Origin of the sequence: Burkholderia sp. D-99 (assembly GCF_011605345.1) — a bacterium.
In the GTDB taxonomy this organism is placed as follows: domain Bacteria; phylum Pseudomonadota; class Gammaproteobacteria; order Burkholderiales; family Burkholderiaceae; genus Burkholderia.
Window position 1 is genome coordinate 283800 of record NZ_JAAOXM010000008.1, and the last position, 56187, is coordinate 339986.

Here is a 56187-nt window from a genome sequence, read left to right on the forward strand (position 1 = left end):
GCTGCTGCAACCGGGCGGCCTCGCGACGACCACCGAGAACACGGGGCAGCAGTGGGATGCGCCGAACGGCTGGGCGCCGTTGCAGTGGATCGCGATCGACGGGCTGCGGCGCTATGGCGAACCGGCGCTCGCGAAGGACATCGGCACGCGTTTCCTGTCCGACGTGAAGCACGTGTATGCGACCGAAGGCAAGCTGGTCGAGAAGTACGTGGTCGAAGGCGCCGGCACGGGCGGCGGCGGGGGCGGCGAATATCCGCTGCAGGACGGATTCGGCTGGACCAACGGCGTCACGCTGAAACTGCTCGGGCTGTACGGCGAGTGACGCGCGGCGCGGGCCGCGCGCTTGCACCGCGAGGGCACGCACGGGCCGGACTGTCGCGTGAGCGGCCATCCGGCCCGTGTCTGCATCCGGCTTGCGTCAGAACGTGATCGTCGTGCGCACACCGACCACCGTTTCGTCCCCGATGCGCGCACCGGCCGCGTTCGGGTTCGGGATGCCGCCGCCCGGGCGGAAGAAGTGCTGCAGGTCGGCCTGCATCTGCCACCACGGCGTGACCTGGTACTGGTAGGTCGCCTCGATGACCGTTTCCGCGCGGCGCACCGGATAGCCGGGCGTCGTGTAGACGCCGGTGTCGCCGTCGAGGCCGCGCGCATGCGAGCCGATCTTCGTGTAGCCGACCGCGAGGCCCGCGACGTCGTTGTCGCGCCCCTTGAACGGCGCCTTCAGCGTCACGCCTGCGTTGGCGGCGAAATCGACGGTATTGCGATCGCCCGGCGCGCCCATCACGCGCGCGAACACGCCGACCGAGCGCGGGCTGTCAGCCGACGGCCGCCACACCATCTGGTCCGCGACCGCATAGAAACTGTAGTTGCCGCGATGCGTAGCCGGCATGCCGTTGCTTGCCGGATCCGCGAGCGACAGGCCGTCGGTGCCGTAGCGCGGATCGTTCGCATGCTGCGACTGATACCAGAAGCCGAGCTTGTACGTGCCAGGCAGGCCGGCCGGCTGCGGCGCCTTCGGATCGGCGGGCGGCGCGTTCAGCGCATACTGCACTTCGCCGATCACGAATGCGCCGCTGCGCAGGTTGAAGTTGGTGCCGTGCGCATTCAGCACCTGCGCATCGCCATCGGTGCGGCCGGCCGGGTTGCCGTCGAACACGCCGACCATCGCGGTCCACGCATCGGCCGGCTTCACGCGCAGCCGCACGCCGAGCGACGACAGCGGATACGCGGGGCCGCCGGCCGGCAGGTCGGTGGACGGCAGCACGGGCCAGCCGAACGTGGCGTTCATGAAGGTCGCCGCGTTCTGGCTCACCATGAATTCCTGGTCGACGCTCTGCTGGCCGACCTTCACGTCGACCTTGCCGTCGAGCAACGACTGCTGGTACCAGAGCTCCCACAGGCGCGTGGTCGAATTCGCTTCGATGCCGGTCGCGGTCTGCAGCGTTTGCAGGTAGCGCTGCGTGAGGTTGGTGCCGTGGATCTGCAGCCCGGACACGTTGAACGTGCCGCCCGGCAGGCCGACCGCCTTGCCCGTGTCGACGTTGAAGCCGAATTGCGTGAGCCCCTGGTAGGCGCCGCCGCGCCCCGTTCCGCCCGACGTGTTGTACAGGTATTCGCTGGTTTCCTGCAGGCTCAGCGTGATGCCGTGATCGCCCAGCAGGTCGCGCAGGCCGCCCATGTTGCCGAGCAGGTTCGAGCGCTCCCAGAAGCCGGTGGGGGCGGGCGCGGCAGCATCGGCGGCCTGTTGTGCGGTCGCGGCGGCGTCGCTGGCGCCGGCCGCCGGTTCGGCCGCGGCCGGCGACGACGATTGCGCGAACGCGGGCGCGGCGGCGAGCGACAGCAGCAGCGCGGCGAGCGCATTGAGGCGGAGCGTGCGCGGGACGGGTTCGAGATGATTCTTCATGTGGGTTCCGTTGGCGGTTTGATTAGTTGGGCTGAAGAAACTGAAACGTGATGGGGGAAGCTTGGCGAGACGGTCGCGCGGCGGCACCTGGCGCGCGCCACTGCCGCGCGACGAGGGACTTACGGCAGCCAGCCGCCGATGCGCCACACCTGTGCGAAGCCGAGGCGCGGCGCGGCCGAGCACAGCAGCGCGACGAGCGCGACCGCGGCAGCCATCACGGCGACCATCAGGCAGTCGAGCGGGCGGGGCGTCGCCGGCACGTGGGCGAGCGCCGTGCCGCGCCAGTTGCTGAATGCGTGGGCGAGCGGCGAGAGGCCGGAAACGAACGAGCGGTCGCAAGCGATATGCACGATGCGCTTGAGTCTGACCGCGAACGATTGAAAAAACATGACGCTGCCTCCGTCCGGTCCGGCAAAGGCCGGACGACGTGATCGAGCGCGGGCGCATGACGCGGCCTGCGATCGGAGGGTGGAACGTAATGGAGCGTGCAACGGACGAACCGGCGAAGGCCGGCTCGGGAGGAAGCGCGCTAACCCGACGAATGCGAGTTAGCGGCGAAAGACATGCGTCTGGCTGCTATCTCGCGATGGCTTGGCCGGCCTGGACCGGCGTCGAACTACAACTAGAGCATGTGTCCACGGAGGGACTCCCTTGATGAATTGGGGCGGATTGTATTCGCGTAATTTGCTGCAATGCAAGTAAAAACCGCATAAAAATGATGCGCGTTGCGCGAGCGCTGCGACGGCCCGTTTCGGCCCGTTTTGGCGCGGGACCGGCAGGGGATCGGGACGACGAGAGGCGTCTCGGCGTTGTTCGCCCGCATCGGCTGAGGATCGCATCGTGACGCGTTGAAAGGTTTCGGCGCGTCGTTTCAAGGGCAAATCTTTCAGTGCCGCGAAGCAGGAAATTTATTTCGAGAAATGGGGTTTGGTGGGGTTGACTTCACTTTCGGGCCGTCCATAGAATCCGGCATCTTCACTCTTGGGGCCGCCGCCTTGGACGCCTGCAGTAGTCGATCTTCGAACGAAATTCCCGCCTGAGCGACCGACGTCCGCGCCTCATCGAAGCCGCCGTTTGTCTCCCAGGCAAACGGTGCGCGCAGCAGTATTCCGCAGTAACTCCCTACGTGCACCCTGATTCGCGCCGGTTAGCGTGATGCGTTTTCGCATGCGCCGTCCGGTTTCTCCGCCGCCTGGCAGGCGGCCGCGTTTGCGCATGCCTTGTTCAGGCATCGCAAATGCCGGCCCGCAGGCCTGACGGCGGTCAACCGTGTTCTCCGGAACACCGCACAGGAGCCGCCATGAACGACAGTGACAGTTGTCCCTTATGCCCATTGCACGCACAGACCCTTTTGAACCCGGGTCGCAGGGACAATCCGGCCGACTAGCCTGACACGTCGTTCAGGCCCCGGACTGGCCCCGCGCCCAACACGCGGCCGGCACGCCTGCCGTCGCCGCACGGAGCCAGACCATGAACTTCGGCCTTCTGCTGTCGAATCTCCCGCACGTCACGGAATCGCGCAACCACTACGACGCGATGCTGACGCTCGACGCCCGTCCGCGGGTGTTCACCCGCCTGCTGAACCAGCTGAAATCGTTGATCCACTGAAAGAAGCGCCGAGCGCGCCTCGGCATGCGCACGCGCGGCCGCCATCGAGCGGCTGCCCCGCGCGCATTCCAAGGTCACACGCTCATTAGATAACCCTTAGCCGTACGGAATAAATCATGTCCACGCCATCCAACGTTTCTCCACCGATCGCCGCCGAACGCAGCGCCGTGCTCGACGAAGCCCACCTGGGCGATATCCGCGGTGCGCTCGGCACGATCGCGCGCCACGACACCGGTGCCCGCGGTACGTGGTGGGCGCGTCTGCGCACGCTGCTCGCGATCATCGGCCCCGGCCTCATCGTGATGGTCGGCGATAACGATGCCGGTGCATTCGGCACCTATACGCAAGCCGGCCAGAACTACGGCACGACGCTGCTGTGGACGCTGCTGCTGCTCGTGCCGGTGCTTTACGTGAACCAGGAAATGGTGCTGCGCCTCGGTGCGGTCACGGGCGTCGGCCATGCCCGCCTGATCTTCGAGCGCTTCGGCAAGTTCTGGGGCGCGTTCAGCGTGATCGACCTGTTCCTGCTCAATGCGCTCACCATCGTCACCGAGTTCATCGGCATCACGTTCGTGCTGGATTTCTTCGGTTTACCGAAGGTCGCGGGCGTGTGCGTGGCGGCCGCATTGACGATGGCCGCGGTGAGTACGGGCGACTTCAGGCGCTTCGAGCGGTTCGCGATCGGTTTGTGCCTGCTGAGCCTGCTGCTCGTGCCGGTGCTCGTGTCGATCCATCCGCCGGTCGGGCAGATCACGCGCGATTTCTTCGTGCCGAACTGGCCCACGCACGCGAAGCTGTCCGACGTGATGCTGCTCGTGATCGGCATCGTCGGTACGACGGTCGCACCATGGCAGCTGTTCTTCCAGCAGAGCTACGTGATCGACAAGCGCATCACGCCGCGCTTCATGAAGTATGAAAAGGCGGATCTGTGGATCGGCATCGCCTTCGTGCTGGTGGGTGCGGTCGCGATGATCGCCTTCTCGGCTCAGCTGTTCTCGGGTCATCCGGAATTCGGCAACTTCACCGACGCCGGCGGCATCATCGCGGGCCTCGAGAAATATTCGGGCCGCACGAGCGCGACGCTGTTCGCGGTGGCGCTGCTCGACGCGTGCATCATCGGCGCGGCAGCCGTGTCGCTGTCGACCGCTTATGCGATCGGCGACGTGTTCAAGATCCGCCACTCGCTGCACCGCAACGTGTCGGACGCGAAGGGCTTCTATCTCGTCTACTTCGGCATCGTCGCGGCCGCTGCCGCACTGGTGCTGATCCCGGGCAGCCCGCTGGGCCTGCTGACGGAAGCCGTGCAGACGCTCGCGGGCGTGCTGCTGCCGAGCGCAACCGTGTTCCTGCTGCTGCTTTGCAACGACAAGCAGGTGCTCGGCCCGTGGATCAACTCGACGAAGCTCAACGTGTTCACCGGCGCGGTGATCTGGGTGCTCGTGATGCTGTCGATCATCCTGACCGCATCGGTGATGTATCCGGATATCAGCGGTGAAGCCATCCTCGACGTGCTGGTGGGCGGCAGCGTGTTCGCGATCGTCGGCTATCTCGTGACGGTGCTGATCCGCCGCAACAAGCGTGTCGTCGAACCGGGCGTCGATCGTTCGCAACGCGACACCTGGCGCATGCCGCCGCTCGACACACTCGAGCCGCAGAAGATGACGCTGACGACGCGCGTGTGGATGGCCGTGCTGCGCGGCTATCTCGTGATCGCGGTCGGTCTCGTGATCGTCAAGGTAGTGCAGATGACGCTGCTGAAGTAACGCAGGTCGTCTTCCAGGAAGCGGCGCCGGACCCGGCACCGCGCCGCAACCCGCACATGCCGGCCTCCGTGGCCGGCATGTGCGTTTACGCGTCCGCTTGCGGCACGTCGCACGCGCGGCGCGAGCGTCAGATCAGCTCGAGCTTCGACGTCAGGTACGTGAGCTGGATCCGGTTCGCGACGCCGAAGCGCTTGCGCAGTTTGCGCAGGTGATAGTCGACGTTGTGCGCGCTGGTGTCGAGGCGCCGGCCGATCTCCTTGTCGGATGCGCCTTCGGCGATGCCGAGCAGCAGTTCCTGCTCGAACGGCGTGAGCCCGTTCACCGCGCGCTCGCGCGACGTCGAGATCAGCTGCGGCGACGCGAACTTGTGCACCGACAGCCCGATCGACAGCGCCTGCTCGATCGTCGCCGGCGTGATCCATTCGCGCGTGCGGCGCGGCGCGGTGAAGCTCATGAACGCATGCAACCGCGTGCCGGGCACGGCCATCGAATACATGATGCCGCTGCACATCCCGTCGTCGTGCATCGTCTGCAGGAAGCCGTCGAGCGCGGCCGGCGTCACGCGCGGGGCGTCGTCGCGCTCGCGATGCTCGCGGCGCAACTGCTGCAGATCCCACACGATCGGCATGTTGCACACGCGCGCGCCGAGCGTGCGCGGATCGATGTCGTGATGGCTGTGTCGCACATAGTCGCCGCGATAGGTGGACGGCGTGAAGGCTTCGTGCAGGTAGAGACTTTCGACCCGCTCGTGCGCGAACTCGAGCGCGAAGTACGCGAACGTCGAGAAGCCCGTCAGGTGCAGCAGGCTTGCGACGATCCGGCTGCGCTCGGCCGTGCTCTGCGCGTGCGCGAGCGTATCGGCGACGCCGAGCTTCGGCGCGTGCGGCTGCGTGAGCTCGCCGCGCTTCACGTCGTCGCACCAGACGACCTGCACGGGGCGCTCCCGCGGCGCGTCGGAGCACGCGTTCAGCCCGTGCGGCGGGCGGGAAAAGGTTGAGGCGACCGCTTCTTCATGCAATGCAATGTCGGACATGTGCCATCCCTCGGAATCGACGCGTATCGCCTGACGGCGACCGTATCGTGTACGGCCGCCGCGGCGGTGCGATCGAGCATCGGTGTGATATGCGCGGATCGTCATCCCTGACCCGGCGCGGGGGCATTGTACAAAAACGCCTGTGTACGCGTAATATGCCGTAATACTAATGGCGGCGGAAGATTCCTATTCGCACGCATATAACGAAGACCAGAAAATCCATAAAGAAAAGACCAGATCGTGACGGGGCGCAGGTTCACATATTGGGAAAGGGCGGGCTCCTCATGACATATGCTGACGGCGCACCACGCGTCGAGTGGTTTTCGCAGGCCGATATCGCAACGGCTGCGGTTTATTCGAATGAATATCAGGCAATCGGGCACGACGTTTTTACCGGCGCGCAAATCGAATCCGGTAAAACCGACCTTGCTTCGATCGATTTCGCGCAATGCCATGCGCGCTTGCGGCAAATCGGTTTCAGTACGCTCGGTTACGGCGCATTCGAAATGATCGGGCGGCGCATCCTGTGCGCGCATCTGCTGCGCGACCTCGCCCCCGCGACGTTCATGCAGCCGTTTTTCGAAGGCATGCTCTACGAGAGCGACCCGCGGTTCGCGCAGGTGCGGCAGAGCGGCTTTCCGGTCGCGTGGCAGCTCGACGAGATCGAGGCGGCCGCGCAGGGCAGCGGCGATCGCAAGATGCTGGCGCTCGCGGGCCATCTGCGTGCGCACGCGATGAACAGCGGCGTGCTGTTCGGCCTGTCGGCGCCGCGCCTCGACTTGCGCGTCGCGGTAAACGTGACGTCGGAGACGCACGGCACCGAATGGATCGACGATCGCGTGATCGGCGGCGCGCTGTCGGTCAGCCTCGCGGTGCATCGCGTCGCGCTGCCGTTCCTCGAGGCGCGCATCGCACGCATGCGCGGCTTCGCGCTCGGCGACGAGCAGCAGCAGGTGCTCGACCGCCTCGTGCACGGACTGTCCGACCAGGAGATCGCGAGCGCGCTGCGCACGTCGCTGCACAAGGTCGGCCACCATATCCGCTCGCTCGAAAAACTCTTCAACGTGCAGAACCGCGCGCAGCTCGCGTATCTGGCGGCGCGCCGGCTGCCGTCCTGACGCAGCCCTTCTCCCGCGTTCGTTCCCGTTTTCTTAGCGAGTCCCGATGACCGTCGGGCCAGCCCGTCCGTGGCCGGCCCGTCGCGCCGTTTCGGCCGCCCGTGCCGTCCCGATGCGCACACGCTGCTTGACAGCGTTTTTTTCGAGTGATTGCGACATTCACCTATGAATTATTGCTGATTTATTTCTTCGTAATATGGCCCGATCGTCACGCCGGACGGCGCGCCACGAGGTTGCGCCATGCATGACGGAATTGGTCAACAGGGGCGAACAAATCAATGTGCGGAATCGACGGCTTTCTGAACAGCATCGCCTTCGATGAGGAGACAGCGCGCGGCACGCTCGCGCGCATGACGGCAAGCCTCGCGCATCGCGGGCCGGACGGGCAGGGGATCTGGGTCGACCCGGAAGCCGGCATCGCGCTCGGCCACCGGCGGCTCGCGATCGTCGACCTGTCGGTACACGGCCGACAGCCGATGGCATCGGCGTGCGGCCGCTACGTCATGGTCTTCAACGGCGAAATCTACAACCATCGCGAACTGCGCGCGGAGCTCGAGCGCGCGGGGCGCGCACCGGCGTGGCGTGGCCACTCCGACAGCGAGGTGCTGATCGCGGCGATCGTCGCGTGGGGTGTCGACGCGACGCTGCGGCGCGCGACCGGCATGTTCGCGTTCGCGCTGTGGAATCGTGCGTCGCGGGTGCTGACGCTCGCGCGTGACCGGATCGGCGAAAAGCCGCTCTACTACGGCCGGATCGGCGACGCGCTCGTGTTCGCGTCCGAGCTGAAGGCGCTGCGCGGCTATCCGGGCTTCGACGGCGAGATCGACCGCGACGCGCTGTGCCTGTACCTGCGCCAGTCGAGCGTGCCCGCGCCGCACACGATCTATCGCGGCATCCACAAGCTGCCGCCCGGCACGTATATCCAGTTCGAGCATGCGCGCGACACGCCGCGCCTGCGTGCGTACTGGACGCTCGAACAGGCGATCGAGGACGGTCGCGCGCAGCCGTTCAAGGGCAGCGCCGACGAGGCGGTGAGCCAGCTCGACACGGTCCTGCGCCAGGCCGTCGCGCGGCAGATGGAGGCCGACGTGCCGCTCGGCGCGTTCCTGTCCGGCGGCGTCGATTCGTCGACGATCGTCGCGCTGATGCAGGCGCAATCGTCGACACCGGTCGATACGTTCACGATCGGCTTCCACGAGGCCGGCTACGACGAAGCCGGTTATGCGAAGGCCGTCGCGCGTCATCTCGGCACGCGCCATACCGAGCTCTACGTGACGGCCGACCATGCGCTCGGCGTCGTGCCGAAGCTGCCGTCGATCTACGACGAGCCGTTTTCCGATGCATCGCAGATCCCGACCTTTCTCGTGTCGGAGCTGACGCGCCGGCATGTGAAGGTGAGCCTGTCCGGAGACGGCGGCGACGAGCTGTTCGGCGGCTACACGCGCTACTTCCTGACGCCGCGCCTGTGGCGCAAGCTGCATCGCGTGCCGGGCGCCGTGCGCGCGCGGATCGCGGCCGCGCTGCATGCGTTGCGGCCCGATCACGCGGACCAGCTTGCGGCTGTCGCGCAGGGTGCATGGGGCGGCGTGGAGGCACGCGAATCGGCGGCGCGCATCGGCGATCGCCTGCACAAGCTCGGCCACGTGATGACCGCCGAGAGCCGCATCGGGCTGTACCGGTTGCTGATGTCGTCGGTGCACCATCCCGAGCGCCTCGCGCTGTCGGGGCAGGAGCCGGCGACGCCGCTCGACACCGTATCCGCGTGGCCCGCGCACCTGAGCTTCGCCGAGCAGGCGATGGCGATCGACACGCTCACGTACCTGCCGACCGACATCCTCGCGAAAGTCGATCGCGCGGCGATGGCGGTGAGCCTCGAAACGCGCATGCCGTTCCTCGACCATCACGTCGTCGAATTCGCCTGGCGCGTGCCGGCGGAGGTGCGTTTGCCGGAAGGGCAGTCGAAGGCGCTGCTGCGCCGGCTGCTCGACCGGTACGTGCCGTCCGCGCTGATCGACAGGCCGAAGCAGGGCTTCTGCGCACCCGTCGATCACTGGTTGCGCGGTGCGCTGCGCGACTGGGCCGAGGCGCTGCTGCAGCCGTCACGGTTGCGCGAGGAAGGCTTCTTCGATGCGGCCGCGGTCGAGCGTCTGTGGCGGCAGCACGTGACCGGACGGATGAACTGGCAGCACCAGCTATGGACGGTGCTGATGTTCCAGGCGTGGCTGGAGGCGCAGCGCGCCGCATGAGTCGGCGCGCAGCGCGTCGTTACTGATCGAGGCAGCGCATGCAGCGCTGCTTCGCGTCGCTCGATTGCAGGCCGCGACACATCGTCATCACGGGCCGTGCATGGCACGAAGGAGGATCGGCGGAGGCCGCCGGCGAAGCTTGCCGGCGCGCGCGATCGGGCGGTGTGGTTGCAACGGCATCCATCCGTCGCTGGCGTGCGGGCGGCGTGTCGCGCCCGGCGCTGGCGTCATCCGGATTGCCCGATGTCGTCGACGCGACGTGAAGCGTGCTGTCGGTCACCGTGTTCGCCGCGTGCGCAACGGGCGGCGCGGTGCACGCGAGCGCGACCAGCGCGTACAGGCAGGCGACGACGGTTCGCGAATTGCGCATCTTCATGGTCATTTCATTCGTCCCGGGGCCGGTCGCGCGGAAGGCGCGTGGCTGCTGGGTCGATTGTAGGGACGGCAACGGCCGTGTGTCACGCCGGAATCCGTAGGCGCGGGCGGCGGCCGGAGTGGAAGTGACGAGGCGCGACGTTGTGCGGCCGCCGGCGCCCAAAAGCGACCGCCGCCCGGAGGCGGCGGTCGGGTCGCGACTGGCTGGCGGGCCGGGCGGCGTGCAGGCCGCGCCCGACGGGCGCGCCGCGAGGCGCTGCGCAACGACGCAGCGCGGTGGGGGGAGCGTTGCAGGCGCGCCGCGGGTAGGCAGCGCGCGGGGTAAATCGTCAGGCGTAGTCGGCGGCCATCACGGCCTGCGGTGCCGCGCGCAGGATCGGCGCGGCGTCGTGGCGCTCGACGTGCGTCATTGCCGCACCGAACAGCACCAGGCGATAGCCGACCGCGTAGATCGGAATGATCCGCAGGTTCTTGTCGTGATCGAGTTGCAGCTTCGAGCGGATACGCGAGATATGGGTGTCGAGCGTGCGCGACGACACGCCGAGTTCACGGCCCCACACGGCTTCCTGGATTGCCTGCCTCGGCACGATCTTGTTCATGTTGTCGAGCAGGAACTCGACGACATCGAATTCACGCGGCGTGACGTCGACGATCTTGTTGTCGATTTCGATCGTGCGGCGCACGAAGTTGATTTTTATGTTGTCGATGTACAGGTATTTGCAATCCATGGTGGCCCTCGCATGTCCATAAAGGAGTGTTTGCGGGTCCTGTGCTGCAACTTCCGGGCCAGGGAGAAGATCGTCACGTAACGACCGGGGCCGGCGCCCTAGCAGGCGGCGCTGCAGCCTTGAATTTAAAAGAATTTTTAACGCGGCACGCGCCGCGGATAGAAAAGGGGTCGGGGCGACCTTGAAGGATTGTTACGTAGCATCGGCGGGCGACGTTACGGGCGTTACGTTTGACGTAACGTGCGGGGGAGGCGGGTCAAAGTGCGGGTAACGTGTGCTCGGTTGGGGACGAGGAGAGCAGGGGCAGCCCTACATGGAACCCGACATGAACTTCGTAAAAATCCATATAAATCAGCGGCGTAAATGTATATCCAACCCTACATCGAACCCGACATTGAAGCAGGATGGCTGGCGTAAAAACGCCGGCCGCAGCGCAAACCGCGGCCGGCGTTCCGTCCCCTCATCAAGCCTTCGCGCTATCCGCCGAATCGAACGGCAGCACGTAATGCCGCTTGCCCGTTGCCGCGAAGATCGCGTTCGCGACCGCGGGCCCGACCGGCGCGACGCCCGGCTCACCCACCCCGGTCGGTGCTTCGGCCGACGGCACGATATGCACCTCGACCTTCGGCATTTCGGCCATCCGCAGCACGTGGTAGCCGTCGAAGTTGCGCTGTTCGACCTGGCCGTCCTTCAGCGTGATCGCGCTGTGCATCACTGCGCCGAGCCCGAAGCCGATGCCGCCCTCCATCTGCGCGGCGACGATGTCGGGATTGATCGCGATCCCGCAATCGACCGCGCACACCACGCGCTCGACCTTCACCTTGCCGTCCGCGTCGACCGACACCTCGGCCACCTGCGCGACATAGCTCTTGAACGCCTCGGCCACCGCGATCCCGCGCCCGCGGCCCTTCGGCAGCGGCTTGGCCGGGTCCCAGCCGGCCTTCTGCGCGGCCAGGTCCAGCACCGCACGCATGCGCGGCTCCTTCTCGAGCAGGTCGCGCCGGAATGCGTACGGATCCTTGCCTGCCGTGTGCGCGGCTTCGTCGATGAACGCCTCGACGGCGTACGCCGTGTGCGAGCTGCCGACCACGCGCCACCACAGCACGGGCACGCCCGTCTTCGCGGTGGTGAGCTCGACCGACACGTTCGGCACTGCGTACGGCAGGTTCGCCGCACCCTCGACCGACGTCGCGTCGACGCCGTTCTTGACCATGAACGCCTCGAACGGCGTGCCGGCGAGGATCGACTGGCCGACGATCCGGTGGCGCCAGCCGACCAGCTTGCCGTCCGCGGTCAGGCCCGCGTCGAGCTTGTGGAAGTACATCGGCCGGTAGAAGCCGCCCTGGATGTCGTCCTCGCGCGTCCATTGCAGCTTGACGGGTTTGCCGTCCGCGCCGAGCGCCTTCGCGATCGACACGGCCTCGACCACGTAGTCCGACCATGCGTTCGCACGCCGGCCGAAGCTGCCGCCCGCATACAGCGTGTGGATCTGCACCTGCTCGGGCTTCAGCCCTGCCGTCCGGGCCGCGTTGGCCTGGTCGACGGTCTGGAACTGGTCGCCGGCCCAGATTTCGCAACTGTCCGCCGTCAGCTTGACGACCGCGTCGAGCGGCTCCATCGGCGCGTGCGCGAGATACGGGAATTCGTACGTCGCGGCGATCTTGCGCGCGGCGCCCGCGATCGCCGCGTCGGCATCGCCGTCCTTGCGCGCCGACGTGCCCGGCTTGTCGGCGAGCTGCCGGTATTCGCGCATGATCTCGTCCGAGCTGCGCTTTTCGGCGTTCGCTTCGTCCCATTCGATCTTCAGCGCGTCGCGACCCTGTTTCGCGGCCCAGAAGCCGGTCCCGACGACCGCGACGCCGCCCGGCACCTGCACGACCGACACGACGCCGGGCACGGCCTTGGCCGCCGTCGCGTCGAACGACTTCACTGTCGCGCCGAAGCGCGGCGGGCGCTGCAGCAGCGCGACGCGCATGCCGGGGAAGGTCGTGTCGAGCGTGAAATGTGCGGTGCCGTTCGATTTCGCCGACGCGTCGACGCGCGGAATCCGGTGACCGATCAGCTTGAAATCGGCCGGCTGCTTCAGCGCGACCTTGTCCGGCACCGGCAGCTTCGACGCATCGGCAACGAGCGTGCCGTACGGCGCCGACTTGCCGCTCTTCGCGTGCGTGACGACGCCATTGGCGGTCGTCAGCTCGCCGGCGGGCACCTTCCAGCGAGCCGCGGCGGCCGATACCAGCATCGCGCGGGCCTTGCCGCCCGCTTCGCGCAACTGCTGCCACGAGTTCGCCATCGCGGAGCTGCCGCCCGTGCCCTGCATCGTGCCGAACGCGAGGTTCGCATAACGCTTCGCATCGGCCGGGGCGCTTTCGACGCGCACGCTCGACCAGTTGGCGTCGAGCTCTTCGGCGACGATCGTCGCGATGCCCGTATACGCACCCTGGCCGAGTTCGACGTGCTTCGCGATGACCGTCACGGTGCCGTCGGGCGTGATGCGCAGGAACGCGTTCGGCGCGAAATCGGCGGCTGGCTCGGTCGCGGCCAGCGCGCGGCGGCCGAGGCCGGCCCATTCGAAGCCGATGGTGAGGCTGACGGCGGCAGCTGCCCCCGCGGCCTTCAGGAACGTGCGGCGCGACGGACGCACCGACCCGGTGTTGTCGAGTTCGATCGTCATGGTCAGGCTCCCAGCGTCGCGGCCGCGTCGTGTATCGCGGCCCGGATGCGGGCGTAGGTCGCACAGCGGCACAGGTTGCCGTTCATCGCGGCGTCGATGTCCGCGTCGGTCGGCTTCGGGTTCTGTTCGAGCAGCGCGGTGGCCGACATGATCTGGCCGGACTGGCAGTAGCCGCACTGCGGCACCTGCAGCTTGACCCAGGCGGCCTGCACGGCATGCGCGGGCTTGCTCTGCAGGCCTTCGATCGTCGTGATGTGCTTGCCCGCGATGCCGGCGAGCGGCAGCACGCACGAGCGGACGGCCTGGCCTTCGAGATGCACCGTGCACGCGCCGCACTGCGCCATGCCGCAGCCGAATTTCGTGCCGGTCAGTCCCGCGTGTTCGCGAATCGCCCAGAGGACGGGCATCGACGGATCGGCGTCGAGCGTGACGTTCTTGCCATTGAGAACAAACGAGGTAGGCATTTTGTATGTCTCCGTGGGGAAAACCCGGCATGCGCCCGGTTAGCGGGCAGTGTGCGCGAGCAGCCGATTTTTGCGTCTACCCAATCCTGCAAATTTATTGAACAATCCTGCAAATCCCCGGCAGGTCGCGGGCGGTTTCGCTATGCTCCCGCGAGATGAGGAAATTGATCGAGGAAGCGTCATGGACATGACCGATATCGTGACGTCGCGCGAATCCGGGCGGCGCGAGCTGGCGACGCTGATCGGCCGATTCGCGCCCGCGGACGGCTCGCATTCGACGGCCGTGCCGGGTTTGATGCTGCACCGGCACACGCGGCCGGTCGATATGGGCTGCGGCGTGTCGCGGGCTGCGCTCGTGATCGCCGCGCAGGGCGCGAAGCGCGTGATCGTGGCCGGTCAGGCTTACGAGTACGACGCGCAGAATTGCCTGATTACCTCTATCGACTTGCCGATCCTGTCGCGCGTGACGCGCGCGTCGCCGGACGCGCCGTACCTGTGCCTGTCGCTGACGCTCGATCCGCAGCGCATCGTCGAGCTCGCGGCCGAGATGCGGCTGCCCGAACCTGACGCGGGCCCCGAAGGCGAGGGGATCGCGCTCGCCGAACTGACGCCGCCGCTGCTCGATGCCGCGCTGCGGCTGATGCGGCTGCTCGATACGCCGGCCGACATTCCGGTCGTCGCGCCGCTGATCGAAAAGGAACTGCTGTACCGGCTGATGACGAGCGGGCAGGGCACCCGGCTGCGGCACATGGCGATCGCGGGCAGCCAGACGCACCGGATCGCGCGCGCGATCGAATGGATCCGCGATCACTTCGCGGAGCCGATGCGCGTCGAGTCGCTCGCGCAGGCGGTCAACATGAGCGTGTCGTCGCTGCACCATCATTTCAAGCACGTGACGACGCTGAGCCCGTTGCAGTACCAGAAGCAGTTGCGGCTGCACGAGGCGCGGCGGCTGTTGCTGCGGCAGGGCGGCGATGTCGGGTCGGTGGCCGCCGTCGTCGGCTACGAAAGCGCGTCGCAGTTCAGCCGCGAATACAGCCGGCTGTTCGGCGCACCGCCGATGCGCGACGTCGTGCAGTTGCGGAGGAAGGAACTGCTCGGCTGATACGGCGGCTGGCGTGCCGCGCGCCGGCTTGGGTGCTGCTTGCCGCCGCGCCGTGGCGGGTAAGCATGGAGTGCAGCGTCGATGACATCGCGGTTATGGCCGACAGCCGGCCACTGACCATTGATGAAGAGACGTGAGGTTGCGCCGTGTTCAGGCAAACGAGATCACAAGCCGTTTGCCGCAAGCGGCTGCGTATTTGCGCAGTGTCGAGAACGACGGCGAATGCTTGTCGCTGGACAATGATGCTTCGAGGCGTGACACGGCCGACGCGGTGGTGCCCATGCGTTCTGCGACTTGCGCCTGGGTAAGGCCTGCGTCGCGACGCGCGGCAAGCAGGGCATCGAGCGCAGAAAATTCTTCCTCGAGCGCGTCATATGCCGTCTTCACGGCCGGGTCGGCAAGCAAGCGCTTTGTGTCTGCCTTCGTGTGCCGAACCGGTGCGTATCCGTCATCCCGCGCGCGTGCGGGGCGTGCTGCCTTAGCCATTGTCTTGTACCTCCTTCATTCGTTTTCGGGCGATCTTCAATTCGCTGTCCGGGGTTTCCTGCGTCTTCTTGACGAAGGAGTGAAGGACAACGATTTCCTGGCCGACGTGCATGCAATAGAAAACGCGCCCGATGCCTTCGCGACCCTTGGGGCGCAATTCAAAGAGACCGCCACCCATCGCCCGAGAGTGCGGCATGCGCAGGTCTGCCCCGTACGACTCCATCAATTCAAGCAGCCTCAGATAGCTGGCAAGAATCCCTGCAGGCAAGGCGAACACTTCACGTTTGATGCGCGCGTTGTAATAGCTGACGGTCCAGTTCATTCGCGCATGTTAGCAAATATGCTAACTTTTGGCAAAGGAGGAAACGCGCATGAAAGTTGGCGACGCGCGGCGTCGCGCCGGTTGGCCGGTGGGGTATGACCGCCGGCTCACGCCCCTGTCAGCCGGAGCGAACGCGTGGCCTGTTCACGACCGTGCCGTGGCGCCGCCCGGCAGTCAGCGCTCCTCGTTCATTGCGCAACCACCGTCGTCTGCAGGAACGTCGGCGCGATCCGCCAGTCCGGCACGTAATGCGCCGGCCACGCGCCGGGCGTATCGACCGCGTTGAAATACACCACGGCCTTCAGCAGCGGATAGCGCCACAGCGATCGCTGGAATTCCTCGAGTTCCTCGCGCTTGCGCGAACTGGACCCGTCGACGCCGAGTTCCGTGACCATCACCGGCAGCCCGTAGTCGGTCACCCGCTCGTACTTGGTCCGCAGGATGCTCGCGGCGGACGCATGGCCGCCGGCCGGCCAGATCGCGCAGCGCGGGCAGTCGAATACGGACAGGCCGACATCGTCCACATAGCCGCGACCGGGAAAATAGTCGTCGAGGTTCCGGTTGCCGGCCGGCGACCACACGAAGCGGATCTGGTCGGTCATCGTGCGGCACGCGGTCACGACCCGCCGGTACGCATCCACGTAGGCCGGCGCATCGCCGATGGCCCACGGATAGCGCCCGGTGTCGGCCTCCATCTCGTGGCCCCAGCGCACGAACACGGGGCCCTTCAACGCGGCGAGCGCCGAGCAGGTGGCCGCGATCCGCGCGTCGTAGCGCCCGTGCGCGATATCCGCGAGCAGCGCGCCTTGCCGCGTGTCGCCGGCTGCCCATGGCTCGACGGTCAGCATCAGCGAGCGGTTGCGCGCCTGCGCGCTCCGGTAGGCGGCGTCGATTTCCGCGCGGATGTCGGGCGCGTTCCACGACACGAACACATGGTCGAACGCGAGATCCCGGTCGGCCGCGAGCGTGTTCTCGGGATCGTATGCGCCGAGTTCGGGCTGCTTCACCGGTTCGCCCGGTACGGGCGCGACCACGGCCGGCAAACCCGAGCGCCACATCATCGCCTGCCATCCTTTCGGCGCGCGCAGCCCGATGCCCGAGAGCAGTATCGCGAGCGCGAACACGAACAGCGCGTTGCGCACGGGCAGGCGGCTGAAGAACATCTGCCGGAACGCCGACCAGTCGAGCCCTTGCTCCCTGCCGTGATTCACCGTGATGACGGCCGCGATCACGAGATACAGGATGCTCGTCAGCGTCGAGAACAGATAGAAGCCGGCGGCGTTGCGCGGATTCTCGACCGTGACGACGGGCAGGCTGCAGAACAGCGAGATCAGCAGGTAGGGCGCGACCACGCGCAGCGGCGCGTCCTGTTCGATCGTGCCGCCCTTCGGTGTGACCTTGAACGGAAATTCCTTGCCGCGCACGCAGTCGAATACCGCCGACGCGCAGCCGAGCACGACCCATGGCCAGCGCGCGAACACGAACGACAGCCCTTCCCACGACAGCAGCTTCGTATTCAGCGGGCGGCATGACTGGGTCGAATGCGTGGCCCAGGTCACGACGCACAGGATCAGCACGGTCAGCGGCAGCGCGTACGTGAGATACGCGAGGTAGTCGACGTGTGCCCACACGCGGCCGGTGAGCAGCGCGACGACCGGAATCACGACGCTGCCGGCCATCGCGAGCGCGCACAGCGGGTACCACAGCTGGCAGAACAGGAACTGCGCCTTCAGCTTCAGCGGCAGCCCCATGAAATAGTGGCGCGTGTAGCGCAGCATGATGATCATCACGCTCTTGGACCACTGGAATTCCTGCGTGGCCAGGTCGCCGAACGTGCGCGGCCCTTCGCCGTTCGCGATCGCGTTCAGCGCATGCATGCCGCGCCAGCCCTTCGAATTGAAGATCATCGTGGTCGAGTGATCCTCGGCGAGCTCGGGCCCGAGCCCGCCGATCTCGCGCAGCGCGCGGCAGCGCACCGCATAGTGCGAGCCGATGCACAGCGGCGCGAGGCCGCCCGCATAGCCGGCCTGCATCGTGCCGTGCAGCGGTCCCTCGACGTTCACGCGCCCGCGCGCGCTCCAGCTTTCGGCCGCGTTGCTGTCGCAGATGCTCGGTGCCGACACGTAGCCGATTTCCGGATCGACGAACGGCCGTAGCATCTCCTCGAGATAGGTGCGGGTCGGCACGTGATCGGCGTCGAGCTGCGACACGAAATCGTAGTTGTCGTAGCCAACCATGTCGTAGAAGTACGCGAGATTGCCTTCCTTGCATTGGGTGCGGCGCGGCCAGCTGGTGCGGTGATACGCGGTTACGCCACGCCGCGTCGACACGAATACGCCGTGCTCGCGGCACCAGTCGAGCGTCTCGGGCGACGGGTCTTCATCGGCGAGCCATGTATCGTGCGGGTAGGTCTGGTCGAGCATCGCGAGCAGCGTCGTGCGGACGATGTCGAACGGCTCGGACGGCGCCTTGGTGACGACCATCGCGACGCGCCAGTCGCGCGGCACCGGCAGCGCGGGGTTCGGCACGACCGCCGAGCGGATGATGAAGATGAAGTAGCCGGGAATGAAGGTGGTCCAGAACAGCACGAAGCAGTTGACGCCGAAGCGGAACGCGTCGACGTAGTGCTCGTCGCGCAGCCACCAGCGCCAGAAGATGCCCAGCGCGACGAACCAGCACAGCGCGAGGATCTGGAAGATGAATTTGGTCCCGCCGTCCATCAACGGGACGAGCAGCGGGACGTCTGCTTGCAGCGATGCGGTGCGATCCGCTTCGGAATCGGTGGTGTCGGCGGTATCCGGCGAAAGGCCGCCGGCAAGCGACGCAACCAGCTTCTTCATGGTGCTCTCCCGTCAAGGTCAGACCATCAGTCCTGAAGCAGGCCGCGCTGCGGCCGGGTGTCCTCGCTTGCGTGCGGTTGTTCCGGTGCAGGGTCCGCCGGTGTGCGCTTGCTGCACGAGCGGCCCACGCGTTCGTAGCGGCGAAAGCCGCTGTCGACGGCCAGCCGTTCGCTGAACAGGTTGCGCATGTCGAGCATCACGGGATCGGCCATGTGATCCGCGAGGTCGGCGAGATCGAGTGCCTCGAATGCCTTCCATTCGGTCATCACCACGACGGCGTCCGCGCTGCGCACCGCGTCGATCGCGGAGCCCTCCATGAATACCTGCGGCAACAGTCGCGACGCCTCGTGCGGACGCGCCGGGTCGTACGCGCGGATATGCGCGCCCGCGCCGACGAGCAACTGGATCACGTCGATGCTCGGGCTTTCGCGCACGTCGTCGGTCTGGCCTTTGAACGTGAGGCCGAGCACCGCGATGCGCTTGTCCTTGATCGAGCCGCCACACGCCTTCTCGATGCGGCGCAGGATCTGCTCCTTGCGCAGCGCGTTCGATTCGATCGCCGCGCTGACGATGCGCAGCGGCACCGCATGTTCGGAGGCCGTCGCCTTCAGCGCGCGCGTGTCCTTCGGGAAGCACGAGCCGCCCCAGCCGGGGCCGGCCTTCAGGAACGATGCGCCGATGCGGCGGTCGAGGCCCATGCCGTTCGCGACCAGTTCGACATCGGCGCCGACTGCTTCGCACAGGTCCGAGATCTCGTTGATGTAGCTGATTTTCACCGCGAGGAACGCATTCGCCGCGTATTTCACGAGTTCGGCCGTTTCGATCTCGGTCGCGAGCACGAGATGGCCGCTCGCTTCGAGCGGCGCATAGATGGCCTTCATGATCTCGATCGCGCGTGGATGCTCGGCGCCGAACACGACGCGGTCAGGATGCATGAAATCGTCGATCGCCGAACCTTCGCGCAGGAACTCCGGATTCGATGCGATCGCCGCGTCGACGCCCGCCGGCGCGCAGCGTTCGACGATTTGCTTGACGACCCGGTTGGTGCCGACCGGCACGGTCGACTTCGTGACGACGACCGCGAAGCTGGTCAGGTTCGACGCGATCTCGCGCGCGGCCGCCTCGACGTACTGCAGGTCTGCCTGGTCGGTACCAGGCAGCGTCGGCGTGCCGACGGCAATGAACACCGCGTCGCGATCGCACACGCTCGCCGCGAGGTCGCTGCTGAAGCGCAGCGTGCCGCGTTCGACGTTGCGTGCGACGACGGCGTCGAGGCCCGGTTCGTAGATCGGCATGCGGCCTTCGTTCAGCGCGTCGATCTTGCCGCGATTGTTGTCGATGCAGACGACGTCATGCCCGAGATCCGCAAAGCACGCGCCGCTCACCAGCCCGACGTAACCGGTGCCGACGATGGCAATCCGCACATTCATGGTGATTCCCCTGGGTGGCGTTCAAGGAAACTTGCTTCACTTGCCGGATTCGAATTGCAGCTCCTTCTGAAACCACGCCGCGGCGTGTTCGATCATCGGTTCGATCGCGGTGAAACTCGGCCGCCAGCCGAGCACGAGCGCGGCTTTCGTGGCGTCGGCGTACAGCTCGGGCGGGTCGCCCGGGCGGCGAGCGGCCGTCACCGTCGGCACGCGGCGGCCCGTCACGGCCTCGACGGCGCGCAGCGCGTCGAGCACCGAGGTCCCTTTGCCGGTACCGAGATTCAACGCGACGCTGTGGCCGCCGCCGCATAGATAGGCGGTCGCCTTCAGGTGCGCGTCGGCGAGGTCGCTCACGTGCACGTAGTCGCGAATCGCCGAGCCGTCGGGTGTCGGGTAGTCGGTGCCCATCACGTGGAACGCGTGGCCCGTGCCGAGTGCCGCGCGGATCGCGAGCGGCAGCGCGTGCGTTTCCGGTTCGTGGCATTCGCCGATCATGCCGTCGGGGTCCGCGCCCGCCGCGTTGAAGTAGCGCAGCGCGACCCACTTCAATCCGTACGCGCGCTCGAAATCGGCGGCCATCCGTTCCATTGCGTACTTGGTGAAGCCGTACGGATTGATCGGCCGCTGCGGCGTGCGCTCCGAGATCGGCAGCATGTCCGGAATGCCGTACGTCGCGCACGACGACGACATCACGATCCGGCCGATACCGGCCGCGCGCATCGCGCTCAGCAGCGTGCAGGTGCCCGTGACGTTGACCGTGTAATAGCGCTCGGGAGCGAGCACCGATTCGCCGACGTAGGCGAGGGCGGCGAAATGGATCACGACGTCGGGCCGATGCGCGGCGAACGCCTTCGACAGCGCGTCGCAATCGAGAATGTCGGCTGCAACGAGCGGCCCCCACCGAACGGCATCGCGATGGCCGGTCGACAGGTTGTCGTAGGCGACCGGCTCGTGTCCCGCTGCCGCGAGCGCCTTGCAGGTATGGCTGCCGATATAGCCCGCTCCGCCTGTCACGAGCACCTTCATGCCGTGGCCCCGGTCATGCGCAGCACCGGCTCGAGCCATAGTTCCCGGCTGAAATAGTCGACGGTGCGGCGCAGGCCCTCGTCGAGATCGACGGCCGGCCGCCAGCCGAGCTCGGCCGACGCGATCGAGATGTCGGGCCTGCGCTGGTGCGGATCGTCGATCGGCAGCGGACGGAACACGATCTCCGATTTCGAGCCCGTCATCGCAAGCACTTTCTGCGCGAGTTCGATCATCGTGAATTCGCCGGGGTTGCCGATGTTGACCGGCGTGCCGACGTTGCGCCCGGCGCCCATCAGGCAGAAGAAGCCGTCGATCAGGTCACTGGCGAAGCAGAACGAGCGCGTCTGCCTGCCGTCGCCGTAGATCTCGAGCGGCGCGCCGTTGAGCGCGCCGACGATGAAGTTCGACACGACGCGGCCGTCGCGCGGCGACATTCGCGGGCCGTAGGTGTTGAAGATACGCGCGACGCGCACGTCGATGCTGTGCGTGCGGTAGTAGTCGTAACACAGCGCCTCGGCCGCGCGCTTGCCTTCGTCGTAGCACGCGCGCGGGCCGATCGTGTTCACGTTGCCGCGATAGGTTTCCGTTTGCGGATGCACGCCCGGGTCGCCGTAGATCTCGCTGGTCGACGCCTGGAACACGCGCGCGCCGGTCTTGCGCGCGAGCGCAAGGCAGTGGTTCATGCCGAGCACGTTCGTCATCATCGTATGGACGGGATCGAGCTGGTAGGTGGGCGGCGATGCCGCGCACGCGAGATTCCAGATCTCGTCCACCTGCAGTTGCGGCAGGCCGAGCGATACGTCGCCCTTCACGAACTCGAAGCGGCCGGACGCTTTCAGGTCGGCGACGTTGAGCTTGCGACCCGTCAGCAGGCTGTCGATGCACGTGACGGATGCGCCTTCCATGACCAGGCGCTCGCATACGTAGCTGCCGAGAAAGCCGGCGCCGCCCGTGACGAGGATGCGCTGACCGGCGCGCGTCTCGAGCGCGACCCTGTCATTCATGGCTTTCACCTTCGTCGTTCAGCTCCGGGAGCCACACGTCGATCAGCTCGACGGCGGCGCGCACGCGTTCCATCCCGCTGCACGGGTAGCGTTTCGGCAAGCGCCGGTTCGCATGAGCCGATGTCGACGAAGCACCGCGACAGGCGCTCCGGTTTCGCTGACTACCCCGTTGATGCTTGAACGACGCAAGCGTCGATCGATCGGTGGTGATCTTCATCGCCGTTTCCCCGATACGCTGATTGACGAGCGGCCGCCGTCCGTGATCTTGTGCCTGGGCGTGCCGCTCGGTGAGAGCCGGACATCAGGCAATCGGCATGCCATGGACGATGCCGTCACGATGCGCACGGGCGCGGCGGCGCGATTGCCGCGCAATATGCGCGCTTCTGTTTCATGCATGAATCGTGGGGACAGGAAAGCGGGCTGGCCCATTGCCGGATCGATGCCATTCGATACGACGAAACGCACGATAAATCAGGCTTTTGCGTGGATGGCTTCGTCAAACAGGTGTTGAATGGAAATGTTTCATCAATGAGAAATGCGCCGATAACGGATTAAAAACGTTACTCGAATGTGCGGCTCGTCTGGAAATTCGGTGCATGAAAGGTGGGGCGAACGAAAATGAAAAAATGATGCACGGGTTCCGGCGGAGGTCGCGTGTTTTCATTTGTTTTAATTATTACGCCGTAACGAAAGTTTTATTTTTTACGGTCATTTCGACGCTCGAGCGACGTGTGATCCTGTCGGTATTTTCACGGATGAATCAAATTCGTTCCGGTCGTCAGCGCAAACGTGTGTCGACGGCTTGCTGGAGGCTGCTGTATCGGGCTGTTCGGGCCCGGCGCCGGGCGAATCGATTCTCGTTTGTGATGGCGCGGGAGGGGGCCGCATGCGCCGCGCCCCACGGTTCGCAAGCGGAAATGCCGGCGCCGCCCGCCTTGCGCGGCCGTGCGCTTCTCAAGTTTGAAACACCCGTTCATCTGGCCGTCCGGCGTAGGCCCGCGAGCCGGATTCGTCCGTCTAATCCGGCGATTGCTTCGCGGCGCTCAACGATCGCCGCGGGTGTCAAACCGCTATTGCGATACATTCCTGAAACAAAAAATGTCGTTCCTGGCGGTACGGGCTGTCGTGGCGGCCGTTTGCCGGGTGCAATCTGCGGTGGAATAACGCGTGGCACGCTGCTTGCGGTACTGGACGCACCGGCGAGCGGTCGACACGAAGTAACGAAGAGGTGGGGCGGCCAACTCGTCAATAAGCAGTCGGGGAAACGGCGATGAAGACCATAAGCAGTAGGTTGATCGGCGCGTACTTTGCGCATCAATGGGGTAGTCGGAAAGACCGGGGGGACGCTCGCGACGCTGTGCCAGCTTCGCGGGTTGCGCTGTCCCGGCTTCTTGCCCGCCGCGCGCTTCGCGTGCTGGCGCGGTTATCGCGCCGCACGGCAGTCGGGCGACAGCGGTACTCGCTTTCATTCAGTTCACCCGGATGGATCAGGCTGTTCGTGCCGGACAGCGTGATGCCGATTCGTCTTCGGCCGTGCAGGGTCGCTTCGATCGCGCCTGGCCCATGCCAGCGCCGGCCGGATTAGATCGAACGCCCGTCGGCCGGATTATCCGGAAGACCTTTCGTCGCTAGCTCAGGGAGAAGACATGCCACCTGGCTTCCATGCAGGCCCGTTGTCGCCCGGATAAAGGGTGTATTTAAGACAGCTCTGCATTTTGCGGTGGTTAATGTATTCGCGGATTTTCGATTCCGGAATGGGGTGCCGCATGCCGGCACGCTATCCGGCGGGGTATCGAATGTCGCGGGCCGGAAAGATGTGCGCATCGTTCCGGTTTATCAAGTAATGGTGTTTTCGTTATAAAGCCAATGTTCATAAAAATAATCGAAAACACCTATCAAAAAAATTTGGATAACTAAAAATCACGAGGCTAAGCTTCGTCTGGCCAAATTCACAAAAAAACTGAATTCAAAAGGCATCAGGTTTTTATTAATTGTATAGTGATCCTTAATTTTTGAGGATTGCTCAAGTCAGGAAGATTGATGGCGTGCGATCTTCCTGGCTCATTCCGTCCACGCCGTTTTGGAGTCGACCATGAAGAAGCTTCTGATTGCAGCAGCAGTTCTGGCGGTTTCGGGTGCAGCGTTCGCCGGCAGCGGCACGGTGTCGAGCAGCAGCTCGTCGAGCGGCGGTTCGACGATGGCTGGCGTTGCAGGGTTCGGCCATTTCACCGCGACCGATTCCGGCTCGGCACTCGGTGCAGCCGGCGCAGTTGCCGGTGGCCCGGGGAGCGGTTCGATCTCGTACACGAACCACACCCAAACGTCGTCGGTTGGCGGCTTCGGCTTCGGTGGCGCGCAAGCAGGCGGCAACAGCGGCGCGAATGCCGGTTCGATCGGCTGGACGTATCACCACTAAGCCGCGACGCGTAGCGTTCGTCATTGGCTGGCGGTACGGATGCCGGGTTCCGCTCGATGGGGGTAGACCCGGCTCCGCCACCGCCGAACTTACTCACAGCAAGGAATTGCTATGAAAGCCAAAGTGATTTTCGCGACAGCGCTCACCGTCATTTCGTCGGCTGCATTGGCAGCAGGTTCCTCCACGACCAACCAGACGCAATCCGTTGCGGCGGGTGTTTCCGGTTCGGTCCTGGTCGGCTCCGGCAGCTATACCAGCAATTCGACTTCGACGGCGGGCGCGAACGCGGGCAGTACGGTGACACCCGCTGGTTCCGCCGGCACGGCATCCGCCTTCCACAACACGACTTCGACGGCCAGCGGTTCGGGCACGAACGGGGGCGCGTTCGCGGCAGGCGGCGGTATCGGTGCCGCAGGCTCGTACGGTGGAAACAGCAGCACGAACGAGAACGCGAATGCGCTCTCGGGTGGGGTGAGCGCCACGATCGTACTCGGCGCAAACCACTACACGGCCTCGAGCGCCAACGACCAGGGCAATGCCAACGCGGGTGCCGCTGGGCTGACCGGCAGTGCTGGGTCAGGCGCGATCACGGGTTCGAATCACTACAACTCGTCGACCGTATGGAGTACCGGTCCGGCCGGCTCGCCGTCCGCATCGGGCGGAAGCCAGGGCAGTGCAAGTGCGACCGGAAGCAGTCATTAGTCAGGTGTGGGGGGACCAGTTTCCCAGCGACGCTGGTCTCTTTTCTCCACATTGTTGTCACGTAAGGAGTTGGCATGAAGCAGAAACTGATTGCCGCCGCTCTGATGCTCGCGTCTTTGACGGCGTATGGCGCTGACCGTATTGCCAACGACGTGCAATCGAATTTGCAGACGTCAAACAACCCTGACCAGACAACCAAACCGTCAGAACAACAAACGCTTTCTTCGGGCAGTGCCATCGGTGGACCAGACGCCCAGCAGTGGCAGGGTATGTCGGCCGGCTCGTGGTCCCAGCTGGGTAACGGCTGGAAACAGTTCGGGGAAGCAGGCAAAGCTGAAGGGAATCAGGGGAACTAGTACGGTTGCCTGGGTGGGAGGTCAAACCTCGTCCGGAGAGTGAAATGAACAGCAACAGGATCAAGGTGGCATGCGCAGCGATGTTCGCGATGACCACGATCGGCGCCCAAGCGCAAACCGCCGATTCGACTTCGAGCGCGCAGTCGTCGACGTCGTCGACGGCGGTCAGCCAGGGTGGCGGCTCGAGCATGAACACGAACACCACAAGCTCGCGCGGCGGTAACGCCACCAGCTCCAGCGGGGTTCGCAGCAGCGGCAATTCGAGCGTGAACGTGAACGTGACGATGCCGTCCAGCACGAGTGGCGGCACGAACGTGACGCCGCAGTCGCTGCAGTCATCCGGCGCGCCCGGCACCAACCCGTACAACACCCAGTCGGCGGAAAACGTCAATTACTCGGGTACGCAGACGATCAAGACGAACCCCGCGATCCAGGCGCCGGGCCTCACGACCACGCTGTCCGATACCTGCATGGGGTCGGTGAGCGTTGGCGTGTCGTTCCCGGGGTTCGGCGCGACGGGCGGCACGACGCTGGTCGACCAGGCCTGCGTCCGGCGTCTCGATGCGCGTGAATTTCGTGCGATGGGCCTGACCGACGTGGCGCTCGCGCTGCTCTGCCAGAGCGACGCGAACCGGCGTGCGGTGGAAGCGACCGGGCACCTGTGCCCGGGCACGACCGCGCCGCTCGCCCGTTCGAACGTGGCACCGAGCGCAGAAGCGACAGTCGCCGACGACGTGAAGTATCACGATCCGATCGTGCGCGACCGCATGGGCTTGCCGCCGCTGGGCGCTGCCGCGCCGGCACCGGTGCAGACCCGCCCGGTGGCGACGACCGCGGTGCAGGCGGCACCCGTGTCGGTGCCGGTACCGGTGCCCGTGCCGTCGATCGCGCCGATTGCCGCCGCGCCGGCAGTGGCCGCACCGGCTGTTGCTGCTGCCGCACCGGCAGTGGCGGCGCCGGCTGTTGCCGCCGCTCCGGCCGTCGCAGTACCCGCCGTTGCAGCCGCGGCACCGGTCGCAGCCGCAGCGCCTGCCGTGGCAGCCGCGCCTGCTGTCGCCGCCGCCGCACCCGCAGCCTCGGTCGTACCGGCAGCCTCGGTCGTACCGGCTGCCGCGATCGCAGCCGTGCCGGCTGCCGCCGTGATCGCTGCACCGGCAGTTGCGGACAAGGCATCGCCAGTGCCCGCCGCGCCGGTCGCCGACACGAAGGCACCCGATCCCGTGCAGCCGGTGGCCGACAAGGCGCCGGAGCCCGCACCGGCGGTGGCCGACAAGGCGCCCGAAGCCGCACCGGCGGTCGCCGACAAGGCGCCCGAGCCTGCACCGGCAGTTGCCGACAAGGCACCCGATCCCGTGCAGCCCGTCGCCGACAAGGCGCCGGAGCCGATGCCGGCCGCAACCGACAACGCAGCGCAAGCCGCTGCCGCGCCGGCTGCGGACACGATGCCGGCTCCTGCCGTCGTCGCGGTGCCTGCAGCCGATGTCGCGATGCCTGCACCGGCAGCCGATGCGAAGGCCGCCGAGCCGGCTCCGGTCGCCGCGGAAGCGCCCGCACCGGAAGCCGCGCAGCCTGCCGCAGCCGCAGCGCCTGCCGACATGCCGGCAGCCGACGCGAAGGTGCCGGACGAGGCAGCGGCGCAGCCCGCCGACATGCCGGCGTTGTCCGATCCGGCGCAAGGATTGCCGCCGGCTTCGGTCGACCAGCAGGCCGCCCCGGCTGCACCGGTCGTGCCGGCTCCGGCTGTCATCTCGACGAGCACGTCGTCGTAAGCACACGGGTCGGTCTCCCGTGCGGCCGGAACGCCGGCCGCGCGGGAGTCGTTCGGCCCCGCTGCCCGACGGTCGTGTCCTGTTTGAAGGGTGTTGGTCCCATCCCCGAGGTCAACACCTCTTTTTGCCTGACGAGGATGCAAGGAGGCCTCAATCATGAGGATCTTTTTGGTCGCTCTGTTGTTGTACAGCGCGCAAGCCGCCGCGCAGGCGGTATTCCAGAACCCGGCGGTCTTCGTGATCCTGGGCGAGCAGACCGCGGCCAACGCCGTGAGCGTCGAGCAGGCGCTGACGACGCTCGGTCGCGCCGACAACACGGCATGCGCGCCGATGATGATGATCGGCGATCCGCAGATGATCTACATGATGCCGGAGGAAGGCCACGCGCCGTCGTGGCAATCGCCGGTGTACGGCCGTGGCGCGCCGTTCGAAGCGCAGAACGGGCCGTCGCCGACCGGCAAGACGGTCGGCGCGATGCAGCATGCCGAGGACATGCAGACGCTGCCATGGAGCGACGGCAGCGCGATCACGCAGAAGATCGCCGGCGAGTCGAGCGTGACGGCGGCGGACCGGGTGAGCGGGTGGCAGCGCAACGGGCTCAACTCGATCGAGACGGCCCGCGCGACGGAAGTGACGATGAACGGCAAGACCTACCGGGCCTATCGTGACGACCTCAACGGTTCCGCGAAGCCGGTCGTCGAGCCGCAGATCTACACGCAGCGCGTCGTGTTCTGCCGATAACGAAACGTCAATCCGAGGACGGCCCGGCGACGCGCCGCGGGACCACGATGCCCCGCCCCACGTGATCCGGCAACGGCCGTTTCGACAACCAACCCAAACGACGAGGCCATCGTGAACTATTGCTGCCAGATCAGGGTGTCGGGCCCGCAGGATCTCGAACGCGATGCGGGTACGGCGCCGTTCGTGGCCGTCCGGCGCAACCATGTCGTACCGTCGCGGCCGCTCGTCTACCTGTCGCAACAGCACGATGCCGCGCTCGTCGACTGTCTCGCGTCGCGCGGCTGGGACGTGTGGCGCGCGAAAACCGTTGCGGACGCACTGAATCTCGTCAGGGCGAACCGCCCGCATGCGGGCATCGTCGATTTCGGCGGCTTCGCGTCGCCCGACGTCACGTCGTTCGAGGCGCTGCTGCGCGACCCGCGCATCGGCTGGGTCGCGCTCGCCGACGATGAGCGGCTGCGGGATCTCGTCATCGCGCGCCTGATTCGCCATTGCTGCTTCGACTACGTGCGCAATGCGACCGCGTATACGACGATCGGCTATCTGGTCGGCCATGCGTACGGGATGCTGACGCTCGCCGACGGCAGCCCGGACGCCGATGCGGCGCCCCCCGGCGGCACGATGATCGGCTCGTGCGACGCGATGCGCCGGCTGTTCGCGACGATCCGCAAGGTCGCGAACACGGACGCCACCGTATTCATCGCTGGCGAATCCGGCACCGGCAAGGAGCTGACGGCGGCGGCGATTCACCAGCAGTCGTTGCGCGCCGACGCGCCATTCGTTGCCGTGAACTGCGCGGCCATTCCGTCGACGTTGCTGCAGGCCGAGCTGTTCGGCCATGAGCGCGGCGCGTTCACGGGTGCGCACCAGCGCAAGATCGGCCGTATCGAGGCCGCGCACGGCGGGACGCTGTTTCTCGATGAAATCGGCGACATGCCGTTCGAGAGCCAGGCGAGCCTGCTGCGCTTCCTGCAGGAAGGCACGATCGAGCGCCTCGGCGGGCACGCGTCGATTCCGGTGGACGTGCGGATCGTGTCGGCGACCCATGTCGATCTCGAGGCCGCGATGCAGGCGGGGCGGTTCCGTGCCGACCTGTACTACCGCCTGTGCGTGCTGCGCATCGACGAGCCGCCGCTGCGCGTGCGCGGCCGCGACATCATGCTGCTCGCCGACTACGTGCTGCGGCGCTATCGCGGCGACAGTTCGCACCGGATTCGCGGCTTCATGCCGTGCGCGGTCGAAGCGATCCACAACTATCCGTGGCCAGGCAACGTGCGCGAGCTGATCAACCGGATCCGGTTCGCGGTCGTGATGACGAACGGCCCGATGATCTCGGCCGCCGATCTCGAACTGCACCAGTACACGTCGCGGCAGCCGCCGACGCTCGCCGAAGCGCGCCGGCACGCCGAGCGGCGCGCGATCGAGGAAACGCTGATGCGCCACCGCCACCAGCATGCGGACGTGGCGGCCGAGCTGGGGATCTCGCGCGCGACGCTGTATCGGCTGATGACCGCGCACGGGCTGCACGGCTGACGCACGCGGCGCGCAGCCGCTCAAGACCGCGCGACGTCGGCCGTTAAAACATGAAACGGCCCGTCCGGACCGCCTGCGCAGCGACGCGCGCGGCCGGCACGCGGCGCATCACGCTTATCCGAGGTTATCGTGGCAGAGTGCAGTCACTGCGGCAGGACGTTCCTGGTCGGCGGGCGGTCGATCGACGGCCGCCGCTATTGCGGTTCGGCATGCGCCCGGGCGCATCCGGTCGTCGTCGAGGCAGACCGGTTGCCCGATGCGAAGGTCTGGGAGTACGTGCACGACTGGCGTTACGGGCCGTGCCCGATCTGCCGTCGCGACGACCGGCCGGTCGATGTCCATGCGTCGCATCGCGTCGTGTCGCTGCTGTTCGTCACGCGCTGGGCGACGCGGCGCCACGTGTGCTGCCGGCGTTGCGGCCGCAGGAAGCAGGCGCTCGCGCTGCTGGCGTCGGCCGCGTTCGGCTGGTGGGGGCTGCCGTGGGGCCTCGTACTGACGCCGATCCAGCTCGCGCGCAACGCGCTCGGGCTGGCCGCGCGCGATCCGGAGGTCGCGACGCAGCAGTTCGAGCAGCTCGTGCGGCGCAAGCTGGCGGCGCGCCGGCTGCGGCGCGCGCGGCCCGGCGCCGGCGCGTGAGCGCGCGGCCCGGCGTGCCGCGCGCGATCAGGCGGCCGGCCGCTCGAAGCCCGATGCGACCCAGCGCTCGGCACTGGCCTTGTTGAGCTTGAAACCGGCCGACACCTTGGCTTCGGCCAGCAGCTCGCCATACGGATCGAATGCCTTGAGCTGCGCGTACGGCTCGAACTCGTCCGGCACGATGTCGAGCGTCACCGACACCTCCTCGCCGTCCTCGCCCTGAACCGTCACTTCCTTGTGCAGCATCGCGCGCCGCTGCTGCTCGTGGCGCATCAGCACCTCGGTCGCGGTTTTCACGAGCGTGCGGAACGCGTTCGCGTCCATCGGCTTCGGGTTCTTCTTGTCGCGGCCCATGGTCCACGGCCCGACGAGCGCGGGCTCGGACTCGCCGTCCTTGATCATCTCGACGGCCCAGCCGTCGTCGTCTTCGTTCTTGATGATGCGGGCCGTCCAGCCGTTGTCGCGCCAGAGGCCGTTTTCGTGGATGGAGGTGTCGTCGGATTGCAGGTCGGATTCGGTCATGAGGAGTGCGGGGCGTACGGGCCACCCTAGTACGGGCGCCGGCAACAGGGCGGCGGCGCGCGGCCGGCATCGGCGCGTCGCTCGCCGCCCGGGGGCCGGCGCGGCATGCAAAGGCGTCGATTTTACCTGCTGGCCGGCCGCTTGGCCCGCGCAGCCCGCCACGTTGGCCATCCGGTCGATGTCCGCAGATACCTGCCGCTCCGTGCCGGCCGCTCGAACCGGCGCAAATATCAAACTCGTATTACGTCCCGGACGGTCGATCCCGATGCCGTCCGATATCCCGTTCGCGCACGGCTTCATAGAATCGATGCTCAGGCTAAAAATAGCCTGAGCATCCTATCAACGCCAAACCGGCCGTGTGCGTTCCGCGTCGCGCGGCCGATGAACCACCGGGAACTACGCATGAGGAAATTCAACGTTCGCATCGTCTTTGCGTACGACTGGCCGTTGACGCTGGCCGGTATCGAGCAGGTTGCTGGCAGCACCAGTGCGATCGAGCTCGTCGCGGTCTACCGGAGTGTGGCCGAACTGGTCGCGTCGCTCGGCGGCGTCGACTGCAATGTCGTGCTGGTCGACTATGCGATCCGTGGCGACGCGCAGATGGACGGCCTTGCGCTCCTCAGCTGGCTGCGGCGCACGCGTCCGAGCGTCGGGATCGTCGTGCTGGTCGCGAACGAGAATCCGCTGATCGTCGGGTCGATCCTCGCGATCGGCGGCGTGAGCGTCGTCAGCAAGTGCGACGAGGTCGGCCATATCGTCACGGCCATTCATTCGAGCTACAGCGGCGGGCGCTATCTGTCGCCGCTCGTCAGGCGCGCGGTCGATGCAGCCGGCGAGCGCGGCGAGGCGCCCGTGAAGCTGTCGGCGCGCGAGATCGAGGTCATTCGCCTGTATCTGTCGGGGGTGCCGATCAAGACGATCGCGCAGCGTCTGAGCAAGGGCAAGCAGACGGTCAGCGCGCAGAAGATCAGTGCGATGAAGAAGCTCGGCGTGAACAACGACGTCGAGCTGGTCCAGCGGGCAGCGGGGCTGGGGCTCGGCGCCGGAGCCGCCGCGTTACGGCCCGGCGACGTGGTGTGAGTTGGCGAGTGCCGGGCAAGCGTGTTCGGCGACGCGGGCGGAACGCACGGGCGGGGCGGGTGTACCTGGCACGCCGCGCGCCCGCGCCGGTCAGGCCATCCGGTCTGCGTGATACGCGCTAGACCACGGATAGCTCGATGCCATGGAGGCCGCGTTCGGCCGCGTCAATGACGATCGCATATTGACCGTGAATCTCGATACGAGATAGGTCGCCGAATTGGATCGAGGTGGATGCATTGGCGAACGGGAGCCGACGACAACACGTGGTCAGTGCTCAGATTGCGGCGTGCCTCCGCACGTAGTTCGTGAACGTCGGCACTCGATTGATCGCCTATCCTTCGCTCCGCTTTGCGGAGAGTAACGGCATCTCAATTTAAGTTGGAGTGCGAATAAAAATAATACGTGTCCTATAGACAATGCGATTCTTACCGGCGACCGTATATGGTCTGTCCACGTATAAGGTATCTGACCTTATGACCCAAGAAGAATATGGCGAATGCCCGTATTTCCTTCATTCATCGATCAAGCTTTACGCGATGGTGCAGCAGCTATACACGTCACGCCCCGATGTGATCGATCCGATTTACAGCAGCAACATGCAAATGATCTGCACGCGTGACCCGTTCATTTGCACCTATCTTTCCCCCCTTGATGCGGTCATGGGTTCCCGAACGCTCACCCGTGACGATGACCACTTTTGGCCGATCGATTTTCGGCAAGTCGATACCCGTCGCTTCATGGAACAGCATGGCCGCTTGTTAGTCGCCATGAACTATGCCTATGGGGCGAGCGGGGGCCGTCTAGCGGTTTCCGACGCGGGGCATCCGTTGATGACCTATACCTTTGCGTCTTTCGATGTGCCGGTCGAGCAGCGCGACCACTTCACGATCTGCTTCTCCGATAGCGCGGTCGAGCGAATCGAGACAGCCTATCTGCGCGTCGGGCTATCCGGGTTCAGGTAAACGCTTGAAATGATGGAAGCGTGGACAGTCGAGCAGATAGCCGATGCAGAGGCCGAAGCATTGGCGCGCAAGCCGCCGACCATCGCTATTGAAGATGCGACGATCGACCAATATGCGATCTACGACCCCGAGTCGACCGATTGGGTTTTTGCAAACTTCGATTGAGGACATAACCGTGAGCCGACGAGTAGTCAGTCACTTTGATGACACGATGGCCACCAAGGGTCATCGCTACTTTATCGCGGAATGCCTTACCTTTGGATCGGAGAGTCCGGATCAAGCCATCAATAACGCTGATAGTGTTGCGGGATATGTAATTTACAATGTATAAATTTATAATCGTTCTGCTTCTTGCTGCTTCCAACTCGGCGTTTGCATGCATCGCAAGCGAGAACTTCGATATATATTTCAACAGGGATGATGCGACCATATCTAACTCTGAAATCATGCGCGTTGCAAATTGGGTGGCCGACCAAAAAATTGCGTACGCCAATCACACAACAAAAGAGACAACGTTAATTAGTGGTCACGCTGAAGAAGATGAACACGGGGCACAGGCGCTTGCACAATCACGACTACAAGCCGGGCGTGCGCTGTTAGAGCAATTGGGCTTTCTACGCGGGACCATTCGGGCAAGCGCACGCGTCTATTCACTTGGCGACGTGGACAATGGGCGGCGCGTGGAAATTTCCTTCCTGCCCGCTTGCCCCAACAAGTGCTGCACCGGGAAGTAACCTGACGCCGGGCCCACAGCGCAAGCATCGTTCAAAACAGCGACCCATTCCTCTCCGTATGCTGGCCGGCGCTGCACGGGGAGCGGATGGGTGCGCTCGACGCGCTGCCGGCGGGCACCGGTATGGGGGCGTGTGACGAAGCCGTGCGCGCGGGCTTCGCAACGGCAAGCCATGCCCGCCCGCGCCTCAAGGATCAAGCCGGCAACGCAAACCGCGTCACGGCGTCCCGCAGCGCCTCGGCCTGATCGCGCAGCGAATGCGCGGCGGCCGCGGCTTCTTCGACGAGCGCCGCGTTTTGCTGCGTTACCTGGTCCATCTCGCCCACCGCGCGATTGACCTGCTCGATCCCGGCGCTCTGTTCGCGCGACGCATGGCTGATCTCGTCGAGGATCTCGTTCACGCGCCGCACTGACTGCACGATCTCGGCCATCGTCTCGCCCGCGTGCGTGACGAGCGCCGCGCCTTGCTCGACGGTCTCGTTCGACGACACGATCAGCGACTTGATCTCCTTCGCGGCCGTCGCCGAGCGTTGCGCGAGCGAGCGCACTTCGGCCGCGACCACCGCGAAGCCGCGGCCCTGTTCGCCGGCACGCGCCGCTTCGACGGCCGCATTCAGCGCGAGGATGTTGGTCTGGAACGCGATCCCGTCGATCACGCCGATGATGTCGCCGATCTTGTGCGAGCGGTCGGTGATCTCGTTCATCGTGCGCACGACGTCGTCGACCACCGTGCTGCCGCGCGTCGCGACCTGCGCAGCCTGGCTGGCGAGCGATGCGGCCTGAGCGGCGCTGTCCGCGTTCTGCTTCACGTTCGCGGTCATCTGGTCCATGCTCGACGCGGTCTGCACGAGCGCGGCCGCCTGCTCCTCGGTACGCTGCGACAGGTCCGTGTTGCCGGACGCGATCTCGCTTGCGCCCACGTTGATGTTCTCGGTACCCATCCGCACGCGCGACACCATGTCGATCAGCCCGCCTTGCATCGTGTGCAGCGCGTGCAGCAGGCTGCCGCGATCGTCGTGCTTCACGGCGACATGCGCGGTCAGGTCGCCCTGCGCGATGCGCTGCGCGGCGTCGAGTGCCACCTCCAGCTCGCCGCCGAGGTTCGCGCGCACGCTTTTCAGCACCAGCACCATCACGGCGGTCGCGATCCCGCCGAGCACGGTCGTCATCGCAAGCCAGCGGCCGACGCTTTCGAGCACGGCGGTGCGCACGTCGTTCATGTACATGCCGGTCACGAGATACCAGTCCCACGGTGCGAAGCGCTGCACGGCGCTGGTTTTCTCCTGCGGCTTGTCGGCGCCCGGCTTCGGCCACAGATACTCGACGAAGCCCTTGCCGCCTTCGATGTTGCCGGCCTTCACGATCTCGACGAACAGGTGCTTGCCGTTCGGATCGGTGAAATTCGACACGTCCTTGCCGTTGAGGTCGGCCTTGATCGGATGCATCACGATCACGGGCTTCGAGTCGTTGACGGAGATGTAGCCGTCGGCGCCGTAACGCATCGCGGCGATCGCCTCGAGCGCCTTCTGCTTGGCGTCGGCTTCCGGCAGCACGTTCTGCTGCGACAGCTTGTAGTAGTGGTCGGCCACGCTCGTGGCCTGCGCGACCAGCGACGCGAGCTGGTCGCGGCGATCCGTGATCATCGACGCGCGCGTCTGCCAGGCGCCGAGCCCGGCGATCACGAGCAGGCCGAGCCAGAGGATGACGATCATCGAGGCGAGTTTCTGATTCAGGGAAAGATTGCGCATGGTGTGTGGTCGGTCAGTCGTGGACGCTCGCCGGAACGGCGTGACGGGATATATGTCTTGACGGCGCCCGACGTGCGTCGCCGTAGACGGGTTATCCCTAGGAACCGGTACCGTCGCCCATGCCTTTGACGCCAATACGGGTATCTATGCATATGCATAACGGGCGTCGCTATACTGTCGGGGCGATTGTGTGCGCGCCGCGCGCCCGGTCTGGCGGCGCGGCGGCGAATGAAACCGAAAGGAGGCAACGATGCGAATTCTGGTGGTGGGGGCCGGCGCGGTCGGCGGATACTTCGGCGGCCGGCTGGCCGCGGCGGGGCGCGACGTGACGTTCCTGGTGCGCGACGGCCGCGCGGCCGCGCTGGCGCGCGACGGGCTGCTGATCCGCAGCCCGCGCGGCGACCTGACGCTCGCGAACGTGCAGACCGTGCGCGCAGGCGATGCGGGGGCCGGCGTCGCGCCGTTCGACCTCGTGCTGCTGAGCTGCAAGGCGTACAGCCTCGACGATGCGATTCAGTCGTTCGCGCCGTTCGTCGGCCCGCAGACGCTGATCCTGCCGATGCTCAACGGGATGCGTCATCTCGACGTGCTGCGCGACCGGTTCGGCGCCGCGCAGGTGCTCGGCGGGCTGTGCGTGATCGCGGCGACGCTCGATCGCGAGCAGCGCATCGTGCACCTCAACGACACGGCCGGGCTGTCGTTCGGCGAACTCGCGGGCGGTGAATCGCCGCGCGTGCGCGCGGTGGCCGACGTGTTCGGCGGCGCGGGCTTCGACGCGACGCTCAGCGACAACATCGCCGCACGGATGTGGGAGAAGTGGGTGTTCCTCGCGACGCTCGCCGCGAGCACGTCGCTGTTCCGCGGCTCGGTCGGCGACATCCTCGCCGCGCCCGACGGCCGCCGCCTGCTCGAGACGATGCTCGGCGAATGCAGCGCGATCGCCGAGCACAACGGCCACCGGCCCGACCCGACGGCGATCGAACGGATGCAGCGGATGGTGCTGACGCCGTCGCCGCTGACCGCGTCGATGCTGCGCGACGTCGAGAACCATGCGCGTGTCGAGGCCGATCACGTGATCGGCGACCTGCTCGCGCGCCGCGACCCGCAGGCGGCCGATGGGCTGTCGCTGCTGCGGATCGCGTACAACCACCTGAAGGCGTATGAGGTGCGCACGGCACGCGAGCACGCGGCCGCGTAGTCGTCGGGGCCGCCGGCTCAGGTGTGTCCCACGCCCGACGGACGGCGCCGGGCATCTCCCGTCCCGGCGCGTTCCGCGCTGCACAAATTTGCCATCCGGCGCCGTTTACGGCCGGAATGCGCAAAAAAGTATCGGAAATCAGGCGTAAAGTTGGTGGAGCCGCGCGCTCGATCGACCTACATTGCTTCCCATGCGACCGGTCGCGTCGCCGCGTGAAATTCGCGTCGCCGCGTGAAATTCGCGGCGCACGCGCGAAACGAGCCGGCCAGCGACACATGGGAATGGAGACGCCAACATGATGCACCCCGATCTGGAAGTGGTCGAAGTGCGACGCGACGAGTCGTTCAAGGTCTGGTCGCACGGCTATCCGTATCGCACGATCCGCTGGCACTTCCATCCCGAATTCGAGCTGCACCTGATCGTCGCGACGCGCGGCAAGTATTTCGTCGGCGACCACATCGGCTCGTTCGGCCCCGGCCATCTCGTGCTGCTCGGCCCGAATCTGCCGCACAACTGGGTCAGCGACATGGCCGAGGGCGAAACCGTCGAGCGCCGCAATCTCGTGATCCAGTTCGACCCGGCGTTCGTGCGCCGCTGCATGGACGCGTTTCCCGAATGCCGCGACGCGCAGGCACTTCTCGACGATGCGCGGCGCGGGGTCGGCTTCGACGCGGCCACCAGCGCTGCGATCGCGCCGCTGTTCGACGAACTGCTGGCAGCGCGCGGCATGCGCCGCATCGCACTGTTCATGACGATCCTCGAGCGGCTGTGCGGGGCGGCCGAACACACGCTGCTCGCGAGCCCCGCGTACGACCAGGCCGATGTCACGCCGACGCGGCTCAGCCATGCGCTGTCGTACATCGGCAAGAACCTCGCGTCCGAGCTGCGAGAATCCGATCTCGCGCAACTGACCGGGCAGAGCGTCAGCGCGTTCTCGCGTGCGTTCCACCGCCAGACGGGCATGCCGTTCGTCCAGTACGTGAATCGTCTGCGGATTGAATCCGCATGCCAGATGCTGCTCGCCGACGACGCGAACATCACCGATATCTGCTTTCAGGCCGGCTTCAACAACGTGTCGAACTTCAACCGGCAGTTTCGCGCGGTGAAGGGGATGGCGCCGTCCGAATTTCGCGCGCTGCAGCGCCTGAACGCGCGCAGCCGCGAGCTGGCACTGCACGCGGCGCCCACCGGCAATCCGCTGCCGCCGCGTGTCGTGACGCCCGGCGTACCCGAACTCGCGCCGCACCCCGGATGATCGCGGGGCCGCGGCCCGCCTGACTTTCCCCACCGTTTCACCCAGCCGATCGCGCCGCTCACGTCGCGAGGGGCTCACTCACCCACGAAAAAGCTGCACACAATTTCGGAGACACCGTCATGACGCACGCATCGCCCGCTTCATCCCCTCGTCGCGCCGCCCGCATGGCGGCCGTTGCCGCGCTCGCCGTCGCGGCCTTGTTGCCCGCCACCGCCGTGCAGGCCGCACCGCTGCGGATCGGCATGACGTTCCAGGAACTGAACAACCCGTATTTCGTGACGATGCAGAAGGCGTTGAACGACGCGGCTGCGTCGATCGGCGCGCAGGTTTTCGTCACCGACGCGCATCACGACGTCAGCAAGCAGGTGAGCGACGTCGAGGACATGCTGCAGAAGAAGATCGACATCCTGCTCGTGAACCCGACCGATTCGACCGGCATCCAGTCGGCGATCACGCAGGCGAAGAAGGCCGGCGCGGTGGTCGTGGCCGTCGATGCGAACGCGAACGGCCCGGTCGATTCGTTCGTCGGCTCGAAGAACTACGACGCGGGCCTGATGTCGTGCGACTACCTCGCGAAAGCGCTCGGCGGCAGCGGCGAGGTGGCGATTCTCGACGGCATTCCGGTCGTGCCGATTCTCGAACGCGTGCGCGGCTGCAAGGCGGGGCTCGCGAAATACCCGAACGTGAAGCTGGTCGATACGCAAAACGGCAAGCAGGAGCGCGCGACCGCGCTGTCGGTGACCGAGAACCTGATTTCCGCGCACCCGAAGCTGAAGGGCATCTTCAGTGTGAACGACGGCGGCGCGATGGGTGCGCTCGCCGCGATCGAGAGCTCGGGCAAGGACATCAAACTGACGAGCGTCGACGGCGCGCCCGAGGCGATCGCCGCGATCCAGAAGCCGAACTCGAAGTTCATCGAGACGACCGCGCAGTTCCCGGCCGACCAGGTGCGTATCGCGCTCGGCATCGCGATCGCGCGGAAGTGGGGCGCGACGGTGCCGAAGGCGATCCCGGTCGATGTGAAGGTGGTCGATCGCGGCAACGCGAAGGGCTTCAGCTGGTGAACGACGTGCAATGCGACGCGAAGGGCGGCGGCTCGGCCAGCGCCTTTCGCACGGAGAAGCCGATGGACACGATACTCAGGCTCAGCCACATCACGAAGCGCTTTCCGGGTGTGAAGGCGTTGTCCGGCATTCACCTGGAGATTGCGCGCGGCGAGATTCACGCGCTGCTCGGCGAGAACGGCGCGGGCAAGTCGACGCTGATGAAGATTCTGTGCGGCATTCATCAGCCGGATACCGGCACGATCGAGATCGACGGCGCGGTGCGTCATTTTGCGGACTATCACGACGCGGTTGCGGCGGGTGTCGGCATCGTGTTTCAGGAATTCAGCCTGATCCCGCACCTCGACGCCGTCGACAACCTGTTCCTCGGCCGCGAGCTGCGCAACCGCTGGGGCGCACGCGATCGAAAGCGGATGCGCCACGCGGCGGCCGCGATCTTCGCGCGGCTCGGGGTGGCGATCGATCTCGATGCGCCGATCCGCGCGCTGTCGGTCGCGCAGCAGCAGTTCGTCGAGATCGGCAAGGCGCTGTCGCTCGACGCGCGCATCCTGATCCTCGACGAACCGACCGCCACGCTCACGCCGGCCGAGGCCGGGCACCTGTTCGCGATCATGCGCGAGCTGAAGCGGCAGGGCGTCGCGATGATCTTCATCTCGCATCATCTCGAGGAAATCTTCGCGGTGTGCGACCGTATCACGGTGCTGCGCGACGGCCAGTATGTGGCGACGACCGATGTTGCGCGCACCGATGTCGAGCAACTGGTGCGGATGATGGTCGGCCGGCGGATCGAGAGCAGTTTTCCGCCGAAGCCGGCGCGCGCGGCCGATGCGCCGCGGGTGCTGGAGGTCGATGCGCTGCAGATCGAGCGCGACGGGCCCGTGAACCGCTTCGCGCTGCATGCCGGCGAAATTCTCGGCTTCGCCGGGCTGGTCGGCTCCGGCCGCACGGAAACCGCGCTCGCGGTGATCGGCGCGACGCGTGCGCATCGCAAGGACGTGCGCGTGCGCGGTGTGGCCGCGAAGCTCGCCGATCCAGCCGACGCGCTGCGCGCGGGTATCGGCATCCTGCCCGAAAGCCGCAAGACGGAAGGGCTCGTCACGTCGTTCTCGATCCGCGACAACATCTCGCTGAACAACCTCGGCAAGTACCGGTCGATGCGCTGGCTGATCGACAGCCGCGGCGAAGCGCGCGCGACGCACGACGTGATGCGGCGTGTCGGCGTGAAGGCACCGTCGATCCACACCGAGGTCGCGACATTGTCCGGCGGCAACCAGCAGAAGGTCGTGATCGCGCGCTGGCTGAACCACCACACGTCGGTGCTGATCTTCGACGAGCCGACGCGCGGCATCGACGTCGGCGCGAAAGCCGAAATCTACGGGCTGATGCGCGAACTCACCGCGCGCGGCTACGCCATCATCATGATCTCGTCCGAATTGCCGGAAATCGTCGGCATGTGCGACCGCGTCGCCGTGTTCCGGCAGGGCCGCATCGAGGCGACGCTCGAAGGCGACGAGATCGATCCTGACACGGTCATGACCTATGCCACGGCCGGCACGCGAGGAGCGACCCATGAACCTGCCTGATTCTTCTTCCACGCCTTCCACGACGCTCGCGGCCGCCGCCGGAAACGGCGACGCACCGCCGCCACGCGCGATGTGGGCGCAGTTGCGACGCTCGACGCTGTTCTATCCGCTCGTCGGCCTGATCGTCGTGTGCATCGCGATGATGATCGCGAGCCCGAGCTTCCTGTCTGCCGCGAACCTCGAAAACGTGCTGCGCCAGGTGTCGATCAACGCGATCATCGCGGTCGGCATGACCTGCGTGATCCTGACCGGCGGGATCGACCTGTCGGTCGGCTCGGTGATGGCGCTGTCGGGCACGCTGGCGGCCGGGCTGATGGTCGCGGGCATGAACGCGGTGGCCGCGCTCGCGATCGGCATCGCGGTCGGCCTCGGTTTCGGTTTCCTGAACGGCGTGTTCGTCGCGTTCGCGGGGATGCCGCCGATCATCGTCACGCTCGCGACGATGGGCATCGCGCGCGGCCTGGCGCTGATCTACACGGGCGGCTATCCGATCGACGGGCTGCCCGACTGGGTCGCGTTCTTCGGCAGCGGCAAGGTGCTCGGCATCCAGGCGCCCGTGCTGATCATGCTGGTGGTGTACGCAATCGCGTGGCTGCTGCTCGACCGGATGCCGTTCGGCCGCTACGTGTATGCGATCGGCGGCAACGAGCAGGCGACGCGGCTCACCGGCGTGCGCGTCGCGCGCGTGAAGCTGATCGTCTACACGCTGGCCGGGCTCACGTCGGCGCTCGCCGCGATCGTGCTGACCGGGCGGCTGATGAGCGGGCAACCGAACGCGGGCGTCGGCTTCGAGCTCGACGCGATCGCGGCTGTCGTGATGGGCGGCACGTCGATCTCGGGCGGCCGCGGCGCGATCCTCGGCACGCTGGTCGGTGCGCTGCTGCTCGGCGTGCTCAACAACGGGCTGAACATGATTGGCGTGAACCCGTATGTGCAGAACGTGATCAAGGGCGGAATCATCCTGCTCGCGATCTACATCAGCCGCGAACGGTCGCGGTAACTATTCAATCGATCAGCTATCCATATCATCAACGAAAGAGACAACTCATGACGACACCCGAAGCCCCGCCGCGGATGACCGCGGTCGTCTGCCACGGTCCCGAGGACTATCGCGTCGAACAGGTCGCGAAGCCGCGCCCCGGCGCGAACGAACTCGTGATCCGCATCGCCGCGTGCGGCATCTGCGCAAGCGACTGCAAGTGCTATACGGGCGCGAAGATGTTCTGGGGCGGCCCGAGCCCGTGGGTCAAGGCGCCCGTGATTCCCGGCCACGAATTCTTCGGCCATGTCGAGGCGCTCGGCGACGGCGCGGCCGAGCATTTCGGCGTGACGGTGGGCGACCGCGTGATCGCCGAGCAGATCGTGCCGTGCGGCAAGTGCCGCTATTGCAGGTCGGGGCAATACTGGATGTGCGAAGTGCACAACATCTTCGGCTTCCAGCGCGACGTGGCCGACGGCGGGATGGCCGAATACATGCGCATTCCGCCGACCGCGCTCGTCCACAAGATCCCGCTCGGCGTGTCGCTTGAAGACGCCGCGATCATCGAGCCGCTGTCGTGCGCGATCCACACGGTGAACCGCGGCGACCTGCAGCTCGACGATGTGGTCGTGATCGCCGGAGCGGGCCCGCTCGGGCTGATGATGACGCAGGTCGCGCACCTGAAGACGCCGAAGAAGCTCGTCGTGATCGACCTGATCGACGAACGGCTCGAACTCGCGCGGCAATACGGTGCCGACGTGACGATCAACCCGAAGCGCGACGACGTGCGCGAGATCGTCAGGTCGCTCACCGACGGCTACGGCTGCGACGTCTACATCGAGACGACCGGCGCGCCGGTCGGCGTGAGCCAGGGGCTCGACCTGATCCGCAAGCTCGGCCGCTTCGTCGAATTCAGCGTGTTCGGCGAGGATGCGACCGTCGACTGGTCGATCATCGGCGACCGCAAGGAACTCGACGTGCGCGGCGCGCACCTGGGGCCCTACTGCTACCCGATCGCGATCGACCTGCTCGCACGCGGGCTCGTCACGTCGAAAGGCATCGTCACGCACGATTTCGCGCTCGAGGAATGGGACGACGCGATCCGCGTCGCGAAATCGCCCGAATCGATCAAGGTGCTGCTGAAACCGGCTCGCTGACGGCCGGCGTGCGCCTCACCGGAGACATCATGGAATACGTCATAGGCGTCGACATCGGTACGCAGAGCACCAAGGCGCTGCTCGTCGACCGGCACGGCACGATCGTCGCGCGGCGCTCGGCCGGCTACCAGCCCGATACGCCGCGCCCGCTGTGGGCCGAGCAATGGCCGCAGGTGTGGTTCGACGCGGTGCTCGCCTGCATCGCGGGCTGCGTGAACGACGCGCGCGCGCAGGGTGTGCCGGCCGATGCGATCCGCGCAGTGTGCGTGAGCAGCCTGTACGGCGGCTCGGGCATTCCGGTCGGCAGCGACATGCGGCCGCTCCATCCATGCCTGATCTGGATGGACCGGCGCGCGACCGCGGAAGTCGACTGGGTCAATGCGAACGTGAACGTCGAACGGCTGCGCGTGATCACGGGCAACGGCGTCGACAGCTATTATGGCTTCACGAAGATGCTGTGGCTGCGCGACCAGCGGCCGGACGTGTGGGCGAACGTGCGCTATTTCCTGCCGCCGAACGCCTACGTGATCTACCTGCTGACCGGCGAAGTCGCGGTCGATCACAGTTCGGCCGGCAATATCGGCGGCGTGTACGACGTCGCGCGCCGCGAGTGGTCCGACGATGCGCTCGACATGCTCGGCATTCCGGCGACGATGATGCCCGAGCGGCTCGTCGAATCGACGGACATCGTCGGCGGGCTGCTGTCGCAATGGACGGAGCAGCTCGGGCTGCCGGCCGGCACGCCCGTCGTCGCGGGCGGCGTCGATGCGGCGGTCGCGACCTTCGCGGCCGGCGCGACGCGCGCGGGGCAGCATGTCGCGATGATCGGCACCAGCATGTGCTGGGGTTACGTGAGCCCGCACGTCGATGCGCGGCACGGGCTCATCAGCATGCCGCACGTGTTCAACGGGCAGCGCGACCTGTACGTGTTCGGCGGCGCGATCACCGCAGGGGCGTCGGTCGCGTGGTTTCGCGACCAGTTCTGTTACGCGGAAATCGATGCGGCACGCCTGCTGCCGCACGGCGATCCGCACGTGTTGCTCGAGGAAGCGGCCGAAAGCGTGCCGCCGGGCGCGGACGGCGTGCTGTTCCTGCCGTACCTGATGGGCGAGCGCAGCCCCGTGTGGGACGCGAAGGCGAGCGGCGCATTCGTCGGGCTGAGTCTCGCGCATACGCGCGCGCACCTGTATCGCGCGGTGCTCGAAGGTGTCGCGTTCGCGTTGCGGCACAACATCGAGGCCGGCCGTCGCGGCGCGGCGGCGCTCGACGACCGGCTGATCGTCGTTGGCGGGGCCGCGCATTCGGCACTATGGATGCAGATCATCGCGGACGTGACGGGCTTCCCGGTGTGGACGATCGAGCAGGACGTCGAGGCCGCGATGGGCGCGGCCTTGCTCGCGGGAGTCGGGGCGGGGCTCGTGTCGCACGACGACGCGCAACACGGATGGGTCACGCTCGTCGAGCGCGCGCGGCCCGATACCGAGCGCGCGAACGCGTATGCGGCGCGCTTTGCACTCTATACGGCGCTGTATCCGGCGCTCGAACCGATCATGCACGGGTTGCACACGCCATCATGAAGAGCCGATTCGATTTCGGCGGGTCGCGGGTGCTCGTCACGGGCGCGTCGAGCGGGATCGGGCGAGCATGCGCGGTCGCGCTGGCGCAGGCGGGCGCGCAGGTCGTCGCGGCGGGGCGCGACATGGCCGCGCTCGACGCGCTGGCCGGCGACATCGCGTGCGAGACGTTGCGCGTCGATGTCGGCGGCGACGAGCATGCGATCGACGCGGCGCTCGCCGCGCACGATGCGTTCGACGGCCTCGTGAATTGCGCGGGGATCGCGTCGCTCGAACCGGCGCTCGACGTGAGCGCCGCGCATTTCGATCGCGTGATGGCCGTCAATGCGCGTGGCGCGGCGCTCGTTGCACGGGCCGTCGCGCGGAAGATGATCGCGCGCGACGGACGTGGCGTAGCGCAGGCGCGGGGCAGCATCGTCAACGTATCGAGCCAGGCCGCGCTCGTCGGCTTGCCCGCGCATCTGGGTTATTGCGCGTCGAAGGCGGCGATGGACGCGATCACGCGCGTGCTGTGCATCGAACTCGGGCCGCACGGCATTCGTGTGAACAGCGTGAACCCGACCGTCACGCTCACGCCGATGGCGCAGTTCGCGTGGAGCGAACCGGAAAAGCGTGCGCCGATGCTGGCCGCGATTCCGCTCGGGCGATTTGCGCAGCCGGACGAGGTCGTCGAACCGATCCTGTTCCTGCTGAGCGATGCCGCGTCGATGGTCAGCGGCGTTTCGCTGCCGATCGACGGCGGGTACACGGCGCGCTAGGCAACGTCATGCGCGGGCGCCGCATGACCGGAACCCGCGGCGAATGCGCGGCGCGGCTACCCGGCGGCTAGACCGGATCCTTGCTCGGCGGTCCGTCCGGTTGCTGCGGGTTGTCGTGATGGCCGGGCGGTGACGACAGCGGGTCGTCTTCCGGGTCGCGGTTCGGATCGGCCGGTGGCTCGGGTGTCGGGGTCGTGTGATCGGTCATGGAGAACTCGCGCGGTGCGTGACGGCGGTGGCGCGGCGGGCGCGCCTCGTCTCCGTTATAGCCAATCGGGCGTGCGTTTGCAGCGGGATTGTTGCGGCGGGCGCTTTATCGTTGGCGCAATCCGCGCATGGGCGGTTTTGCGGGTTTCGTGCGGGCACCTGCTGTGCCGGAGCGGCCCATGCGTTGCACTGCGCGCCTGGCGGGATCGAGGTCAGCGCAAATCCGCCGGCGTATCGACGTCGCGCACGATGCCGGGATCATCGACGTCGAGCAGCCTGACCGGTGCGCTGGCGAACAGCGCGCGGGCGCCGGTGTCGCCGTCGAGGGCGGCGAGCGCATCGAAGTGGTGCGCGGCGAACCCGACCGGATGGCCGCGCACGCCGCGATGCGCGGGTGCGACGATCGATGCGTCGTCGGCGTCGAGCGCGCGCGTGACGCTTTCGTAGGTGGAAGCCGCGATCCACGGCATGTCGCCGAGCGCGACGAGCCAGCCGTTCGCGTCGGGTGTCGCGCGCACGCCGGCCGCGAGGCTCGCGCCCATGCCGCGCATGGCGTCGGGCGCGTAGACGACGTGGCAGCCGGCTTCGTTCAGCAGCATCGCGAGTTTTTCGGCACCGGGACGCACCACTGCGATCACGTCGGCCGTGGCCGCCGCGAGATGGCGGGCGGCCGCGACCGCAACCGGCGTGCCGTCGGGAAGCAGCGCGAGCAGCTTGCTGTGCAGGCCGCTCGGGTCGAAGCGTTGACCGAGGCCGCCCGCGAGGAGGACGCCGGTGGCGAGTGACGCATAGGACATCGGCGCGGGGGAGAGTGATGCAGGTGCAGCGATTGTGCGGGAGCGGGCAGGGATCGACAAGTGAGGATGTTACCGAGGCGGGCTCGTTTCGTCGGAAAGAATGTCAGCGCGCGGCTTCGTCGAGCATGCTTTCCTCGATGGGGCCGTAGATTGCGTGCGATTGGTTGTGCATGACGGCCCAATAGCGGTCGCCGAACGACCAATGCCACCATTCCGACGGGTAATTGGTGAAGCCGGCGCCCGTCAGCGCGGCGATCAGCACCTGGCGGTTGCGGGCGGCTGCCCGGCTGATGAACGGGTTGTGCGTGTAGCACGTGCCGGATGATTCCTGGTTGGTGGCGTCCAACACGCAGCCCATGTCGAGCTCGACGCCGTCCGTCGCGATCAGTGTCAGGTCGACGGCCGCGCCCGTCGGATGGGCGGCGACTTCCGGCGGCGCGACGTAGTGGCTCGTCAGCGCGACCAATGTGTCTTCGTCCGGCAGCGGATTCAGCGTCCGGCGCAGGTGCGCGAGATGCCGGGTGAAGTAGTGGCGCTGCAGGGCCAGCGGCCGATAGCCTTCCTTGACGTACAGACGCAGGCCGTCGGGCAGTGCGTGCGCGGCGGCGATCAGCCGTTGCGCTACGCCACGACGCACCTTCAGGAAATGTCGGGTCGAGTGTGCGACGTCGTCGCGGCCGGGATCGACGGCGATGCGGTCATGCAAGCCTGCGAGATCGACAAACCCTTCGTGCGACTCCAGCAGGGCGATCGACCGGACCACGGGATCGGAGAGCGATATCACGATAACGGACGAAGTGGCGCCATGACGGTTGCGGGCCACGAGCTGGCGCCGAGGCGGGCCGGCCGAGGTCGTTTTTGTCAGATGATTCGCCAATATGCCAGAGTCCGGCCGGGGATGCGCGGCGGTTTGGCTCGCGCGCGGGCGACGCTTACCAGAGCGTCTTGACGTGCGCGTAAGCGCGGATTTTTTCGTCCCGCGTGACGAGCGGCGCGCCGAGCCGCCGTGCGGTCGCGACGATCATGCGGTCGGCCGGATCCTTGTGGAACGTGCCGGGCAGGTCGGTGGATTTCGCGGCGATGTCGGCGTCGACGGGCACGAAGCGCATCCCGTCGATCTGCGCGACGGTGGCGAGCCACGCGTCGACATCCATCGTCAGTGCGAGGCGGTCGTTGCGCACCAGCATCGCAATCTCCCAGGCGGAGATTGAGGATGCGGCGAGCGCGCCTTCGCTCCGGGCGCGATCGATCGCGCTTCTCGCCTTCTTGCTGAGCGACGGGTCGCCCGCCACCCACCACACCAATGCATGTGTATCCAGCACGATCACCGCGACGCCTCCCAATCATCTTCCGCAATCGGATCGAGAGGATTGTCGTAGCGCATGACCGAGCCGCGCAATATGTCCAACGGCTGAGCTTCGCGTGCGTGATACGGCCGGATCTCGAGCGTCGGCTTGCCGTGATCGGTGACGATCAGGCTTTCACCCGACGCCTCGACGAGCCGGAAGTATTCGAGTGCGCGAGCCTTGAATTCGGATTTCGATACGGGAGCGTGCGGCATCATGATGTGAGCATGGTCATTTGACGATGGTCATTTTAGTCATGGATTCCGACGCGGCGCAAGCGCCCGGGGGCGGGCAGCGTTACCCGTTCGCGTTACGCATCCGCCCACTTCCTCAACAGGTTGTGATAAATCCCCGTCAGCGAAATGACCATCGGATCCTTCGCGCCTTTCTCGGCGGACAGCGCCTGGATCTGCGTATCGAGCTGAAACAGCAGCGTGCGATCGCCGTCGTCGCGCACCATGCTCTGGATCCAGAAGAACGACGCGACGCGCTCGCCGCGCGTCACGGGCGTCACGTGATGCAGGCTCGACGCCGGATACAGCACGAGATCGCCCGCCGGCAGCTTCGCGCGATGGATGCCGTACGTATCCTCGACACACAGCTCGCCGCCGTCGTACGCATCGGGTTCTTCGAGAAACAGCGTCGCCGACAAATCGCTGCGCACGCGGAAATCCGTGCCGCGCAGCAGCCGGATCGCGTTGTCGACGTGCGTGCCGAACGTCTCGCCGCCTTCGTAGCGATTGAACAGCGGCGGAAACACCTTGAGCGGCAGCGCCGCCGAAAAAAACAGCGGGTGGCGCGCGAGCGCGTCCTGGATCGCGTCACCCACCGCGCGTGCGGCAGGCGCGCCTTCCGGCAATTGCCGGTTGCGTTTCGCGAGCGCCGATTGCGTGCCGGACGTCGCGTTGCCGTCGACCCAGTCGGCTGCGTCGAGCAGTTCGCGGCATTGCGCGACCTGGGCTTTCGTCAATACGCCGGGGATATGAAGCATCATGATGCGGATTCCATGCAGTGCGGCTGTGGCTGTGGCTGCGGTTGTGGTGGCAACTGCAGCGCCGCCGCACGAAACGCGTCGATCGGCGACGACGCGAGATACGCGTGCATCTTCGCGACGAACGCTGGAGTAGCGGTGGCCGGCACGCGCGCGAGCCAGGCGAGCGCTTCGTCGATGCGCCCGCGCTCGGCAAGCAGCCGCGCAAGGTTGAACTGGCCGCGGAAATCGCCGGCAACGGCGGCGCGGCGATAGTGGTCGAACGCGGCGTCTGGGTCGATGGACACGACCCAGCCGTCCTCGTAGAAGCCGCCGATCAGGTTGATCGATTTCGCATGGCCGAGTGCGGCCGCGCGGCGGAACCAGTCGAGCGCGTCGGGGCGGTTCTCGTCGACACCGTTGCCGAGCGCGAGCGCCGTTGCGTAGTTGTACATGCCCCAGTCGAGCCCCGCTTGCGCGGCGAGCCGGTACCAGTACACGGCGACCGGCGCGCACGCAGCCGTGCCCCAGCCGAACTCGTAGCAGCGGCCGAGCATGTTCATCGCCATCGCGTGGCCGGCCCGCGCGGCGTGCCGGAACCAGTTGAACGCGACTGCCGGATCGCGCGCGACGCCATGCCCGTCGAGCAGGTATTGCCCGTAGACGGCCTGCGCATCGACGATGCCGTTGTCGGCCGCCGCCGCGACCCACGCAGCGGCGCGCTCGGGCGGCCCGGCCAGGATGTCGGCGAACTCGCGCGGCGATACCGACGCGAGCGCCTTCAGCGACACGGCCTCCATCGATCAGTAGCGCGCGTTCAGCGTGACGAACGCCGAGCGGCCCGGCGCGATCGACGCGTAGTGCGCCGGGTACGCCTGGTCGAAGTAGGTGCGGTTGAACAGGTTGTTCACGTTCAGCTGCAAGTCGAGCTTCTTGTTGATCCGGTACTGCGCCATCGCATCGAAGCGCCAGTACGACGGCACCGCGTGCTGATTCGCGGTATCGCCGAACACCTGCGACATGTAGAACGCGCCGCCGCCGACGGTGAATTTCGGCGTCACGTCGTAGTTCGACCACATCGTGAAGCTGTGCTTCGGCGTGTTCGGGAAGCGGTTGCCGTTGTTCGCCGTGTCCTTGCCGTTGTCGCGCAGCTCGCTCTTCATGTACGTATAGCCGCCGAACAGTTGCCACTGCTTCGTGATCTGGCCGGCGACGCCGAGTTCGAGCCCCTGCACGCGCTTGTTGCCGACCATCGCGTACTGGTTGTTCGGCAGCGTGACGCGCGCGTTCGTCGTGTCGATCTGGAACAGCGCGGCGGTCAGTGCGAGCTTGTCGTTCAGCACGTTCCACTTCGTGCCGAGTTCGATGCTGCGGTTCTTTTCCGGCGACAGCTGGTCGGCGTTCGAGCCGACGCCGCCGCGGCCCGGCGTGAGCGACTGCGTTTCGCTGCCTTCGCCGAGCATCATCCCGGCCGGCGTCGACGATGTTGCATACGACGCATAGATGCTGCCGTTCTGCGCCGGCTTGAACACGAGGCCGGCCTGCCAGTTCACGAGGGTGTCGTCGCGCGTGGTGGTCTTGCCGCCGTTGGCCTTGGTGTCGGTGAAGCGGGTCGAGTAGTCGTCGATGCGCACGCCGCCGTTGACCTGCCAGCGCGGCGTGATCTCGATCGTGTCGAAGCCGTAGATCGACTTCGTCACCGTGCGTGCATGCGCGTAGTCGTTGTTGCGCGTGATCGAGCCGGCCCACGGGTCGTTGGGATTCGGCGACCACAGGCTCGTGCAGTTGTAGCCCGATGCTGCGCCGATGCCGTTCTGGCAGATCTTGCCGTTCGCGGCGGCGACGTTGTACGTGTCGCGCTTGCCCCATTCGCGCGACAGCTCGATGCCGGTCGTGAAGCTGTGCTTGAGCGGGCCGGTGCGGAATTCGCCGAACAGCTCGGTCTGGTTTGCGATGCTGTTGATCGAGCTGTTGCGGGTGTTCGCGCGCCGCCAGACCTTGCCGTTGACCACGTTGCCCTGGCTGTCGTCCGGCTGCGTCCAGATGTAGTCCTGGGTGGATTCGGTGTAGCGCGTGGTGTTGCGGATCGTCAGCGACGACGTGATGTCGTGCTCGATCCTGAGCGTGCTGATGTCCGACGTCGTCTTGCGGAAGTCGCGGTCGACCAGGCCGTAGAAGTTGTGGCGGTCGACGGGCGCCGGGCCGTCGGTGGCGACGCCTTTCGGGAGGTTGAAGCCGTAGTAGTACGGGATGCCGCCGTCGGGCAGGTCGTCGGTGGACAGGTGGTAGTAGCTCGCGACGACGCGCGTCGACGTGCCGAGGCCGAACGCGATCGACGGCGCGACGCCCCAGCGCTCGTTGTTGACCGCGTCGCGGCCGGCGACGTCGTTGTTGTGGCTCATCAGGTTCAGTCGGAACGCGGCGTGATCGGCGAACTGCCAGTTGCCGTCGGCCGTGAAGCGGCGATAGCGGTCGGTGCCGAGGCCCGCGCTCGCGGCAGCCGTGGTGCCGAGGTGCGGGGCCTTCGTGATCAGGTTGATGCTGCCGCCCGCGCCGCCGCGGCCGCCGTATGCGCCGTCGGAACCCTTGGTGATCTCGATGCGCTCGGTGTTGAAGATCTCGCGCGTCGTGGCGCCCGTGTCGCGCATGCCGTCGACGAACATGCTGCCCTGTGTGTCGTAGCCGCGGATGAACGGACGATCGCCGAGCGGGTTGCCGCCTTCGCCGGCGCCGAACGTGATGCCGGGGACGGTGCGCAGCGCTTCCGTCAGCGTCGACGCGCCGCTGTTCTGGATCAGTTCCTGCGGGATCACGGTGACGGATTTCGGCGTGTCGACGAGCGGCGCGGTGAATTTCGCGGAAGCGGAGAAGTCGGCCTTGTAGCTGTGCTCGGCCTTGCCCTGGACCTCGATCGGCGCGAGATGGCCTTCGGTGCTGGCGGGGGTGGGCGGCGGCGTGCCGTCGGCCGCGAATGCCGGGCTCGCGGCGAGCACGCTGCACAGGGTGGTGAACTTGCCGAGCTTCAGCTCGTCGGGACGTGACTTCATGGTGCGCTTCGACCTCGCGGTGTGGCCCCGGGGCGGTGCGCTGCGGAAATGTGCACGCCGCCGGGAATTATTACGATTTGTTTTCAGGCGGCATTCTATGTAATTTCAAGTTAAATGAGAAGCGTTCTTGTTATCATTTGTTGCGGAATTGTTGACGAATGTGACAGGGTGGTTGCGGGGGCAAGATTGGCCGAATGGCCAGATGGGATGGGCTTGTCGGGCCGGTTAGCATGGCCGTGTCGCGGCTCACTTGGTATGACAGCAAAGTGCTAATATGACTGCATTGAAAGCAATCTTGACGAGGCGCATCATGCCGGTGATCACCGTTCGAAATTTGCCCGATGAAGTGCATCGAGCACTTCGCATTCGCGCGGCCCAGCATGGGCGCAGCACCGAAGCCGAGGTACGCGACATTCTCGAACAGGCCGTTCTTCCCGGCGGGCGGCTCAAGCTGGGAACGATGCTGGCGGCAATCGGGCAGGAGGCCGGCGGATTCGATTTCGACGCCCAGCGCGACAAGACGCCTGCCGATCCGATGAGCTTCGAATGATCCTTGTTGATACGAATGTCATTTCCGAACCGCTACGACGCGAGCCGAGCGCGGCCGTGATCGAGTGGCTCGATGCCCAGAATGTCGAGACGCTGTTTCTGGCCGCGATCAGTCTCGCGGAAATACGGTTGGGCGTGGCTGTATTGCCCGAAGGGCGCCGGCGAGAGTGGCTGCATCAGAGCATCGAGCAGCGCGTGCTGCCATTGTTTCGAGGACGGATCCTGCCATTCGACGATGCTGCGAGCAAAGCGTATGCGAGCCTTCGTGCACGCGCCCGTGCCGCAGGTGCCGCAATCGCACCTTCCGATGGTTTTATCGCCGGCACGGCCGAGGCGAACGGCCTGATCGTCGCCACGCGCGACGTCACGCCGTTCGAGGCAATGGGAATTCGCGTAATCGACCCGTGGGCGCGCTAGCGAGCGCACGGCTGCCGGCCCCGCAGGTTGCCCCGCAATTGAAAAACGCGCCGTACGATGCGGCGCGTTCTGCTTCAGGCAAGTGCGCCCGTCAACCTGAAACGATGGCCGGCGAGCGCGAGACCCTGGGTGCGGCTCAGTCGACCCCGTGAAACACCGCGTCCTCCGGCCCGAGATACGCCGGCGGGCGCCACGTCGCGTCGCGCATCGAATGCTGGACGAGGTTCTCGACGCCGAGCAGTACCGCGAAGATCGCCATCCGCACCGGAATGCCGTTGTCGGTCTGGCGGAAGATCGCGAGGCGCGGGTCGCGGTTCAGGTCGACCGACAGGTCGTTCGCGCCGGGCCGGCTGTCGCGCGGCAGCGGGTGCATGATCAGCGTGTCGGGCTTGCACACCGTATCGACGAGCGCCTGGTTGATCTGGAAATCCGGCGTGTAGCCTTCGAACGACTCGTCGGTGAAGCGCTCCTTCTGGATCCGCGTGGCATAGACGACGTCCGCGCCGCGCAGCCCGGCCGCGAGGTCGGTCGTCTGCTCGATCACATGGCCGTTCGTCGAGATCTGGTCGACGATGTGGGCCGGCATCTCGAGCGTCGGCGGCGACACGAGCGTGAACTTCAGCCCGCGGTACAGCGCGAGCAGCTTGACGAGCGAGTGCACGGTGCGGCCGTACTTGAGGTCGCCGACCAGTGCGATGTGCGCGCCGTCGACGATCTTGCCGAGCCGCGAGAACTCGCGCTGGATCGTATAGAGATCGAGCAGCGCCTGGCTCGGGTGCTCGCCGGGGCCGTCGCCGCCGTTGATCACGGGCAGGTTGGTCGCGCGCGCGAACTCGGCCACGGAGCCTTTCTCCGGGTGGCGGATCACGAGCGCGTCTACGTAGCCGGCCATCACGCGGCTCGTGTCGTAGATCGATTCGCCCTTGGCCATCGACGAGAACGTGAAGCCCGTCGTGTCGCACACCGAGCCGCCGAGCCGGCAGAAGGCGGCGCCGAACGACACGCGTGTCCGCGTGCTTGCTTCGAAGAACAGGTTGCCGAGCACGGCGCCTTCCAGCACGCGCGAAATCTTGTGGCGGCGCGCGATCGGCTGCATCACGTCGGCCACGCGAAACAGTGCCTCGACCGATTCCCGCGAGAACTGGTCGACCGACAGCAATTGTGGCTTGCCTTCGAAAAAGAACTGCTTGGCGAGCCCCTGATTATCTACGCTTTGCGTATAGCCCCCGCCTTCCGGTGCCGAGCGCTCGACGATTTCCGACACGAAGCGCTCGACGATCTCGGGCATCCCGCGCGATTCCTGCGAGTCGTCGGGCAGCAGCCAGGTATCCAGCGCGCGCCGGCTGACGCCGATGCGATTGGCGAACGCTTCGCGGGTCATGTTGAGGCGGCGCATCGCGTCGCGGAGGAAGGCTTGCTGGGGAACGGTCATCGGCGGCTCCTGGCTGAAAATATACGCGGTGCGTATATTAGATCCTGGCGCGTTGAAGTCAAGGAAAATCTGCGCGAACCGGCTGTGTGGCCCGTGTGACATGGGGCGGGTTCGTACTGGCGCGTGGCGGCCGTCTCCGTATAATCAGGTCAGGCCCCGTGCCCTGCATCTTGTGGGGCGCCACGCCGCAAACGATTCGCCCGTCGGGCTTGTTGATTCGAAGGAGATTGGGAATGACGCGTACGATTGCTGCAATGCTGCTGGTGGTGACCGCCGCGCTCGCCGGTTGCAACACGGTCGCCGGCATGGGGCAGGACATTTCGAAGGGCGGCCAGGCGATCAGCGATACGGCTGAAAAGGCCAAGTAAGCCGACTGGTTCCGGAATGCAGAAGGCGCCGGGCCGTCCCGCGATTGCGGGGCGGCCCGGCGCTTTTTTATTTGCTGCGTCGACGCCGGCGGCGTCACGCGTGTTCGACGAATGCGTAGCGGCCTTCGACCTTGCGCGGGGTGAACCAGCCGTAGTCGGGGAACATCCGGTTGCGGACGAACCACACGTAGCCCACCAGCAGGACCGTGACCACGAGGCTCGGCAGCGCGGTCGACGGACTGCGTCCGAGCTCGGCGATGGTCTTCGGCAACTGCACCAGCGACAACAGGATGAACGCGTGATAGGCGCCGACGCGGTGCGTCGCGAAGCCCCAGATGAACAGCAGCGACAGCAGCACGTTCAGCGCGAGCAACAGCATGACGAGGCCGTTGCCGAGTGCGCCCGAGACGCCGAGGTCGCCGGCTGTGGAGACGCCATAGGCGAACGTCAGGCCGTTCACGAGCTGGACGATGGCAAGTGCGACCAGGATCCGGACGTGCACCTTGTTCTTGCGGCAGCGTTCGGGATCGGGGCGCGCCGCAATCAGGCCGGCGAGCACACGATCCTTGAGCCCTTGTCCGGACAGATCGGCCAGTACGTCGGCCTTCCTCTTTCCCGCGGACATCAGCACCGCGATTCTTGTTTTGGCTTCCTTCCTGTTCATTGCGCGGCGGAGTGTCGTTCGATGGTCGTCAAAGGTCCGGTCACGCGAATATTGCATCTCGTCGGGTGGCACGCAACGGTTTTGCGGCGCGCGGACACATTCCTACAATCACCTGCGGCGGCGCGGGAACGCGGCGGAGCGACGCGGCCTGACCTGCGATGCTGCGATGCTGCGATGAGCGCGATGAGCGCGATGAGCGCGATGAGCGCGATGAAGGCGATGAAGGCGATGAAGGCGATGAAGGCGATGAGCGCGATGAGCGCGATGAAGGCGATGAAGGCGATGAAGGCGATGAAGGCGATGAAGGCGATGAAGGCGATGAACGCAGATCAGTCGGCAGCGGTTGGTGCGGGGCCGGCCGGCCGTACCGGCTTCGCCGGCCGCGCATCGCGTGCGTCCGCGGGCGGTTCGCGCCGCCGTGTCGCGCCGACGACCATGCCCGCAACGACGAGCGCGATGCCCGCGACCCGCGTGCCGTTGAGCGCCTCGCCGAACAACGCAACCGCGAACAGCACGGCCGAGACCGGAGCGACTGCCGTGAACAGTGCGGCCTCGGTGCCGCTCGTGCGCGCCGAACCCGCATACCAGCACAGGTAGCCGAGTACGGTCGGCACCAGCGCGTAGTAAACGATTGCCGACACGGCGCCGGCCGTCCAGCCGGTCGCCACCGCGCGCCATTCGAATGCGGCCGGCACGAGTGCGAGCACGAAGCCGAGGCCCGACATCGCGGTGGACAGCACAAGCGGCGGCAATGGTGCGGCAAGCCGCCGATTGAGCAGGATGAATACGGCTTCGCACGCGACCGCGGCCAGCACTAGCGCATCGCCGGCAAGCACGCGGAGCGACGGCAGCGCCTGGCCTGGCGCGAACGTGACGAACAGCACGCCGGCCGTTGCAAGCGCGGCGGCCACCCAGTCGCGCGGCGTCTGCCGCTCACGCAGCACGACGGCCGCGATCAGTGTCGACATCGCGGGCAGCGTGCCGAGCATCACGCCAGCATCGAGCGGCGACGACAGCTTCGTGCCGCTGATCAGCAGCACCGTATAACCGACGCCGCCCGCCGCAGCCTGGATGACGAGCAGCACGGCGTCGTGCGCGGAGATGCGCGGCCAGCGCATTCGCTGCACGCGCATCAGCGCGAACAGCAACGGTGTCGCGATCAGGAAGCGCAGCGCCGTGGCTGCGAACGGTGGCAGGCCGCCTGCCGCGAGACGGCTCGCGATGACGGTGCTGCCGACGCCCGCCATTGCGGCGGCGAGGTAGAGATAGCCAATCAGTCGTGTCTTCATGCGCCGCATCGTCGCGTACGGCGGCTTTGCGCGTCTTGAACGAAATTGCAGCGGGCGCGGGAGCGTCGAGGGCGGTGCGTGGGGCCTTGCGGGTCTGCGTCAGTGCAAACTGCTGCCGAAGCCGAAGCCGAAGCCGAAGCCGAAGCCGAAGCCGAAGCCGAAGCCGAAGCCGAAGCCGAAGCCGAAGCCGAAGCCGAAGCCGAAGCC

54 protein-coding genes and 1 pseudogene (1 of these 55 cut by a window edge) are annotated in these 56187 nt (G+C 66.4%); 29 read left to right on the plus strand and 26 right to left on the minus strand.

The window, feature by feature from the left end:
• On the plus strand, positions 1-322 hold the final stretch of the coding sequence (gene treA, locus HAV18_RS26685; protein WP_166962084.1) for an alpha,alpha-trehalase TreA. 1454 nt of this gene lie to the left of the window's left edge; the window shows 322 of its 1776 coding nt (coding positions 1455-1776); its start codon lies off the left edge, out of view; its stop codon occupies positions 320-322.
• Between the two features lie 96 nt (positions 323-418).
• Here treA and HAV18_RS26690 read toward each other — a convergent pair whose 3' ends face one another.
• Entirely contained in the window at positions 419-1906 is a 1488-nt protein-coding gene (locus tag HAV18_RS26690; RefSeq protein WP_166962087.1) for a carbohydrate porin, read from the minus strand.
• A gap of 119 nt (positions 1907-2025) precedes the next feature.
• A complete protein-coding gene (locus HAV18_RS26695; RefSeq protein ID WP_166962090.1) occupies positions 2026-2295 on the minus strand; it encodes a hypothetical protein in 270 nt (89 codons plus the stop codon).
• A gap of 1081 nt (positions 2296-3376) precedes the next feature.
• Between HAV18_RS26695 and HAV18_RS26700 the strand changes: the two genes are divergently transcribed.
• Both HAV18_RS26700 and HAV18_RS26705 read left to right on the plus strand, forming a co-directional pair.
• On the plus strand, positions 3377-3514 hold the full coding sequence (locus HAV18_RS26700) for a hypothetical protein (RefSeq protein WP_166962093.1): 138 nt from the start codon (positions 3377-3379) through the stop codon (positions 3512-3514).
• A gap of 116 nt (positions 3515-3630) precedes the next feature.
• Positions 3631-5277 (plus strand): NRAMP family divalent metal transporter, encoded by a 1647-nt coding sequence (locus HAV18_RS26705; RefSeq protein WP_166962096.1) that lies wholly within the window; start codon positions 3631-3633, stop codon positions 5275-5277.
• A gap of 127 nt (positions 5278-5404) precedes the next feature.
• On the opposite strand, the gene HAV18_RS26710 is transcribed toward HAV18_RS26705, so the two are convergent.
• The gene (locus HAV18_RS26710) at positions 5405-6310 is read right to left on the minus strand and encodes a LuxR family transcriptional regulator (RefSeq protein ID WP_166962099.1); all 906 of its coding nucleotides are present in this window, start codon (positions 6308-6310) and stop codon (positions 5405-5407) included.
• 284 nt (positions 6311-6594) lie between these two features.
• On the opposite strand from HAV18_RS26710, the gene HAV18_RS26715 reads away from it, so the two are divergent.
• Together HAV18_RS26715 and asnB are read left to right on the plus strand one after the other, a co-directional pair.
• The gene (locus tag HAV18_RS26715; protein WP_166962102.1) at positions 6595-7428 is read left to right on the plus strand and encodes an autoinducer binding domain-containing protein; all 834 of its coding nucleotides are present in this window, start codon (positions 6595-6597) and stop codon (positions 7426-7428) included.
• 278 nt (positions 7429-7706) lie between these two features.
• On the plus strand, positions 7707-9674 hold the full coding sequence (asnB, locus tag HAV18_RS26720; protein WP_166962105.1) for an asparagine synthase (glutamine-hydrolyzing): 1968 nt from the start codon (positions 7707-7709) through the stop codon (positions 9672-9674).
• Positions 9675-9693: 19 nt separating this feature from the next.
• Here the strand turns inward: asnB and HAV18_RS26725 are convergent.
• From HAV18_RS26725 to HAV18_RS26740, 4 genes and pseudogenes are all read right to left on the minus strand, one after another.
• Positions 9694-9885: pseudogene (locus HAV18_RS26725) on the minus strand (lytic transglycosylase); the annotation flags it as partial.
• A gap of 493 nt (positions 9886-10378) precedes the next feature.
• A complete protein-coding gene (locus HAV18_RS26730; protein ID WP_166962108.1) occupies positions 10379-10777 on the minus strand; it encodes a winged helix-turn-helix domain-containing protein in 399 nt (132 codons plus the stop codon).
• 463 nt (positions 10778-11240) lie between these two features.
• Positions 11241-13451, minus strand: a complete 2211-nt coding sequence (locus HAV18_RS26735) for a xanthine dehydrogenase family protein molybdopterin-binding subunit (RefSeq protein ID WP_166962111.1) — start codon at positions 13449-13451, stop codon at positions 11241-11243.
• 2 nt (positions 13452-13453) lie between these two features.
• Complete coding sequence (locus HAV18_RS26740; protein ID WP_011354470.1) at positions 13454-13915, minus strand: (2Fe-2S)-binding protein; 462 nt, start codon at positions 13913-13915, stop codon at positions 13454-13456.
• Positions 13916-14096: 181 nt separating this feature from the next.
• Here HAV18_RS26740 and HAV18_RS26745 point away from each other — a divergent pair, with 181 nt between their 5' ends.
• Positions 14097-15020, plus strand: a complete 924-nt coding sequence (locus HAV18_RS26745; RefSeq protein ID WP_166962114.1) for an AraC family transcriptional regulator — start codon at positions 14097-14099, stop codon at positions 15018-15020.
• 150 nt (positions 15021-15170) lie between these two features.
• On the opposite strand, the gene HAV18_RS26750 is transcribed toward HAV18_RS26745, so the two are convergent.
• From HAV18_RS26750 to HAV18_RS26775, 6 genes are all read right to left on the minus strand, one after another.
• On the minus strand, positions 15171-15506 hold the full coding sequence (locus HAV18_RS26750) for a helix-turn-helix transcriptional regulator (protein WP_166962117.1): 336 nt from the start codon (positions 15504-15506) through the stop codon (positions 15171-15173).
• A complete protein-coding gene (locus HAV18_RS26755; protein WP_166962120.1) occupies positions 15499-15828 on the minus strand; it encodes a type II toxin-antitoxin system RelE/ParE family toxin in 330 nt (109 codons plus the stop codon). The genes HAV18_RS26750 and HAV18_RS26755 overlap by 8 nt, the downstream gene beginning before the upstream one ends.
• Positions 15829-16016: 188 nt before the next feature.
• Complete coding sequence (locus HAV18_RS26760; protein WP_166962123.1) at positions 16017-18668, minus strand: glycosyltransferase family 2 protein; 2652 nt, start codon at positions 18666-18668, stop codon at positions 16017-16019.
• Between the two features lie 26 nt (positions 18669-18694).
• Positions 18695-20098 carry a UDP-glucose/GDP-mannose dehydrogenase family protein gene (locus HAV18_RS26765; RefSeq protein WP_166962126.1) on the minus strand — a complete coding sequence of 468 codons (1404 nt, stop codon included), beginning with the start codon at positions 20096-20098 and terminating at the stop codon, positions 18695-18697.
• A 36-nt stretch (positions 20099-20134) separates the two neighbouring features.
• A complete protein-coding gene (gene galE / locus HAV18_RS26770; protein ID WP_166962129.1) occupies positions 20135-21124 on the minus strand; it encodes a UDP-glucose 4-epimerase GalE in 990 nt (329 codons plus the stop codon).
• The gene (locus HAV18_RS26775; RefSeq protein WP_166962132.1) at positions 21121-22128 is read right to left on the minus strand and encodes a UDP-glucuronic acid decarboxylase family protein; all 1008 of its coding nucleotides are present in this window, start codon (positions 22126-22128) and stop codon (positions 21121-21123) included. Before HAV18_RS26775 ends, galE begins: the two co-directional genes overlap by 4 nt.
• Between HAV18_RS26775 and HAV18_RS40060 the strand changes: the two genes are divergently transcribed.
• The 8 genes from HAV18_RS40060 to HAV18_RS26815 all read left to right on the plus strand — a co-directional run bounded on the left by HAV18_RS40060 (position 22127) and on the right by HAV18_RS26815 (position 30281).
• Positions 22127-22639 (plus strand): hypothetical protein, encoded by a 513-nt coding sequence (locus HAV18_RS40060; RefSeq protein ID WP_243771771.1) that lies wholly within the window; start codon positions 22127-22129, stop codon positions 22637-22639. The genes HAV18_RS26775 and HAV18_RS40060 overlap by 2 nt on opposite strands.
• A gap of 1581 nt (positions 22640-24220) precedes the next feature.
• Positions 24221-24544 carry a hypothetical protein gene (locus HAV18_RS26785; RefSeq protein ID WP_166962135.1) on the plus strand — a complete coding sequence of 108 codons (324 nt, stop codon included), beginning with the start codon at positions 24221-24223 and terminating at the stop codon, positions 24542-24544.
• Between the two features lie 111 nt (positions 24545-24655).
• Positions 24656-25246, plus strand: coding sequence for a hypothetical protein (locus HAV18_RS26790; protein WP_166962137.1), 591 nt, complete (start codon positions 24656-24658; stop codon positions 25244-25246).
• Between the two features lie 74 nt (positions 25247-25320).
• Complete coding sequence (locus HAV18_RS26795) at positions 25321-25602, plus strand: hypothetical protein (protein WP_011354481.1); 282 nt, start codon at positions 25321-25323, stop codon at positions 25600-25602.
• Positions 25603-25646: 44 nt separating this feature from the next.
• Positions 25647-27371: a chemotaxis protein CheA gene (locus HAV18_RS26800; protein WP_166962140.1), complete on the plus strand. Its 1725-nt coding sequence runs from the start codon at positions 25647-25649 to the stop codon at positions 27369-27371.
• Positions 27372-27527: 156 nt separating this feature from the next.
• Positions 27528-28112 carry a hypothetical protein gene (locus tag HAV18_RS26805; protein WP_166962143.1) on the plus strand — a complete coding sequence of 195 codons (585 nt, stop codon included), beginning with the start codon at positions 27528-27530 and terminating at the stop codon, positions 28110-28112.
• Between the two features lie 111 nt (positions 28113-28223).
• The gene (locus HAV18_RS26810; protein WP_166962146.1) at positions 28224-29645 is read left to right on the plus strand and encodes a sigma-54 dependent transcriptional regulator; all 1422 of its coding nucleotides are present in this window, start codon (positions 28224-28226) and stop codon (positions 29643-29645) included.
• Between the two features lie 129 nt (positions 29646-29774).
• A complete protein-coding gene (locus tag HAV18_RS26815; RefSeq protein ID WP_166962148.1) occupies positions 29775-30281 on the plus strand; it encodes a hypothetical protein in 507 nt (168 codons plus the stop codon).
• A gap of 27 nt (positions 30282-30308) precedes the next feature.
• Here the strand turns inward: HAV18_RS26815 and HAV18_RS26820 are convergent, their stop codons facing one another.
• Positions 30309-30803, minus strand: a complete 495-nt coding sequence (locus HAV18_RS26820) for a hypothetical protein (RefSeq protein ID WP_166962151.1) — start codon at positions 30801-30803, stop codon at positions 30309-30311.
• A gap of 402 nt (positions 30804-31205) precedes the next feature.
• Between HAV18_RS26820 and HAV18_RS26825 the strand changes: the two genes are divergently transcribed.
• The 4 genes from HAV18_RS26825 (at position 31206) to HAV18_RS26840 (ending at position 33579) form a co-directional block, all read left to right on the plus strand.
• Positions 31206-31883, plus strand: a complete 678-nt coding sequence (locus tag HAV18_RS26825; RefSeq protein ID WP_166962154.1) for a response regulator transcription factor — start codon at positions 31206-31208, stop codon at positions 31881-31883.
• A 473-nt stretch (positions 31884-32356) separates the two neighbouring features.
• Entirely contained in the window at positions 32357-32845 is a 489-nt protein-coding gene (locus HAV18_RS26830; protein WP_166961416.1) for a hypothetical protein, read from the plus strand.
• Positions 32846-32854: 9 nt separating this feature from the next.
• On the plus strand, positions 32855-33010 hold the full coding sequence (locus HAV18_RS40065; protein ID WP_243771772.1) for a hypothetical protein: 156 nt from the start codon (positions 32855-32857) through the stop codon (positions 33008-33010).
• A gap of 158 nt (positions 33011-33168) precedes the next feature.
• The gene (locus tag HAV18_RS26840; protein WP_166962159.1) at positions 33169-33579 is read left to right on the plus strand and encodes a hypothetical protein; all 411 of its coding nucleotides are present in this window, start codon (positions 33169-33171) and stop codon (positions 33577-33579) included.
• A gap of 193 nt (positions 33580-33772) precedes the next feature.
• Here the strand turns inward: HAV18_RS26840 and HAV18_RS26845 are convergent, their stop codons facing one another.
• On the minus strand, positions 33773-35326 hold the full coding sequence (locus tag HAV18_RS26845; protein ID WP_166962162.1) for a methyl-accepting chemotaxis protein: 1554 nt from the start codon (positions 35324-35326) through the stop codon (positions 33773-33775).
• Positions 35327-35576: 250 nt separating this feature from the next.
• Here HAV18_RS26845 and panE point away from each other — a divergent pair, with 250 nt between their 5' ends.
• From panE to HAV18_RS26885, 8 genes are all read left to right on the plus strand, one after another.
• Positions 35577-36524 carry a 2-dehydropantoate 2-reductase gene (gene panE / locus HAV18_RS26850; protein ID WP_166962165.1) on the plus strand — a complete coding sequence of 316 codons (948 nt, stop codon included), beginning with the start codon at positions 35577-35579 and terminating at the stop codon, positions 36522-36524.
• A 295-nt stretch (positions 36525-36819) separates the two neighbouring features.
• Positions 36820-37779 carry an AraC family transcriptional regulator gene (locus HAV18_RS26855; protein ID WP_166962168.1) on the plus strand — a complete coding sequence of 320 codons (960 nt, stop codon included), beginning with the start codon at positions 36820-36822 and terminating at the stop codon, positions 37777-37779.
• 119 nt (positions 37780-37898) lie between these two features.
• Positions 37899-38843 carry a substrate-binding domain-containing protein gene (locus HAV18_RS26860; protein WP_166962171.1) on the plus strand — a complete coding sequence of 315 codons (945 nt, stop codon included), beginning with the start codon at positions 37899-37901 and terminating at the stop codon, positions 38841-38843.
• A gap of 62 nt (positions 38844-38905) precedes the next feature.
• Positions 38906-40426, plus strand: a complete 1521-nt coding sequence (locus tag HAV18_RS26865) for a sugar ABC transporter ATP-binding protein (protein ID WP_166962174.1) — start codon at positions 38906-38908, stop codon at positions 40424-40426.
• A complete protein-coding gene (locus tag HAV18_RS26870; protein ID WP_166962177.1) occupies positions 40413-41426 on the plus strand; it encodes an ABC transporter permease in 1014 nt (337 codons plus the stop codon). The genes HAV18_RS26865 and HAV18_RS26870 overlap by 14 nt, the downstream gene beginning before the upstream one ends.
• 47 nt (positions 41427-41473) lie before the next feature.
• Positions 41474-42562: an alcohol dehydrogenase catalytic domain-containing protein gene (locus HAV18_RS26875; protein ID WP_166962180.1), complete on the plus strand. Its 1089-nt coding sequence runs from the start codon at positions 41474-41476 to the stop codon at positions 42560-42562.
• Between the two features lie 29 nt (positions 42563-42591).
• On the plus strand, positions 42592-44139 hold the full coding sequence (locus HAV18_RS26880) for an FGGY-family carbohydrate kinase (RefSeq protein WP_166962183.1): 1548 nt from the start codon (positions 42592-42594) through the stop codon (positions 44137-44139).
• On the plus strand, positions 44136-44894 hold the full coding sequence (locus HAV18_RS26885) for an SDR family oxidoreductase (protein ID WP_166962186.1): 759 nt from the start codon (positions 44136-44138) through the stop codon (positions 44892-44894). Before HAV18_RS26880 ends, HAV18_RS26885 begins: the two co-directional genes overlap by 4 nt.
• Before the next feature lie 67 nt (positions 44895-44961).
• Here HAV18_RS26885 and HAV18_RS26890 read toward each other — a convergent pair whose 3' ends face one another.
• The 8 genes from HAV18_RS26890 to HAV18_RS26925 form a co-directional block, all read right to left on the minus strand.
• The gene (locus HAV18_RS26890) at positions 44962-45102 is read right to left on the minus strand and encodes a hypothetical protein (RefSeq protein ID WP_021158153.1); all 141 of its coding nucleotides are present in this window, start codon (positions 45100-45102) and stop codon (positions 44962-44964) included.
• 211 nt (positions 45103-45313) lie between these two features.
• Entirely contained in the window at positions 45314-45898 is a 585-nt protein-coding gene (locus tag HAV18_RS26895; protein WP_166962188.1) for an NTP transferase domain-containing protein, read from the minus strand.
• A 103-nt stretch (positions 45899-46001) separates the two neighbouring features.
• Positions 46002-46682 (minus strand): M15 family metallopeptidase, encoded by a 681-nt coding sequence (locus HAV18_RS26900; RefSeq protein ID WP_347814785.1) that lies wholly within the window; start codon positions 46680-46682, stop codon positions 46002-46004.
• A gap of 148 nt (positions 46683-46830) precedes the next feature.
• Complete coding sequence (locus tag HAV18_RS26905; protein WP_166962194.1) at positions 46831-47226, minus strand: type II toxin-antitoxin system VapC family toxin; 396 nt, start codon at positions 47224-47226, stop codon at positions 46831-46833.
• Positions 47223-47462: a type II toxin-antitoxin system Phd/YefM family antitoxin gene (locus tag HAV18_RS26910; protein ID WP_011659184.1), complete on the minus strand. Its 240-nt coding sequence runs from the start codon at positions 47460-47462 to the stop codon at positions 47223-47225. Before HAV18_RS26910 ends, HAV18_RS26905 begins: the two co-directional genes overlap by 4 nt.
• 92 nt (positions 47463-47554) lie before the next feature.
• Positions 47555-48238: a Fe2+-dependent dioxygenase gene (locus tag HAV18_RS26915; RefSeq protein WP_166962197.1), complete on the minus strand. Its 684-nt coding sequence runs from the start codon at positions 48236-48238 to the stop codon at positions 47555-47557.
• Complete coding sequence (locus HAV18_RS26920; RefSeq protein ID WP_166962199.1) at positions 48235-49014, minus strand: tetratricopeptide repeat protein; 780 nt, start codon at positions 49012-49014, stop codon at positions 48235-48237. Before HAV18_RS26920 ends, HAV18_RS26915 begins: the two co-directional genes overlap by 4 nt.
• A 3-nt stretch (positions 49015-49017) precedes the next feature.
• On the minus strand, positions 49018-51261 hold the full coding sequence (locus tag HAV18_RS26925) for a TonB-dependent siderophore receptor (protein WP_166962202.1): 2244 nt from the start codon (positions 51259-51261) through the stop codon (positions 49018-49020).
• Between the two features lie 310 nt (positions 51262-51571).
• Between HAV18_RS26925 and HAV18_RS26930 the strand changes: the two genes are divergently transcribed.
• Together HAV18_RS26930 and HAV18_RS26935 are read left to right on the plus strand one after the other, a co-directional pair.
• Positions 51572-51811: a FitA-like ribbon-helix-helix domain-containing protein gene (locus tag HAV18_RS26930; RefSeq protein ID WP_059619278.1), complete on the plus strand. Its 240-nt coding sequence runs from the start codon at positions 51572-51574 to the stop codon at positions 51809-51811.
• A complete protein-coding gene (locus HAV18_RS26935; RefSeq protein WP_166962205.1) occupies positions 51808-52227 on the plus strand; it encodes a type II toxin-antitoxin system VapC family toxin in 420 nt (139 codons plus the stop codon). Before HAV18_RS26930 ends, HAV18_RS26935 begins: the two co-directional genes overlap by 4 nt.
• A gap of 136 nt (positions 52228-52363) precedes the next feature.
• On the opposite strand, the gene HAV18_RS26940 is transcribed toward HAV18_RS26935, so the two are convergent.
• Entirely contained in the window at positions 52364-53659 is a 1296-nt protein-coding gene (locus tag HAV18_RS26940; RefSeq protein ID WP_166962208.1) for an aspartate carbamoyltransferase, read from the minus strand.
• A 233-nt stretch (positions 53660-53892) separates the two neighbouring features.
• Between HAV18_RS26940 and HAV18_RS26945 the strand changes: the two genes are divergently transcribed.
• Positions 53893-54027: an entericidin A/B family lipoprotein gene (locus HAV18_RS26945; protein ID WP_009688930.1), complete on the plus strand. Its 135-nt coding sequence runs from the start codon at positions 53893-53895 to the stop codon at positions 54025-54027.
• Between the two features lie 94 nt (positions 54028-54121).
• Here the strand turns inward: HAV18_RS26945 and HAV18_RS26950 are convergent, their stop codons facing one another.
• A complete protein-coding gene (locus HAV18_RS26950; RefSeq protein WP_166962210.1) occupies positions 54122-54691 on the minus strand; it encodes a permease in 570 nt (189 codons plus the stop codon).
• Between the two features lie 329 nt (positions 54692-55020).
• Complete coding sequence (locus tag HAV18_RS26955; RefSeq protein ID WP_243771774.1) at positions 55021-55980, minus strand: DMT family transporter; 960 nt, start codon at positions 55978-55980, stop codon at positions 55021-55023.
• Positions 55981-56187: the final 207 nt, after the last annotated feature.

What these genes read in the sequence shown, in the direction of transcription:
- HAV18_RS26690 (WP_166962087.1), bottom strand. Translation starts at nt 1,906, where the DNA reads ATGAAGAATCATCTCGAACCCGTCCCGCGCACGCTCCGCCTCAATGCG.
- HAV18_RS26695 (WP_166962090.1), bottom strand. Translation starts at nt 2,295, where the DNA reads ATGTTTTTTCAATCGTTCGCGGTCAGACTCAAGCGCATCGTGCATATC.
- HAV18_RS26700 (WP_166962093.1), top strand. Translation starts at nt 3,377, where the DNA reads ATGAACTTCGGCCTTCTGCTGTCGAATCTCCCGCACGTCACGGAATCG.
- HAV18_RS26705 (WP_166962096.1), top strand. Translation starts at nt 3,631, where the DNA reads ATGTCCACGCCATCCAACGTTTCTCCACCGATCGCCGCCGAACGCAGC.
- HAV18_RS26710 (WP_166962099.1), bottom strand. Translation starts at nt 6,310, where the DNA reads ATGTCCGACATTGCATTGCATGAAGAAGCGGTCGCCTCAACCTTTTCC.
- HAV18_RS26715 (WP_166962102.1), top strand. Translation starts at nt 6,595, where the DNA reads ATGACATATGCTGACGGCGCACCACGCGTCGAGTGGTTTTCGCAGGCC.
- asnB (WP_166962105.1), top strand. Translation starts at nt 7,707, where the DNA reads ATGTGCGGAATCGACGGCTTTCTGAACAGCATCGCCTTCGATGAGGAG.
- HAV18_RS26730 (WP_166962108.1), bottom strand. Translation starts at nt 10,777, where the DNA reads ATGGATTGCAAATACCTGTACATCGACAACATAAAAATCAACTTCGTG.
- HAV18_RS26735 (WP_166962111.1), bottom strand. Translation starts at nt 13,451, where the DNA reads ATGACGATCGAACTCGACAACACCGGGTCGGTGCGTCCGTCGCGCCGC.
- HAV18_RS26740 (WP_011354470.1), bottom strand. Translation starts at nt 13,915, where the DNA reads ATGCCTACCTCGTTTGTTCTCAATGGCAAGAACGTCACGCTCGACGCC.
- HAV18_RS26745 (WP_166962114.1), top strand. Translation starts at nt 14,097, where the DNA reads ATGGACATGACCGATATCGTGACGTCGCGCGAATCCGGGCGGCGCGAG.
- HAV18_RS26750 (WP_166962117.1), bottom strand. Translation starts at nt 15,506, where the DNA reads ATGGCTAAGGCAGCACGCCCCGCACGCGCGCGGGATGACGGATACGCA.
- HAV18_RS26755 (WP_166962120.1), bottom strand. Translation starts at nt 15,828, where the DNA reads ATGAACTGGACCGTCAGCTATTACAACGCGCGCATCAAACGTGAAGTG.
- HAV18_RS26760 (WP_166962123.1), bottom strand. Translation starts at nt 18,668, where the DNA reads ATGAAGAAGCTGGTTGCGTCGCTTGCCGGCGGCCTTTCGCCGGATACC.
- HAV18_RS26765 (WP_166962126.1), bottom strand. Translation starts at nt 20,098, where the DNA reads ATGAATGTGCGGATTGCCATCGTCGGCACCGGTTACGTCGGGCTGGTG.
- galE (WP_166962129.1), bottom strand. Translation starts at nt 21,124, where the DNA reads ATGAAGGTGCTCGTGACAGGCGGAGCGGGCTATATCGGCAGCCATACC.
- HAV18_RS40060 (WP_243771771.1), top strand. Translation starts at nt 22,127, where the DNA reads ATGGCTTTCACCTTCGTCGTTCAGCTCCGGGAGCCACACGTCGATCAG.
- HAV18_RS26775 (WP_166962132.1), bottom strand. Translation starts at nt 22,128, where the DNA reads ATGAATGACAGGGTCGCGCTCGAGACGCGCGCCGGTCAGCGCATCCTC.
- HAV18_RS26785 (WP_166962135.1), top strand. Translation starts at nt 24,221, where the DNA reads ATGAAGAAGCTTCTGATTGCAGCAGCAGTTCTGGCGGTTTCGGGTGCA.
- HAV18_RS26790 (WP_166962137.1), top strand. Translation starts at nt 24,656, where the DNA reads ATGAAAGCCAAAGTGATTTTCGCGACAGCGCTCACCGTCATTTCGTCG.
- HAV18_RS26795 (WP_011354481.1), top strand. Translation starts at nt 25,321, where the DNA reads ATGAAGCAGAAACTGATTGCCGCCGCTCTGATGCTCGCGTCTTTGACG.
- HAV18_RS26800 (WP_166962140.1), top strand. Translation starts at nt 25,647, where the DNA reads ATGAACAGCAACAGGATCAAGGTGGCATGCGCAGCGATGTTCGCGATG.
- HAV18_RS26805 (WP_166962143.1), top strand. Translation starts at nt 27,528, where the DNA reads ATGAGGATCTTTTTGGTCGCTCTGTTGTTGTACAGCGCGCAAGCCGCC.
- HAV18_RS26820 (WP_166962151.1), bottom strand. Translation starts at nt 30,803, where the DNA reads ATGACCGAATCCGACCTGCAATCCGACGACACCTCCATCCACGAAAAC.
- HAV18_RS26825 (WP_166962154.1), top strand. Translation starts at nt 31,206, where the DNA reads ATGAGGAAATTCAACGTTCGCATCGTCTTTGCGTACGACTGGCCGTTG.
- HAV18_RS26830 (WP_166961416.1), top strand. Translation starts at nt 32,357, where the DNA reads ATGACCCAAGAAGAATATGGCGAATGCCCGTATTTCCTTCATTCATCG.
- HAV18_RS40065 (WP_243771772.1), top strand. Translation starts at nt 32,855, where the DNA reads ATGATGGAAGCGTGGACAGTCGAGCAGATAGCCGATGCAGAGGCCGAA.
- HAV18_RS26840 (WP_166962159.1), top strand. Translation starts at nt 33,169, where the DNA reads ATGTATAAATTTATAATCGTTCTGCTTCTTGCTGCTTCCAACTCGGCG.
- HAV18_RS26845 (WP_166962162.1), bottom strand. Translation starts at nt 35,326, where the DNA reads ATGCGCAATCTTTCCCTGAATCAGAAACTCGCCTCGATGATCGTCATC.
- panE (WP_166962165.1), top strand. Translation starts at nt 35,577, where the DNA reads ATGCGAATTCTGGTGGTGGGGGCCGGCGCGGTCGGCGGATACTTCGGC.
- HAV18_RS26855 (WP_166962168.1), top strand. Translation starts at nt 36,820, where the DNA reads ATGATGCACCCCGATCTGGAAGTGGTCGAAGTGCGACGCGACGAGTCG.
- HAV18_RS26860 (WP_166962171.1), top strand. Translation starts at nt 37,899, where the DNA reads ATGACGCACGCATCGCCCGCTTCATCCCCTCGTCGCGCCGCCCGCATG.
- HAV18_RS26865 (WP_166962174.1), top strand. Translation starts at nt 38,906, where the DNA reads ATGGACACGATACTCAGGCTCAGCCACATCACGAAGCGCTTTCCGGGT.
- HAV18_RS26870 (WP_166962177.1), top strand. Translation starts at nt 40,413, where the DNA reads ATGAACCTGCCTGATTCTTCTTCCACGCCTTCCACGACGCTCGCGGCC.
- HAV18_RS26875 (WP_166962180.1), top strand. Translation starts at nt 41,474, where the DNA reads ATGACGACACCCGAAGCCCCGCCGCGGATGACCGCGGTCGTCTGCCAC.
- HAV18_RS26880 (WP_166962183.1), top strand. Translation starts at nt 42,592, where the DNA reads ATGGAATACGTCATAGGCGTCGACATCGGTACGCAGAGCACCAAGGCG.
- HAV18_RS26885 (WP_166962186.1), top strand. Translation starts at nt 44,136, where the DNA reads ATGAAGAGCCGATTCGATTTCGGCGGGTCGCGGGTGCTCGTCACGGGC.
- HAV18_RS26890 (WP_021158153.1), bottom strand. Translation starts at nt 45,102, where the DNA reads ATGACCGATCACACGACCCCGACACCCGAGCCACCGGCCGATCCGAAC.
- HAV18_RS26895 (WP_166962188.1), bottom strand. Translation starts at nt 45,898, where the DNA reads ATGTCCTATGCGTCACTCGCCACCGGCGTCCTCCTCGCGGGCGGCCTC.
- HAV18_RS26910 (WP_011659184.1), bottom strand. Translation starts at nt 47,462, where the DNA reads ATGATGCCGCACGCTCCCGTATCGAAATCCGAATTCAAGGCTCGCGCA.
- HAV18_RS26915 (WP_166962197.1), bottom strand. Translation starts at nt 48,238, where the DNA reads ATGATGCTTCATATCCCCGGCGTATTGACGAAAGCCCAGGTCGCGCAA.
- HAV18_RS26920 (WP_166962199.1), bottom strand. Translation starts at nt 49,014, where the DNA reads ATGGAGGCCGTGTCGCTGAAGGCGCTCGCGTCGGTATCGCCGCGCGAG.
- HAV18_RS26925 (WP_166962202.1), bottom strand. Translation starts at nt 51,261, where the DNA reads ATGAAGTCACGTCCCGACGAGCTGAAGCTCGGCAAGTTCACCACCCTG.
- HAV18_RS26930 (WP_059619278.1), top strand. Translation starts at nt 51,572, where the DNA reads ATGCCGGTGATCACCGTTCGAAATTTGCCCGATGAAGTGCATCGAGCA.
- HAV18_RS26935 (WP_166962205.1), top strand. Translation starts at nt 51,808, where the DNA reads ATGATCCTTGTTGATACGAATGTCATTTCCGAACCGCTACGACGCGAG.
- HAV18_RS26940 (WP_166962208.1), bottom strand. Translation starts at nt 53,659, where the DNA reads ATGACCGTTCCCCAGCAAGCCTTCCTCCGCGACGCGATGCGCCGCCTC.
- HAV18_RS26945 (WP_009688930.1), top strand. Translation starts at nt 53,893, where the DNA reads ATGACGCGTACGATTGCTGCAATGCTGCTGGTGGTGACCGCCGCGCTC.
- HAV18_RS26950 (WP_166962210.1), bottom strand. Translation starts at nt 54,691, where the DNA reads ATGAACAGGAAGGAAGCCAAAACAAGAATCGCGGTGCTGATGTCCGCG.
- HAV18_RS26955 (WP_243771774.1), bottom strand. Translation starts at nt 55,980, where the DNA reads ATGAAGACACGACTGATTGGCTATCTCTACCTCGCCGCCGCAATGGCG.